This is a genomic window from Haloarcula sp. H-hyl2, assembly GCF_056934385.1.
Genome location: NZ_JBRIIJ010000001.1, coordinates 1,329,841 through 1,386,999 on the forward strand (window position 1 = coordinate 1,329,841; position 57,159 = coordinate 1,386,999).

The 57,159-nt window shown below is 65.5% G+C and carries 49 protein-coding genes (2 of these 49 cut by a window edge); 24 read left to right on the forward strand and 25 right to left on the reverse strand.

The annotated features are described in order from the left end of the window. Together Hhyl2_RS06850 and Hhyl2_RS06855 are read right to left on the reverse strand one after the other, a co-directional pair. Window positions 1-41, reverse strand: the 5' portion of a protein-coding gene (locus Hhyl2_RS06850; RefSeq protein WP_483549989.1) for an FKBP-type peptidyl-prolyl cis-trans isomerase. It extends 910 nt beyond the left edge of the window; only the first 41 of its 951 coding nucleotides appear in the window; its start codon is at window positions 39-41; the stop codon falls past the left edge of the window. Between the two features lie 48 nt (window positions 42-89). Next, window positions 90-1,124 (reverse strand): threonine ammonia-lyase, encoded by a 1,035-nt coding sequence (locus Hhyl2_RS06855; protein WP_483549990.1) that lies wholly within the window; start codon window positions 1,122-1,124, stop codon window positions 90-92. 81 nt (window positions 1,125-1,205) lie between these two features. Here Hhyl2_RS06855 and cyaB point away from each other — a divergent pair, with 81 nt between their 5' ends. The 4 genes from cyaB (at window position 1,206) to Hhyl2_RS06875 (ending at window position 4,569) form a co-directional block, all read left to right on the forward strand. Next, entirely contained in the window at window positions 1,206-1,751 is a 546-nt protein-coding gene (gene cyaB, locus Hhyl2_RS06860) for a class IV adenylate cyclase (protein WP_483549991.1), read from the forward strand. A 63-nt stretch (window positions 1,752-1,814) separates the two neighbouring features. Beyond that, window positions 1,815-3,017, forward strand: a complete 1,203-nt coding sequence (locus tag Hhyl2_RS06865) for a methionine adenosyltransferase (protein WP_483549992.1) — start codon at window positions 1,815-1,817, stop codon at window positions 3,015-3,017. A gap of 46 nt (window positions 3,018-3,063) precedes the next feature. Then, window positions 3,064-3,555: a DUF5804 family protein gene (locus tag Hhyl2_RS06870; RefSeq protein WP_483549993.1), complete on the forward strand. Its 492-nt coding sequence runs from the start codon at window positions 3,064-3,066 to the stop codon at window positions 3,553-3,555. Window positions 3,556-3,804: 249 nt separating this feature from the next. After that, entirely contained in the window at window positions 3,805-4,569 is a 765-nt protein-coding gene (locus Hhyl2_RS06875; protein ID WP_483549994.1) for a helix-turn-helix transcriptional regulator, read from the forward strand. Here Hhyl2_RS06875 and Hhyl2_RS06880 read toward each other — a convergent pair. Beyond that, window positions 4,566-5,477, reverse strand: coding sequence for a PLP-dependent cysteine synthase family protein (locus Hhyl2_RS06880; protein ID WP_483549995.1), 912 nt, complete (start codon window positions 5,475-5,477; stop codon window positions 4,566-4,568). The two genes, Hhyl2_RS06875 and Hhyl2_RS06880, sit on opposite strands and share 4 nt — an antisense overlap. Window positions 5,478-5,584: 107 nt before the next feature. Here Hhyl2_RS06880 and Hhyl2_RS06885 point away from each other — a divergent pair, with 107 nt between their 5' ends. Then, window positions 5,585-6,010 carry a DUF488 domain-containing protein gene (locus Hhyl2_RS06885; protein ID WP_483549996.1) on the forward strand — a complete coding sequence of 142 codons (426 nt, stop codon included), beginning with the start codon at window positions 5,585-5,587 and terminating at the stop codon, window positions 6,008-6,010. 134 nt (window positions 6,011-6,144) lie between these two features. On the opposite strand, the gene Hhyl2_RS06890 is transcribed toward Hhyl2_RS06885, so the two are convergent. Then, window positions 6,145-6,981 carry a lysostaphin resistance A-like protein gene (locus Hhyl2_RS06890; protein ID WP_483549998.1) on the reverse strand — a complete coding sequence of 279 codons (837 nt, stop codon included), beginning with the start codon at window positions 6,979-6,981 and terminating at the stop codon, window positions 6,145-6,147. A gap of 167 nt (window positions 6,982-7,148) precedes the next feature. On the opposite strand from Hhyl2_RS06890, the gene Hhyl2_RS06895 reads away from it, so the two are divergent. Continuing rightward, window positions 7,149-7,544, forward strand: coding sequence for a thioredoxin family protein (locus Hhyl2_RS06895; protein ID WP_483549999.1), 396 nt, complete (start codon window positions 7,149-7,151; stop codon window positions 7,542-7,544). A 24-nt stretch (window positions 7,545-7,568) separates the two neighbouring features. On the opposite strand, the gene Hhyl2_RS06900 is transcribed toward Hhyl2_RS06895, so the two are convergent. Continuing rightward, window positions 7,569-9,701: a thioredoxin domain-containing protein gene (locus Hhyl2_RS06900; RefSeq protein ID WP_483550000.1), complete on the reverse strand. Its 2,133-nt coding sequence runs from the start codon at window positions 9,699-9,701 to the stop codon at window positions 7,569-7,571. An 88-nt stretch (window positions 9,702-9,789) separates the two neighbouring features. On the opposite strand from Hhyl2_RS06900, the gene Hhyl2_RS06905 reads away from it, so the two are divergent. The 4 genes from Hhyl2_RS06905 to Hhyl2_RS06920 all read left to right on the forward strand — a co-directional run bounded on the left by Hhyl2_RS06905 (window position 9,790) and on the right by Hhyl2_RS06920 (window position 14,188). After that, complete coding sequence (locus tag Hhyl2_RS06905; protein ID WP_483550001.1) at window positions 9,790-10,623, forward strand: hypothetical protein; 834 nt, start codon at window positions 9,790-9,792, stop codon at window positions 10,621-10,623. A gap of 54 nt (window positions 10,624-10,677) precedes the next feature. Further along, window positions 10,678-11,973 (forward strand): phosphoribosylamine--glycine ligase, encoded by a 1,296-nt coding sequence (gene purD, locus Hhyl2_RS06910; protein WP_483550002.1) that lies wholly within the window; start codon window positions 10,678-10,680, stop codon window positions 11,971-11,973. 114 nt (window positions 11,974-12,087) lie between these two features. After that, window positions 12,088-13,584 (forward strand): TrkH family potassium uptake protein, encoded by a 1,497-nt coding sequence (locus Hhyl2_RS06915; protein ID WP_483550003.1) that lies wholly within the window; start codon window positions 12,088-12,090, stop codon window positions 13,582-13,584. A gap of 37 nt (window positions 13,585-13,621) precedes the next feature. Continuing rightward, window positions 13,622-14,188: an acyltransferase gene (locus Hhyl2_RS06920; protein WP_483550004.1), complete on the forward strand. Its 567-nt coding sequence runs from the start codon at window positions 13,622-13,624 to the stop codon at window positions 14,186-14,188. Here Hhyl2_RS06920 and Hhyl2_RS06925 read toward each other — a convergent pair. The 4 genes from Hhyl2_RS06925 to cobT form a co-directional block, all read right to left on the reverse strand. Beyond that, window positions 14,185-14,979, reverse strand: a complete 795-nt coding sequence (locus tag Hhyl2_RS06925) for a mechanosensitive ion channel domain-containing protein (protein ID WP_483550005.1) — start codon at window positions 14,977-14,979, stop codon at window positions 14,185-14,187. The genes Hhyl2_RS06920 and Hhyl2_RS06925 overlap by 4 nt on opposite strands. Window positions 14,980-14,981: 2 nt before the next feature. Then, the gene (gene dacZ, locus Hhyl2_RS06930; RefSeq protein ID WP_483550006.1) at window positions 14,982-15,794 is read right to left on the reverse strand and encodes a diadenylate cyclase DacZ; all 813 of its coding nucleotides are present in this window, start codon (window positions 15,792-15,794) and stop codon (window positions 14,982-14,984) included. Between the two features lie 78 nt (window positions 15,795-15,872). Next, window positions 15,873-17,195, reverse strand: coding sequence for a cobyrinic acid a,c-diamide synthase (locus tag Hhyl2_RS06935; protein WP_483550007.1), 1,323 nt, complete (start codon window positions 17,193-17,195; stop codon window positions 15,873-15,875). Beyond that, window positions 17,192-18,190: a nicotinate mononucleotide-dependent phosphoribosyltransferase CobT gene (gene cobT, locus Hhyl2_RS06940; RefSeq protein WP_483550008.1), complete on the reverse strand. Its 999-nt coding sequence runs from the start codon at window positions 18,188-18,190 to the stop codon at window positions 17,192-17,194. Before cobT ends, Hhyl2_RS06935 begins: the two co-directional genes overlap by 4 nt. Window positions 18,191-18,390: 200 nt before the next feature. On the opposite strand from cobT, the gene Hhyl2_RS06945 reads away from it, so the two are divergent. The 3 genes from Hhyl2_RS06945 to Hhyl2_RS06955 all read left to right on the forward strand — a co-directional run bounded on the left by Hhyl2_RS06945 (window position 18,391) and on the right by Hhyl2_RS06955 (window position 19,890). Next, window positions 18,391-18,615: a DUF7385 family protein gene (locus Hhyl2_RS06945; protein ID WP_483550010.1), complete on the forward strand. Its 225-nt coding sequence runs from the start codon at window positions 18,391-18,393 to the stop codon at window positions 18,613-18,615. A gap of 79 nt (window positions 18,616-18,694) precedes the next feature. Further along, on the forward strand, window positions 18,695-19,339 hold the full coding sequence (locus Hhyl2_RS06950; RefSeq protein WP_483550011.1) for a ribonuclease H family protein: 645 nt from the start codon (window positions 18,695-18,697) through the stop codon (window positions 19,337-19,339). 296 nt (window positions 19,340-19,635) lie between these two features. Then, window positions 19,636-19,890 (forward strand): DUF8015 family protein, encoded by a 255-nt coding sequence (locus tag Hhyl2_RS06955; RefSeq protein WP_483550012.1) that lies wholly within the window; start codon window positions 19,636-19,638, stop codon window positions 19,888-19,890. 63 nt (window positions 19,891-19,953) lie between these two features. On the opposite strand, the gene Hhyl2_RS06960 is transcribed toward Hhyl2_RS06955, so the two are convergent. Next, window positions 19,954-22,206 carry an NADP-dependent malic enzyme gene (locus tag Hhyl2_RS06960; protein WP_483550013.1) on the reverse strand — a complete coding sequence of 751 codons (2,253 nt, stop codon included), beginning with the start codon at window positions 22,204-22,206 and terminating at the stop codon, window positions 19,954-19,956. Between the two features lie 105 nt (window positions 22,207-22,311). After that, window positions 22,312-24,246: a methyl-accepting chemotaxis protein gene (locus Hhyl2_RS06965; protein WP_483550560.1), complete on the reverse strand. Its 1,935-nt coding sequence runs from the start codon at window positions 24,244-24,246 to the stop codon at window positions 22,312-22,314. Window positions 24,247-24,357: 111 nt separating this feature from the next. On the opposite strand from Hhyl2_RS06965, the gene Hhyl2_RS06970 reads away from it, so the two are divergent. From Hhyl2_RS06970 to Hhyl2_RS06990, 5 genes are all read left to right on the forward strand, one after another. Further along, the gene (locus tag Hhyl2_RS06970) at window positions 24,358-24,876 is read left to right on the forward strand and encodes a COX15/CtaA family protein (RefSeq protein ID WP_483550561.1); all 519 of its coding nucleotides are present in this window, start codon (window positions 24,358-24,360) and stop codon (window positions 24,874-24,876) included. Between the two features lie 159 nt (window positions 24,877-25,035). Next, the gene (locus tag Hhyl2_RS06975; protein ID WP_483550014.1) at window positions 25,036-25,824 is read left to right on the forward strand and encodes a basic amino acid ABC transporter substrate-binding protein; all 789 of its coding nucleotides are present in this window, start codon (window positions 25,036-25,038) and stop codon (window positions 25,822-25,824) included. Between the two features lie 4 nt (window positions 25,825-25,828). Beyond that, entirely contained in the window at window positions 25,829-26,503 is a 675-nt protein-coding gene (locus Hhyl2_RS06980) for an amino acid ABC transporter permease (protein ID WP_483550015.1), read from the forward strand. Continuing rightward, window positions 26,500-27,240: an amino acid ABC transporter ATP-binding protein gene (locus Hhyl2_RS06985; protein WP_483550016.1), complete on the forward strand. Its 741-nt coding sequence runs from the start codon at window positions 26,500-26,502 to the stop codon at window positions 27,238-27,240. The genes Hhyl2_RS06980 and Hhyl2_RS06985 overlap by 4 nt, the downstream gene beginning before the upstream one ends. Before the next feature lie 2 nt (window positions 27,241-27,242). Continuing rightward, the gene (locus tag Hhyl2_RS06990) at window positions 27,243-28,214 is read left to right on the forward strand and encodes an amino acid ABC transporter permease (RefSeq protein WP_483550017.1); all 972 of its coding nucleotides are present in this window, start codon (window positions 27,243-27,245) and stop codon (window positions 28,212-28,214) included. Window position 28,215: 1 nt separating this feature from the next. Here Hhyl2_RS06990 and Hhyl2_RS06995 read toward each other — a convergent pair whose 3' ends face one another. The 3 genes from Hhyl2_RS06995 to Hhyl2_RS07005 are packed head-to-tail and all read right to left on the reverse strand — an operon-like array spanning window position 28,216 to window position 30,388. After that, window positions 28,216-29,739, reverse strand: a complete 1,524-nt coding sequence (locus Hhyl2_RS06995) for a replication factor C large subunit (protein WP_483550018.1) — start codon at window positions 29,737-29,739, stop codon at window positions 28,216-28,218. A gap of 43 nt (window positions 29,740-29,782) precedes the next feature. Then, complete coding sequence (locus tag Hhyl2_RS07000; protein ID WP_483550019.1) at window positions 29,783-30,157, reverse strand: PIN domain-containing protein; 375 nt, start codon at window positions 30,155-30,157, stop codon at window positions 29,783-29,785. Beyond that, complete coding sequence (locus tag Hhyl2_RS07005) at window positions 30,158-30,388, reverse strand: AbrB/MazE/SpoVT family DNA-binding domain-containing protein (protein ID WP_483550020.1); 231 nt, start codon at window positions 30,386-30,388, stop codon at window positions 30,158-30,160. Window positions 30,389-30,613: 225 nt separating this feature from the next. Between Hhyl2_RS07005 and Hhyl2_RS07010 the strand changes: the two genes are divergently transcribed. Continuing rightward, the gene (locus Hhyl2_RS07010) at window positions 30,614-31,321 is read left to right on the forward strand and encodes a helix-turn-helix domain-containing protein (RefSeq protein WP_483550021.1); all 708 of its coding nucleotides are present in this window, start codon (window positions 30,614-30,616) and stop codon (window positions 31,319-31,321) included. On the opposite strand, the gene Hhyl2_RS07015 is transcribed toward Hhyl2_RS07010, so the two are convergent. The 5 genes from Hhyl2_RS07015 to Hhyl2_RS07035 all read right to left on the reverse strand — a co-directional run bounded on the left by Hhyl2_RS07015 (window position 31,318) and on the right by Hhyl2_RS07035 (window position 43,293). Next, on the reverse strand, window positions 31,318-32,469 hold the full coding sequence (locus Hhyl2_RS07015) for a hypothetical protein (protein ID WP_483550022.1): 1,152 nt from the start codon (window positions 32,467-32,469) through the stop codon (window positions 31,318-31,320). The genes Hhyl2_RS07010 and Hhyl2_RS07015 overlap by 4 nt on opposite strands. A gap of 158 nt (window positions 32,470-32,627) precedes the next feature. Continuing rightward, a complete protein-coding gene (gene hmgB / locus Hhyl2_RS07020; protein WP_483550023.1) occupies window positions 32,628-33,977 on the reverse strand; it encodes a hydroxymethylglutaryl-CoA synthase in 1,350 nt (449 codons plus the stop codon). A gap of 61 nt (window positions 33,978-34,038) precedes the next feature. After that, window positions 34,039-38,658 (reverse strand): PKD domain-containing protein, encoded by a 4,620-nt coding sequence (locus Hhyl2_RS07025; RefSeq protein WP_483550024.1) that lies wholly within the window; start codon window positions 38,656-38,658, stop codon window positions 34,039-34,041. Between the two features lie 527 nt (window positions 38,659-39,185). Beyond that, entirely contained in the window at window positions 39,186-42,542 is a 3,357-nt protein-coding gene (locus Hhyl2_RS07030; protein WP_483550025.1) for a PKD domain-containing protein, read from the reverse strand. A 160-nt stretch (window positions 42,543-42,702) separates the two neighbouring features. Continuing rightward, complete coding sequence (locus Hhyl2_RS07035) at window positions 42,703-43,293, reverse strand: DUF2150 family protein (RefSeq protein WP_483550026.1); 591 nt, start codon at window positions 43,291-43,293, stop codon at window positions 42,703-42,705. Between the two features lie 164 nt (window positions 43,294-43,457). On the opposite strand from Hhyl2_RS07035, the gene Hhyl2_RS07040 reads away from it, so the two are divergent. Then, window positions 43,458-43,751, forward strand: coding sequence for a hypothetical protein (locus Hhyl2_RS07040; protein ID WP_483550027.1), 294 nt, complete (start codon window positions 43,458-43,460; stop codon window positions 43,749-43,751). On the opposite strand, the gene Hhyl2_RS07045 is transcribed toward Hhyl2_RS07040, so the two are convergent. Continuing rightward, window positions 43,748-44,935 carry a mechanosensitive ion channel family protein gene (locus Hhyl2_RS07045; RefSeq protein ID WP_483550028.1) on the reverse strand — a complete coding sequence of 396 codons (1,188 nt, stop codon included), beginning with the start codon at window positions 44,933-44,935 and terminating at the stop codon, window positions 43,748-43,750. The genes Hhyl2_RS07040 and Hhyl2_RS07045 overlap by 4 nt on opposite strands. Window positions 44,936-44,984: 49 nt before the next feature. After that, window positions 44,985-45,893 carry a pyridoxal 5'-phosphate synthase lyase subunit PdxS gene (gene pdxS, locus Hhyl2_RS07050; protein WP_483550029.1) on the reverse strand — a complete coding sequence of 303 codons (909 nt, stop codon included), beginning with the start codon at window positions 45,891-45,893 and terminating at the stop codon, window positions 44,985-44,987. 170 nt (window positions 45,894-46,063) lie between these two features. On the opposite strand from pdxS, the gene Hhyl2_RS07055 reads away from it, so the two are divergent. Further along, on the forward strand, window positions 46,064-47,563 hold the full coding sequence (locus Hhyl2_RS07055) for a sensor histidine kinase (RefSeq protein WP_483550030.1): 1,500 nt from the start codon (window positions 46,064-46,066) through the stop codon (window positions 47,561-47,563). A 53-nt stretch (window positions 47,564-47,616) separates the two neighbouring features. After that, window positions 47,617-48,372 carry a DUF1405 domain-containing protein gene (locus Hhyl2_RS07060; RefSeq protein ID WP_483550031.1) on the forward strand — a complete coding sequence of 252 codons (756 nt, stop codon included), beginning with the start codon at window positions 47,617-47,619 and terminating at the stop codon, window positions 48,370-48,372. Here Hhyl2_RS07060 and Hhyl2_RS07065 read toward each other — a convergent pair whose 3' ends face one another. After that, window positions 48,373-49,503, reverse strand: a complete 1,131-nt coding sequence (locus Hhyl2_RS07065; RefSeq protein ID WP_483550032.1) for a citrate synthase — start codon at window positions 49,501-49,503, stop codon at window positions 48,373-48,375. Between the two features lie 325 nt (window positions 49,504-49,828). After that, window positions 49,829-51,235: a citrate/2-methylcitrate synthase gene (locus Hhyl2_RS07070; RefSeq protein ID WP_483550033.1), complete on the reverse strand. Its 1,407-nt coding sequence runs from the start codon at window positions 51,233-51,235 to the stop codon at window positions 49,829-49,831. A gap of 129 nt (window positions 51,236-51,364) precedes the next feature. On the opposite strand from Hhyl2_RS07070, the gene Hhyl2_RS07075 reads away from it, so the two are divergent. Then, entirely contained in the window at window positions 51,365-52,495 is a 1,131-nt protein-coding gene (locus Hhyl2_RS07075) for a sensor histidine kinase (RefSeq protein ID WP_483550034.1), read from the forward strand. Here the strand turns inward: Hhyl2_RS07075 and Hhyl2_RS07080 are convergent, their stop codons facing one another. Continuing rightward, entirely contained in the window at window positions 52,496-55,225 is a 2,730-nt protein-coding gene (locus tag Hhyl2_RS07080) for a valine--tRNA ligase (RefSeq protein WP_483550035.1), read from the reverse strand. Window positions 55,226-55,485: 260 nt separating this feature from the next. On the opposite strand from Hhyl2_RS07080, the gene Hhyl2_RS07085 reads away from it, so the two are divergent. After that, entirely contained in the window at window positions 55,486-56,427 is a 942-nt protein-coding gene (locus Hhyl2_RS07085; protein WP_483550036.1) for a Gfo/Idh/MocA family protein, read from the forward strand. Window positions 56,428-56,791: 364 nt separating this feature from the next. Here the strand turns inward: Hhyl2_RS07085 and Hhyl2_RS07090 are convergent, their stop codons facing one another. After that, window positions 56,792-57,159, reverse strand: the final stretch of a protein-coding gene (locus Hhyl2_RS07090) for an HFX_2341 family transcriptional regulator (protein ID WP_483550037.1). The gene runs 538 nt beyond the window's last position; 368 of the gene's 906 nt are visible here — the last part of the coding sequence; its start codon lies beyond the right edge, outside the window; it ends in the stop codon at window positions 56,792-56,794.

Consider the following 57,159-nt stretch of genomic DNA (forward strand, 5'->3'; position numbering starts at 1 on the left):
TCCTCGACGTCTTCGGCGTCGGCCTCGGACTCGTTGCTCATACCGTGTCCGACTGCCGTGGCACTCTTAAGAACAACGTTTCCCGTCTGTCAACAGGAGTAGTCACTCGCCGCGAGGATACGATCGAGCTTCGACTGCTCGATGTTCCGGCCCGAGATCGGGAGGACGACCGTCTTCCCGGCGATCTCGTCGCGCAACTGGAAGGCAGCCGCGACGGCGGTCGCACACGCGCCCTCCATGACGATGCGGTCCTCGCAGAACAGCCGAGCGACTTCGTTGCTGATATCGGCCTCCGAGACCAGTCTGAAATCGTCGAGCTCGGACCGTAACACCGCCATCGGGAGCGCGAACGGCACGCGCGTGGCGACGCCCTCTGCCATCGTCTCCATGCGGTCGTGGGCAGCGAGCGTATCCTCCTGCCAGGCGCGGTACATCGCGGGTGCCGCCTCGGACTGCGCCCCGACGATGGTCGCGTCCGTCTTCTCGCCCACGGTGAGACAGTAGCCAGTCGCGGACGTGCCGCCGCCGATGGGGCTGAACAGGTAGTCGACGTCGGGCAACTCCTCGACGATCTCCAGGCCGGCGGTCCCGACCCCGGCGAGCAGTTTCGGTTCGTTGCCCGAGTGGACGTACCGGGCCTGTTGCTCGACGGCCAACTGCTCGATGTGTTCGCGGGCGTCGTCGTAGTCCGCGCCGTGGCGGATGACCTCGGCACCGAGACGACGCATCTCACGTACCTTCCCGTCGTTGGCGGCTTCGGGGACGCCGATGGTGACAGGGACGTCGAACTCCCGGCCGGCCCAGGCGATCGACTGGCCGTGGTTGCCCGAACTGGCAGCGACGAGGCCGCTGTCCCGGAACTCCTCGGCCATCGTGGCCACGAGGTGTACGCCGCCCCGGACCTTGAACGCGCCCGTCGGGAGGGTGTCCTCTCGCTTGAGGTAGACGTCGGCGTCCAGGGCCGCCGAGAGGGGTTCGCTGCGGACCAGCGGCGTCTTGGGGAGGTACTCGGAGACGACCGCACGAGCGGCCACGACGTCGGCTGTGGTGGGGGGCGTCAGGTCGTGGTACGGGAAGACGGTCGTCTCGTCGGGGGACTCTACGGGTTCGTACTGACCGTCCATACTCTCTCACGTGGTCCCGGGAACAGTAAACCCCGCGGTCGGAACAGGCGGTTTTTGACCGTCCACGTCGTGGCCTGGTCCATGTACGAAGTAGAGGTCAAGGTCCCGGCAGCGCTCGCGACCGTGGCGGACCGCCTCGACGAACGAGGTGCGGAGCTGACCGGCGACGTCGTTCAGGCGGACACCTACTACGATGCGCCACACAGGGACTTCGCCGAGACTGACGAGGCACTACGGGTCCGCCGGGAGACCCGTGATGGGACGACGACAGCCCGGATGACCTACAAGGGACCGCTGGTCGACAGCGAGTCCAAGACCAGAGAGGAGGTCGAGACGGGCGTCGACGACGGGGACGACGCCGACGCCATCTTCCGGAACCTCGGCTTCGAACCGGCTGCGACCGTCCGGAAGGACCGCCGGTGCTACAGTTACGACGGCTACACCGTCACGCTCGACGCCGTCGACGACGTCGGCGAGTTCGTCGAAGTCGAGACCGAGGTCGAGAGCGAGAACGACCTCGAAGAAGCACGCGAGGGCGCCTACGAAGTGCTCCGCACTCTGGGCCTGGACCCCGACGACCAGCGTCGGACCTCGTATCTCGGGATGTTGCTCGACGATTCCTCGTAGTTATTTTTCCCCACTGAGCACTTCCCGTAAGTTATAGAACCCACCATGGCGAAGTCCGTCTCAATGACCGACCGAAACATCCACGTCCAGCCCGAGAGCGGGCTGGCGGTCGAGGACCAGGAAGTCGAGATCGTCGAGCGGAAGGGGATCGGTCACCCGGACTCTATCTGTGACGGCGTCGCCGAGAGCGTCTCACGCCGGCTGGCGAAGGCGTATATCGACCGCGTCGGCAAGGTACTGCACTACAACACCGACGAGACCCAGCTCGTCGCCGGCAACGCGGCACCGGCTTACGGCGGCGGCGAAGTGCTCGAACCGATCTATCTGCTCATCGTCGGCCGAGCCACGAAGACCTACGAGGGGACTCGCATCCCGGCCGAGCGACTCGCGCTGGAGGCCGCCCGCGAGTACCTCGACGAGCAGTTCCCGCATCTGGACGTCGGCTCGGACATCATCGTCGACGTCCAGCTCGGCGAGGGGTCGGGTGACCTTCAGACCGTCTTCGGCGAGGAGGCCTCGGTGCCGATGGCCAACGACACGAGCTACGGTGTCGGCCACGCCCCACTCTCGGAGACCGAGCAGATCGTCTACAACACCGAACGGCGGCTCACCGGCGAGTACGCCGCCGACCACCCCGTCGTCGGCGAGGACGTGAAGGTGATGGGCAAGCGCGAGGGCGACCACATCGACGTCACCGTCGCCGTCGCGATGGTCGACGAGTACGTCGCCGACCTCTCCGAGTACAAGGCCGCAGTCGAGGACGTCCGGACCTACGTCTCGGAGCTCGCGACCGAGTACACCGACCGCGACGTCTCCGTCCACGTCAACACCGCCGACGACTACGAGACCGAGTCGATCTACCTGACGACGACCGGGACAAGCGCCGAGCAGGGTGACGACGGCTCCGTCGGTCGCGGGAACCGTGCCAACGGCCTCATCACGCCGAACCGTCCGATGAGCATGGAGGCCACCTCCGGGAAGAACCCGGTCAACCACATCGGGAAGATCTACAACCTCCTGTCGACTTCGATCGCCGAGTCCGTCGTCGACGAGGTCGACGGCATCCGACAGCTCCAGCTCCGCCTGCTCTCACAGATCGGGTCGCCCATCGACGACCCCCACGTGGCCGACGCCATGCTCGTCACCGAAGACGGCGTCGCGATCAGCGACATCGAGGACGAGGTCCGGGCCGCCGTCGACGACGAACTCGCGGACGTCACCGAGATCACCCGGCAGGTCATCGAGGGCAACGTCTCGACGTTCTGAGGAACCCATCGAAAACTAAATCCACATACGGGGTCTGTGTCCGACAATGACACAGGTCTGTCTCGTCGGCGACGACGAGGTGAACCTCCGGTACGAACTCCTCTCGCGCGAGACGGCCCGCAACGCGCTGGCGACATACGACCTGCGCGAACCGTTCGCGAACACCGTCGCCATCGAGACGGTCAGTCTGGGCGCTGCAGTGGCGCTGTTGAACGACCTCAACTGGTACCTCGTGCGCTTCACCGACGCGGCGTTCGTCAAGGAGCCCTCGATCAGCGAGTCGGAATGGCTCTCGCGGGACCTCGCGGCCGCCATCAGGGACGACACAGTGACACCACCCGAGGCCGACCGGTTCCTGACGATCTACGGCGTCGAACAGCCCGAAACCGAGGTCGACGAGGACCCGGAGCCGGGGCCACCACGGCTCGTCGAACCGATGCTGGTCACGCGCACCGGCGACACGATCCCGGAGTACGACCTCCGTGAGGTCGACGAGACGCTCGTCGTCCGGGTCACTGAAGAGGAGTTCGGCGCTTGACCGGCCAGAAGCGAGTGGTCGATTGTCAGAGGCGCTGTCCGGTCACGGACCAGACCACTCGCGGCCCCGGACTCCGTTTGGAGCCCGGACCCATCAGAGATGAATGAGGTCTACGATACTTATACCGACGGGCCGGGAAATTGCCCATCAGGTAAGAAACCGCAAGACGCATCCGGTCCGGTCGGTTGCCCGACTCACATCGTGTGAGAGGCAAAGACTTCTTATCCGATCAATTAAATGTCATTCACGATGGGATCGCTACCCGACGTCGTCGATGTCGTCGCCAGACGACGCGAGTTGCTCGCGCTGTTGACCGAGCCACAGACGAAACCGGACCTCGTCGAACAGGCCGACATCGCTCGATCGACCGTCGACAGGGCCATCGACGACCTCCGCGAACACGGGTTGGTGGCACGTGAAGGGAGTACGTACGTCGCGACCTACGCCGGGCGCCACGCCGCCGACGCTTACGACGGGTTCCGCGCACGGCTGGACGCCCTGGAAGCAGCCCAGCCGATCCTCGACGTCTTGCCTGCGGACGTGTCGATTCCTCCAGCAGCCCTAGAGGAGGCGACGGTGCTCGAATCGACGCCCGAGGCACCCCAGACACCCGTCGAACACAACGCCGACCTGGTCGCCGGGGCGACGACGTTCCACGGGACCGGGCCGGCCGTAATTCCACAGTACACCGACACTGTCACCGAACTCGTCACGGCTGGGGGCGCGACGGTCGAACTTGTCCTGACCGAGGCTGTCGTCGAGGCCCTCGACTCCGAGTACGCCGACGGCTTCGAGCAGTTGCGGGCTGCCGCCGGGCTCTCGCTGTACGTCACCGACGAAGAGATGCCCTATGCCGTCTGGACTGCCGAGAAACCGACCGAGACGGTCAGCGGCATCGTCGTCTACACCGACTCGGGAATCAAGGGCGCGATCAACAACGACACGACGGCGATGAACGAGTGGGCGCGGGCGACCTACGAGTCCTACAGGACGAGCGCACGCCCCCTCGACTAGTCGAACATCCCTGTCGACATGTATCGCTCGCCGCTGTCCCAGTAGACGGTCACGACCAGCGGATCGGCGACGCCCTGGTCGAGGAGGTCCTGTGCGATCTCGCGGGCTGCGAGGTTCGACGCGCCCGAGGACTGACCGACGAAGATGCCCTCCTCACGGGCCAGACGCCGACATTCGGCTTCTGCCTCGTCGAGTTCGACCGTCACGACGTCGTCGATGAGGTCGACGTCGGTGTTGGGGCTGATGAACCCCGGCCCCATCCCCTGGAAGCTGTCCTCGCCGGTGCCGGGTTCCATCCCCGACAGGACCGCGTTCTGGGCCGGTTCGACGGCGACAACGTCCATCTCGGGGAACGTCTCGCGGAGGCGTCGGCCGGTCCCACTGATGGTCCCGCCCGTCCCGACGCCGGCGACGAACGCGTCGACGGTCCGGTCGCCGACCTGTTCGATCACCTCCTCGCCGGTCGTCTCGTAGTGAGCCTGTGGGTTTGCAGGGTTGTCGAACTGCCGTAGCTGCACGTAGCCGTCCTGCTCTGTGAGTTCGTCGGCACGGTCCTTGGCGTCGGAGATGTCCCCCTCGACGAGTTCGATGTCGGCGCCGTAGGCCCGCATGATCTGGCGGCGTTCGGGGGACTTCGAGGACGGCATCACCAGAACGACGTCGTACCCCTTGACGGCGCCGACCATCGCCATCCCGATGCCCGTGTTGCCGCTGGTCGGCTCGACCAGGGTGTCCCCCGGTGAGAGGTCGCCGTCATCCTCTGCACGCTCGATCATGAACTTCGCCGGCCGGTCCTTCGCGGAGCCGCCGGGATTGAACGATTCGATCTTCGCGGCGACTGTCGCCCCCTCGGGCGCGGCGACTGACACCAGCGGCGACCCGATAGTGTCGAGGATAGAGTCGTACATGCGGGCGGCTACGCGACGCCGCCCTAAACCCCTAGTGGAGCCGCCAAAGGGTGTGGGTGGTCCCGGGTGGCGGCAGACTTTTCCGGCGGCTGGCCGACCAGCCAGCTATGGCTGGCACGGTCACGGACACCTACGTCGCCGCACTTCAGCACGACCTCGTCGACCTCGACGGCGACGAGACGCTGGTCGGGGTCGTCCGGGAGCCGACGGGGTGGTTCCACGCCGCCGTCGACGAGAACGTCCCGGCGCTGGGGCCCCCCGAGGGGCTGCTGGCGGAGGCGAAGCAGGTCACCGAGGATTTCAAGCGGCGGGGGATGTGTGACGAGGGAGCCCACAACGCCGCCTGGGAGGAGGTCGACTTCGCGGACCGCTATCGGACGTATCTGGCAACCGACAAGCAGGCACAGGCGGCCCTGGCGGATCTCCGTGACCGACTGACCGACGGCGAACCGCTCGTGCTGGTCTGCTTCGAGGGCCACGGGAAACGCTGTCATCGGACGATCCTCCGTGATCGGCTAGAGCGGGACCAGTGACCTGTCGAGGGTGGACGAGTACGTGGCTGTTCGATCTGAACTGGTGGCTCGTGTGTGTCACTTGCTGCTTGCGGGAGGCAGTGGATTAGTTCAGCATACTGGACGGGTTCTACTCACAGAGGACGCTCTGTCCATCACTCAGGTCGGGCGATGCGCCCAAGTTGTCCTAGCCGTCGCGGTCCCGAAAACACGATCACGACGATGGTCGCGGCGACGAGGAGGCCGACCATCGCGAGGCTCGCGGGATCGGACTCCAGGATAGGGAACATTCCCTGCGCCCAGTTCCAGGCGGTGTGCATGAGGAGCGCGGGGAGGAGGCTCCGGTTCGTGCTGTTGTACACCCACGTCATGAGCACGGAGAGCAAGGTGATCGAGACGGCAAACCCGAGAAACGGATTCTGGTAGTAGATGGTTTCGCTCGGGATGTAGAACAGGGGGAGATGCCAGACGGCCCAGACGAGTCCGACCGCGACACCACCGCCGAGTGGGGTAAGCCGCTCCTGGAGCGGATCGAGGAGGTAACCACGCCACCCGAACTCCTCTTGGATCGGCCCGCCCAGTACGAGGATCCAGACGAACGCGACGAGGAGGATAATCGGTTGGCCCGCCCAGGGAAACGTCGGTGTCGTGCCGGTGGCGACAGCGACCGCGAGCGCCCCGCCGACTATCGCCGCCGGGAGGAGCAGGGCCACGAGAATCCACCGCATGGGGTAGTCGACCTGGATCGCCCTGGCAGCGAGCCGCCACACTCCACCGAATCCGTTCGCGTATGCGACGAGGAGGAACGCAGCGACGGTCGGACCGAACGCGCCGAGGTTCGGCAGGACCGGAACGCCCGTCACCACACCCATATCGAGAAGTATCTTCGATCCCCAGAACCCCCACGACCACGCGAACGTCACCCCCAGGAACGTGACGATACCGGCGATGCCAACGTCTCTGTCGTCCGGTTTCGAGATCGTGTGAGTCATATTACGAGGTTGCTACAGCCCGAGATAGCTTATACATTGTCGCGTACTGACGGGTTGGTGTACACGCAGCGTATTTCGACACTCGGCCGATGTCACAACCGTCGGCAGACCAACAGTCACCCCGCGGAGCCGGGAAGTTCAAGCCACTGGGTCCGTTATCCGGTGCCATGAGCGATACGGAACGCCTGGACACGATGGAACCGAACCCGGTGTGGGTCGAGGACGCCTACAGCGATTCGGTCGACGTGCTGAAACGCCACCGCGCGGATCTCATCTTCAAGATCTGGGGCGGTGACTGGTGTAAGGACTGTCGGGCACAGCTACCGGACTTCGGGGCCGCACTGGAGGCTGCAGGCATCCCCGAGTCACAGATCTACCACCACCCTGTCGAGAAGGAGGACGACGGCTCCAAGACCGGCGAGGCCGTCGAGGCCTACGGCATCAAGTACATCCCGACCGTCGTCGTCGAGTACGACGGCGAAGAGATCGCCCGCTTCGTCGAGGAAGAACCGGTCCCTATCCTGGTCTATCTGGCCGAGGAGATCTCCGCCGCACTGGAGTAGGCGATCCTTTTCGGCCGGAGTGTCTCACTCCTGCCCCCACTCTAGCGCCGCCGTCAGGTCGTGCTGTGGCGGTGAGCAGGCGAAGTTCCGACAGGCGTAGACCGTCGGCTCGCCGTCATCGCGGTCCCGACCGGCCCAGATCGGCGGTGCCGCAGATAGTTCGAGGGTTTCGAGCCACGCGTCGAAAGCGTCCCCATCGGCCGGCCGCCAGGCCACCAGCCGCCGCGGGACGTACGTCGACGCGAGCGCGTCGGTCCAGTCGGCCGGCGGTGCGGTCGGGTCACAGACGAGTGTCAGTTCCAGCGAGCCCTGTTCGTACGTATCCGTCGCCAGCGTGAGCGAGGCGTGCTGGAGCGGGTTCGCCGAGGTCCGGTTGGCGTGCGTGCGGACGACCGCCTCGGCGACCGTCTCGAACCGGTCGTCGTCACGGAAGTGATCCAGCGCGAGCAGGAGGTCGACGGCGACGCCGGTACTGGAGGGCGTCGAGTGGTCGGTCAGTTCCTGCGGGCGGGCGACGAGCGCCTCGCCGCCGGTGGGCGTGAAGTACAGCGTCTCCTCGTCGGCGTCCCAGAAAGCCTCGGTGATGGCCTCGGCCAGGTCCATCGCGAACGCGAGGTGGTCGACCTCGCCGGTGGCCTCGAACAGTGCCAGCGCCCCGCGGCCGAGGAACGCGTAGTCCTCCAGGTAGCCGTCGATAGCGACGTCGCCGTCCTTGTACCGTCGCGAGAGCCGCCCCGTCTGGGCGTCCCAGAGGTGTTCGCGGACGAACGAGAGCGCGTCGGCGGCCGGCTCGGCGTAGTCCTCGTCGAGGACGATCGCACCCTCGGCGAGCGACCGGATCATCAGCCCGTTCCAGCCGGCGAGGATCTTCTCGTCGCGGGCCGGTCGCGGTCGGTCCTGGCGGGCCGCGAAGGTTTCGTCGAGTGCCGTCTCCAGTCGCTCGGTGACGGCGTCCTCGGTCATCTCGTACTCCTCCGCGAGCACCGACAGCGGCTTGCGAACGCCCAGCACGGTCGCCCCCTCGAAGTTGCCGCGGTCTGTGACGCCGTAGTACTCACAGAACAGCTCCGCCGTCGTCTCGTCGGCGACGGCCGCGTGGACCTGCTCGGGCGTCCAGACGTAGAACGCGCCCTCCTCGGTGTCGCCCTCGGGGTCGCTCGGCGGCCGGCTCACCGCGTCGAGCGTGCTGAAGAACCCGCCGTCGTCGTGGGTCAGTTCCCGCTGGACGAACGCGAACGTCTCCCGGACGACGCTGGCGTACCGCTCGGACCCGATGGCCTGATAGCCCGCCAGGAAGGCACGGGGAATCTCGGCGTTGTCGTAGAGCATCTTCTCGAAGTGTGGGACCGCCCACTGCTGGTCGGTCGAGTAGCGGTGGAACCCGCCGCCGACGTGGTCGTAGAGCCCTCGGTCGGCCATCACGTCCAGCGTCTCCTCGACGACGGCGAGGTAGTCCTCGTCACCCCCGTCGGCGTGCGCCCGCAGGAGCGCGTGGAGTCGCCCGGTCTGGGGGAACTTCGGCCCGCCCGACCCCCAGCCGCCGTCCTGCCGGTCGGCCCCGCGGTGGGCGATGGTCGCCGCGGTCTGGATCAGGTTCTCGGCGGGGTCTTCGGGGCTGTCGGGTGTGGCCTCCAGGTCGCTCTCGATGGCGTCGGTCCACTGCTGGGCGCGGTTCTCCATCTCCGCGCGGTCCTCGGGGTCGGCCCAGGAGTCGGCCAGGTTCGAGAGCAAGTCACCGAAGCCCGGTTGCCCGCGTTTCGGTTCTGGCGGGAAGTACGTCCCCACGTAGAACGGCTTTCCCTCGGGTGTGAGCCAGGCCGACAGCGGCCAGCCACCCCCGCCGGTCACCTGCTGGCAGATGCTCATGTAGACGCTATCGATGTCGGGCCGTTCCTCCCGGTCGACCTTGATCGGGACGAACTGTTCGTTGAGGATGGCCGCGATCTCTTCGTCCTGGAAGCTCTCCTCCTCCATGACGTGACACCAGTGACAGGCGGCGTAGCCGATCGAGAGGAAGATGGGTTTGTCCTGCTCGCGAGCGGCGTCGAGTGCCTGCTCGTCCCAGGGCTGCCAGTTGACCGGGTTGTCGGCGTGCTGTCGGAGATACGGGCTCTGTGCCTCGTCGAGCCGGTTCCGTGACGTGGGCGTGTCGCTCATGGCTCCCCCTCGGAGTGCCGCGGGGAAAAGGGACGCGCCGGAGGGGGGTGGCAGAACGTTTACAGTTCGTGGTCGTGTCGGATCGAGTATGATTGGACGGTTTCTCGCGGTCGGGGGTGGATGTCTGCTGGCCCTCGCACTCGCCTGGCCCGCTCTCGCGATCGGCCTCTTCGGGGCCGCTGCGGTCACTATCGTCGGGGGCATCGCGATGATCGGCTACCGTCGGGCGTTCGGGCTTTCGGAGCCGTCGCCGGCGACAGTGTTCCTCGGCTGGTTCGTCTCTCCCGTCGATGGTACCCTCAAGATGCCGGATCGGCTGAACGCCTGGACCTACCTCGGGCTGTTCGTCGCGGGATACGTCTGGGTGCTGACGGTCCCAGTGTCGCTGTTCGTGGCCAGTCAGGGTTTCCTGCCACAAGCTATCGGGCTGTTGCTCCCGGCGGGGTTCTCGCTCTGGCTGGTCCGCCGCGGTCGGTACTCGACCGAGGAGGGAGCAGCGTACGCGCTCTTCTTCGTCCTGATAGTGCTGGGGCTGGCGCTCACGACAGCGGGGTTCCTCCTGCCCGACCTCGCACGGTCGCACCCGCTCTCCGCCGCGGCAACCGTACCGGGAAGCGCCATAGCGGTCGCACTCCTGGCCGTCCCGGTGGCCGCAGTGGGCCTGCGGAGCCACGACAGAACCACGGCGATGAGCCGGTTGCTCGCCTTCGGCGGCGGGACGCTGGCCGTGGCTGGCCTCGGCACCGACCTCCGCCTCGCCGAGCGGGGGTTCCGTTCCACCGCGCGGTTCTCGACACCGTGGCTGGCCGACTGCCTGTACGTGGGTGGCCTGTTCGTCGCGCTGACGGCGCTGGTCTTCGTGGTGTCTGCGGAACCGCGCCGACCGGAAGCGGACGGCGAGCCGGCAGGGCTGCGGGAGTGACGCCGCCGCCCCGAGAGAGCAATACTTACGTCGGTCCCCGTCGCGGATTCGGACATGACAGAGACAGTGCTGCTCGTGGGTGGCGGGGGCCGCGAACACGCCGTCGCCCGTGCGCTCGGAGAGTCGGACGCCGACCTCTACGCCTGTGCCGGCAACCGGAATCCCGGGATCGCCGAACTCGCCGAGGGCTTCGAGACGCTCGATACGACCAACCCGACGGCCGTGACGACCTACGCACGCGAGGTCGACGCGACGCTGGCCGTCGTCGGCCCGGAGGCCCCGCTGGCCGCTGGCGTCGCCGACGCGCTCGACGACGCCGGCATCTACGCCTTCGGTCCACAGGCCTCCGAGGCCCGCATCGAGACTGACAAGGCATTCCAGCGCCGCTTCATGCGCGAGAACGACATCCCGGGCTGCCCGGACTTCGCGACCTTCGAGGACATGGAGGCCGCCTGCGACTACGTCGACGACTACGACGGCGACCTCGCGGTCAAACCGGCCGGTCTCACCGGCGGGAAGGGCGTCCGCGTCACGGGCGACCAGATCACCAAGGAGGAAGCGAAACAGTACATCCGCGAGTCCGATTACGACCGCATCGTCCTCGAAGAACGGCTCGTCGGCGAGGAGTTCACCGTCCAGGCGTTCGTCGCCAACGGTGAGGTACGGGTCACGCCGGCCGTCCAGGACCACAAACGTGCCTACGAGGGCGACGAGGGACCGAACACCGGCGGGATGGGGAGCTACTCCGACGCCGGCCTGGCCCTGCCGTTCATGGACGAGGACGACTACATGGCCGCCGTCGACGTCATCGAGGCGACCGTCGACGCGCTCGACGGCTACAAGGGCGTCCTCTACGGGCAGTTCATGCTCACCGACGCGGGACCGAAGGTCGTCGAGTTCAACGCACGCTTTGGCGACCCCGAGGCCATGAACACGCTGCCGGTCCTGAACACGCCGTTCCTCGACGTACTGGTCGCGGCACGGGCCGAGGAGTCGCTCCCACAACTGTCCTTCCAGCCCAAGGCGACGGTCTGTAAGTACGCCGTCCCCGACGGCTACCCGACCGAACCGAAGGCGGGTGCCCGAGTGACCATCGACGCGGACAACGCCGGCGACGCGCTGCTGTTCTACGCGAGCGTCGACGAGCGCGAGGACGGAATCTACACCACGACCTCGCGCTCGTACGCGGTCGTGGGCGTCGCCGACACCATCGGCGAGGCCGAAGCGATCGCCGAGGACGCGCTCCAGCGTGCCGGTACCGAGGGGCTCCGGGTCCGTCACGACATCGGGAAAGCCAATCTCGTTCAGCAGCGGATCGACCACATGGCCGAGATCCGCGGCGACCACTGACCTGCTGGACCCTGGGCCTGCGGTGGGTTTCAAGAGCCTCCTCCGAGTAGCGGCCTTCGTGATCGGCCAGCCTCTGTCCACGAGTACCGGTCCCCCGAACGGTGGTGGCCGAACGTGGCGCTGACCAACGTCGACCTGCGGTCCTCGGGGAACGTCCTGGGCTCTATCCTGCAGTATCTGACCATCCCGCTGCTCGTCCCCGTGGTGGTCGCCCTGGCGTACGGTGAATCGCCGACACCGTATCTCGCCGCTATCGCCGTGTCGCTGGGCGTCGGGACGACCCTGGCACAACTCCCGCGGCGACAGATCGACGCCCGGGAGGCGTTCCTCACTGTGTCGCTGGCGTGGCTGTCGATCGCGCTTATCGGCGCGCTTCCCATGGCAATCGAGGGAACCGGCGTCTTCGAGAAGCCCGTCAATGCTGCCTTCGAGGGAATGAGCGGGATCACGACGACAGGAGCGACCGTCATCCGGGACTTCGACGCGCACTCGCGGGCGCTCCTGATGTGGCGGCAGGTGCTCCAGTGGCTGGGTGGACTCGGCGTGCTGTTGCTGGCGACCGCTGTGCTCTCGCGGCTCTCGGTCGCAGGTGCGCAGTTGATGGAGACCGAATCCCGCGCCAAGGACGTCACGAAGCTCACACCGGGCATCGAGGACACCGCGAAGATCCTCGGTCGCCTCTATCTGGCGCTGACCGCAGGCGCGGCGCTCGTCCTGCTCGCACTCGGCTGGCTCGGTTTCGCGCCGAACATGACTGTCTACGACGCCATCGCTCACGCGCTGACGTCCATCGCAACCGCCGGGTTCTCCCCGCGGGCGGAGAGTCTCGGGGCCTTCTCGCCGGCCGTCCAGTGGGCCACGGTCGTCTTCATGGTCGTCGGCGCGACGAACTTCGTCCTGATCTACGCGGTGCTCCGTGGCGACGTGGGCCGCCTCCGAGGGAGCCCGGAGTTCCGGTTCTACGTCGGCATCCTCGTCTCGGTCAGTCTCCTCGTGACGGGACTGCTGGTCGCCAACGAGACCATCGCCGGCGGCGTCGAACCGACCGTCCGACACGCCGTCTTCCAGACTGCCTCGATCGTGACGACGACGGGCTACGCGTCGACGGATTTCAACACCTGGTCCTCGGCCTCCAAGCACGTCCTGTTCAGTTGTATGTTCATCGGCGGGATGGCTGGGAGCACGACGTGCTCGCTGAAGGCGCTGCGCTGGCTCATCGTCACCAAGTCGTTCTGGCGGGACCTCAACGTCGCCGCCCACCCGCGGAGCATCGTCCCGGTCCGCCTGGGCGAGGAGGTCATCGACGAGTCCACCGTCCGGGACGTCTACGCCTACACGCTGGTCGCGTTCGTCTTCTTCCTCGTCGGGACGGTGCTCCTCGTCGCCGACGGCGAGCGGACCGACGTCCCGCTGACCGAGTTCGAGGCGCTCTCGGCGGCGGCCTCGATGTTCTTCAACATCGGCCCGGCGTTCGGACAGGCAGGTCCCTACGGGACCTACGAGGGGTTCGCCCGGTCGAGCAAGGTCCTGATGTTCCTGCTGATGTGGATCGGCCGGATCGAGATCGTCCCCGTGCTGGTGCTGTTGACCCCGACGTTCTGGCGGCGCTAGCGAGGCGTTCAAGGGCGCGCCCCGCCTACGGGGCACCGTGAGCGACGCCACGAGTAGCGACCAGGACCACGGAGACGGCGAGAGCGAGCGAGAGCGTGTCGAGAGCCGTCACGACCGTCTCACGCGGTACCCGACGCCGGGACCACGGAACTCGCTGATGCACTGGCCGAACGCCAAGTCCCCGATCGGGTTGCTCGTCAACGCCGTGCTCGTCTGGATCGTCCGGTACTCGCCGAGCCTGCAGTTCAAGAACTGGCTGTTGCGTCGCCTTGGTGCGACCGTCGGCCAGGGGGTCTCGCTGGGTCTGACCGCGACGCCGGACGTGTTCTTCCCGGAACTGATCACCCTCGAAGACGACGCCATCGTGGGCTACGACGCGACGCTGCTGTGTCACGAGTTCCTGCAGGACGAGTACCGGACCGGCGAGGTCGTCGTCGGAGAGCGAGCGATGGTCGGTGCTGGTGCCATCGTCCTCCCCGGCGTCGAGATCGGAGCAGACGCACAGGTGGCTGCGAACTCGCTCGTCGCAGCGGACGTCCCGCCGGGGACGACGGTCGCCGGTGTACCGGCCACTTCGGTCGGTGGCGAGCAGTCGCCCGACTAGTTCCGCACGCGGACGATTCCGGATTTGAACACCTGTTGGTTGGGGATGATGTACTCCTGGCCGTCGCTCTCGACGTGCGTGACGAACATATCGACCTCCTGGACGATCCCCTCGTGGTCGTCGATGATCACCTCGTCGCCGATGCTGTAGGGTTCAGTCAGCAGGAGATAGATACCGGCCGCACCGGACGAGAGCAGGTCCCGGAACGCCAGCCCACAGAGGAAGACCAGCCCGAACGCGTACGCAGCCAGCAGGATGAGCAGCGCGAGCGTGTCGACACCGAGTTGGCCCAGCGCGATGAGCAGCGCGAGGTAGATGATGCTGTACTTGACCAGTTCCGGCAGCACCGTCGCCTCGGGCATCTTGACGCTCCGGAGTCGCTCGGAGATGACGAGTTTCGCCTTGTCGGCGGCGATGAGCCCGACGATGATAGCGAACGCAGCGATGAACAGGTCCGGGAGGAAGTCGGTAAGGCGTGCCCAGTAGGCCTCGGGACTGACCAACTGGGCGATGTTGAGCGCGATCGTGATGGCGATGACGTAGATGAAGAGTGCGGCGAGGTTCGATATCAACCCGACCGTCGAGGTGCCGAGACTCCGCGCGGTCCGTTCGAACGGCGTCCCCTCGACAGCTTCCTGGACGCCGAGTTCGTCCATGAACCGACGTGAGGTCCGCCAGACCAGGTAGCCGACGATGACACCCAGGACGAGGACGGCGACCGAGACGACGAACGTTCCCTCCGGGGAGAAGAGGCGCCGAATCAGGTCCGGCCAGTTGAATCCAGACTGCATCGTCAGTACTCCTCTGGATCGATCTCCAGAACGAGTTCACCGCCCTTGAACGCCCGGACCATCCCGTCGCTCTCGGAGAGGACGATGGCGGTCGCGTTGGTATCGCGGGTAATAGCGCCGCCGGCCATGTGCCGGGCACCGAGTCCCTTCGGGATGTCGACGCCCTCGGCGGACGGTTCGAGATACCGGTACGCCGAGACGATCTTGCCGGAGTCAGAGATGATAAAGGCGCCGTCCAGCCGCGAGAACTCCTTGAGCATCACGTTGACGATCGGGTCACCTACGTGGACGTGAGATTTCTCGAAGGGGTTGTACGAGAGCGGTCGGGACTTGTTCATCACCTTGCCGGCGTCCCCGACGACGAACAGGGCACCGACGGGCTTGCCCTTCTGGCCCTTCTTGCCCAGTTCGATGGCGACTTCGAGGACGTCACGGACGACACCGGGTTCGGCTCGGGAGTTGGTGAACAGATCGTAGACGCCCGAGGGCGAGAACGTGTCGGTCTGGACTCGGAGGATCGAGTTCGAGGTGCCGCCGAACAGATCGGTGACACAGACGATCTCATCGCCCTCCTCGACGACCTCGCGCTCCAGGGCCCCCTCGATACCGAAGCGGACGCGCCCTTCGAGGTCGATGAACTCGATGGGGAGTTCGACGTACTCTTCGGCGCCGACCGTGTTCTCGGCCGCGACCACAACCACGGGGATCTCGGTCACGTCCGCGAACTGCTCGTAGAACGCCGCCGTCGGCGAAAAGAGGAACACCGCGTCGACATCGGCGACGACGTCGCCCAACAGGTCCTGCAACTCGTTCATTGTACCTATCACGAATCCATATAGGAAAAAAGGTTGCGGGCGTCTGACGGCCCGAGCCGGGTACGAACACCGAGCACCTCAATCGTAGCTCGCTGATAGGAACGCGTCGAACGCCCCGCTCTCGGCGTGGCAGTGGGCGTAGGTCCCGAGCGTCCGGTACTCGGTCAGTCCGTCGCGCTCGCCGTCGACACCCTCGCCGCGGACGACCTCGAACGCCAGCGTGGCGTCGCGAGCCAGCGACGCCTCGGAGTAGTGGAACTCGTGGCCCCGGCGGCACTCGCCCGCACTCGCTGTCACGGTGTCCGACCGGGCGCAGAGTTCAACGTGGTCGAGCGCCTGGTAGCGGTCGCGCATCTCGACGGCGGCTGGGAGGACGCCGGCCATCTCGTAGCGGTCGCCGTCGACGGTCGTGAGCGATTCGGACAGCGCCATGAACCCGCCACACTCGCCGTAGATCGGCGTCCCTGCGGCCGCCTCGTCCGCCAGTTCGTCCAGCGTGACCGATCCAGCGAGGGTCGGCCCGAACCGTTCCGGGTAGCCGCCGGGGAGGTAGACGGCGTCGGCATCGGGTACCGGGTCGCCGGCGACGGGCGAGAACTGTTCGACGGTGCCGGCGGCCCGCAACCGGTCGACGGTCGACGGGTAGACGAAACAGAAGGCGCCGTCCCTGGCGACGGCCACTGTCGAGCCGTCAGGGCTCTCGTCTCCCTCCGAACCGTCCTGGCCACCGTCGGCAGGCCCCACAGCGGGTCGCATCGCCTCGACGAGGCGGTCGACCCGGATTGTCTCGGCCGCCGTCGTCAGCGCGTCCTCGTCGACGGTCTGTTCCTCGCCCATCACCAGGCCGAGATGGCGGTCCGAGATCGACAGGTCCTCCAGGGGTGGAATCCGCCCGAAGTAGGTCAGTTCCTCTGGCAGCGCCTCGCGTATCCCCTCAGCGTGACGCCCGCCGTGGGCCCGCTGGGCGAGGACGCCGACGACGTCGATGTCCGGTGCGACGCGTTCGGCGTACGCTCGGAATCCCAGCGCTGTCGCAGCGACGCTCTCCATGCCCGCGCTCGCGTCGACGACGAGGACGACCGGGAGGTCGAGACAGGCCGCGACCCGCGCCGTCGAACACACGCTGCCGTCGTAGAGCCCCATCATACCCTCGACCACGCAGACGTCGCCCGTTCCGCGCCAGTAGGTCCGGCGGGTCCCCTCGTCGCCAGCGAGCCAGGGGTCGAGACTCCGTGAGGGGGTGCCAGTCACCGCCCGGTGATGGCTCGGGTCGATGAAGTCCGGGCCGGCCTTGGCCGGCTGGGGGTCGTAGCCGGCCGCCTCGAACGCGGTGAGCGTCGCGAGCGTGGCGACGGTCTTGCCGACGCCGGAGTTGGTGCCGGCGAGGACGACTCCCTTCATCGGTCCAGCAGGTCGTCGTAGATGTCGGCGAACGCCGCCCGGACGTCGGCCATCGGGAGGCCCGCACGGTTGGCGAGCGAGAGCGCGCCACCCATGCCCACGCCCTCCTTGGCCTCGCCCGCGACGAACCGCTCCATGCCGACGTGGTTCTGGCCGTCGAAGCCGGGGTCGGTCACTGTCAGGTCCAGATCGAACTGCTCGGCGCCCGCCCGCAGGTCGGCCGTCGGGTCGTCGGCGACGTAGCTCGTCGTCGCCAACGAGAGCGGCCCCTCGTAGCCGCCGTGTCGGACCAGCGCCGCGACGGCCAGTTGCTGGCTCCCGCCCGCCAGCGTCACCGCAGTATCGGTCTCGACGGCGCCAGCAGTCAGGCCAGCGAGCGTCGCCAGCACCGGGTCACCCATCCGTCGGAGTGCCCGTTTCGGCTGGCCGTCGGCGTCGCCACGGTCGAGCGAACTCGCCGCTAGCCCCTCGGAGACGAGGTCGCGTTTGCGCTCGATGGGGTTCTCCGGCAGCGACGAGGAGACCATCACGTCCTCGCCGAGCGCGGTCAGGACGCCCAGGGCCGTCGTCGTCCCACCGGGTATCGTCTCCGCGAGCCAGAGTTCGTCGTTCGGCAGAGCGCGCCCGAACTGTCGAGCGGCCTCGAAGGCACCGTAGGCCGTCGGGACCGTGTCCTGCTCGGTGATGTCCCGGCCGGGTTTCGCACCGACCGACACCGTGGGTGCGGCCGTGGGTTCGACCAGCCCCGCGTCGACGACGGTCACCTCGAACCCGACGAGCGACCGGATCGCTCGCGTGACCAGCGCCGGTGTCGGACAGCCGCTGGGACTGACAGGGACGGTGTCGGTCCTGACTGGCTGACCGTACGTGAGCAACTCCGCGTCCGCCGATGGGGTCGTCGCGACAGCGTCCGGGTCGGCACCGGCAGCGCTGATGCCGTCCCGCGTGGCTGTCTCCGTCGTCCCCGCTGCCAGGACGAACCGGGTGTCGTGCATGGGTGGGACCACGCTCCCAGGCAGTCATTAACGCACCGGAACGGCACAGTGTGTAGTGAAGAGACTCGAAATATGACAGCCAGAAAGGGCCGGCTGGTTCCAGCCGGGGCTTCTAGCTCTCAGAGCTTGTGAGTGCTACAGTGAACTCCATCAAGCACGGTGGCGTGTGATTTATACCCACAGCCGCCGCCACGCAGGGTATGGAGGACTTCGACGAACTCGTCTCCTCGTTGACGCCGCGCGAGGACAACGAGGCGATCAAGTCGTACCAGAACACCACCGCCGTCGCCTGTCCGTCGTGCGAGACGCCGTTCGACGACATGGTGGTCTGTAAACAGGAGTTCACGTCGCTCAACCTCGACTTCGAGATGGACCTCTGTACGACAACCCACGACGGCAACGTGGTGCTTTTCACCCACAAGTAGCCGCAGTCGACCGTTGACACCGCTTGAATCCGGCTGTTCGGAGCCGTATATTTAATACCCCACACCGTCAAGGGGGTGTATGGCCGCTTATGGCCGGCCGACGCTTCGAGACCTGTTCGATGAATCACCGACGCCGCACATCGCCCACCCACCCCGAAGCCATCACCGGGACTTCTATCTCGCCACAGACGGTTCCTACAGACCCCACACTGGCGAGTCCGTCAGCCCCGGTGCCGGACTGGGTATCGTCATCGAGACCTTCGACGGCGAACGTGTCACGCGACTGTCGGTCCCCGACACAGCCCCGGACAACAACGTGGCGGAGTACCGCGCGCTCCACCTCGGACTCGACGTCCTGGCCACACGGGCACCGGCGGACGCCCGTATCGGGTTGCTCATCGACCACGACCAACTGGCGGGGAACGTCAACGCGGAGGTCCTCGCGACACACGGCTCCGTCTACGACCCGCCACACGCCGTCTCCGTGCCGGGCGGGACGGGGCTGCACTGGCGTGGTATCCAGGCTCGACTGAACGGCTTCGACGAGGTCCGGGCGGCCCGGATTTCGGGGGACCGGAATCCGGCCCACCCGCTGGCGAACGCGCCAGACCAGTACGCCCACGTCAACGGTGAACCCGACCGCTGTGTGATGCCCCAGACCGCCACCACCGACGACCAAGTCCCACCGCCATCCCGATCCGAGCGGGGCGGCGCGTCCGACTGAGACTGGACACTGCCGGAAGCGTGGTCGGTTCGCCCCACCCCGAGCGTTCCCTCCCGCGATCGTAGCCAGTTCTTGACACATCGTCGGCCCATCGGGCGGTTCCGCTACTTCCGCTGACGGCCCGATCTGTCGCGAACCGTTTGTTCCACCACGCTAGACAGATATCGTATCATCTTGGAAGCTACGCGTAAGTTATGGCGATAGTATTCCAACTCTCCGAATGAATTCGGAGAACGCCATGCGAGTAAAGATTAAGTCGGATTGTCCACATAGTATCACCTGAGAGGTGAATGAGTGTGAGTACGCGTAGCGGCAGCACTCGTCGACGCGGTGAACAGTCGCCCGAGCAGTCAGGGCTGTCGTCGGTGACCCGGTACGACGTGGTGCTCGCGCTCATCCCTGTCGCGTTCGTGTCGACGATCCTCGTGGCCCACGTGGTCGGTCTCCCCGTCCAGACGGCCCTGACCGTGGCAGCGCTCGCAGGTTCAGTCGGTGTCGCCGACGCCCTGTTCCTGAACCCGCCGACGGGTGGGCGTCGGTCGAACCGCTGACGGCCTGCACGGACCACTCTCTGTAGACACGTTCCTCGAACAGCGACACTGCCGGAACGCGCGCTACTCCGCCTGCGCGTCCACGACCGCGACGCCCGCCAGGTTCACGATGTCCTTGACCTCGTCGCCTCGCTGGAGGACGTGGACCGGTTTGTCCATCCCGACCAGCATCGGGCCGATGGCCTCTGCCCCGCCGAGTCGCTGGAGCAGTTTGTAGCCGATGTTGCCCGCTTCGAGGTTCGGGAAGACGAGCACGTTCGCGGGGCCGTCGAGGTCTGCGAACTCGTAGGTGTCGTCGATGATCTCCTCGACGACCGCGGTGTCGGCCTGCATCTCGCCGTCGACCTGGAAATCGACGTCGTCGTCCTCCTGGAGCCGCTGGACCGCCCGTCGTGGCTTCCGCGTCCCCGGGTTGTCGACGCTCCCGAAGTTCGAGTACGACAGCATCGCGGCGCGTGGCTCGACGTTGAACCGCCGGGCCAGATCGGCAGTGTGTTTGGTCACCTCGGCTAGAACCGCCGCGTCGGGGTCCTGGTTGACGGTCGTGTCCGCACAGAACACCACGCGGTTCTTGAACGTCAGCATGTAGACGCCGGCGGCGTAGTCGGCGTCCTCGGCGGTGCCGATGACCTGTAGCGGCGGTCGCAGCGCCGACGGATAGTGGTGGGTCAACCCCGTCAGCATCGCGTCGGCGTCGTCCATCTCGACCATCACGCTGCCGAGATAGTTGCTGTCACGGACCAGGTCCTCGGCCTCGCGTCGGGTGATCCCCTTGCGCTGGCGGAGTTCGTAGAGACGGTCGGCGTAGGCGTCGACGTCGGCGCTTTCGGGGTCGACGACGACGGGATCGAACTCCAGGCCGAACCGCCGACGGGTGGCCTCGATCTCGTCGGCATCGCCCAGCAGGATCGGTTCGGCGATACCCTGTTCGACCAGTTGGTAGGCCGCCCGAATCATCTTCTCGTCGTGGCCCTCCGCAAGCACCACCCGTTTGGGATCGCTCTTTGCCTTGTTCAACACCACACGCATCATCTCTCTGGACTTGCCCAAACGGGCCTCCAGCCGTTCGACGTAGGCGTTCAGGTCGAGCTCCTTCCGTGCGGCGCCGCTGTCCATCGCGGCCCGCGCGACCGCGGGTGTCACCTGGAACAGGACCCGCGGGTCCAGCGGCTTCGGGATGATGTAGTCGGGGCCGAACTGCAGTGGCTGATCCCCGTAGGCCTTGACGACGGCGTCGGGGACGTCCTGGCGGGCCAACTCCGCCAGCGCTTCGGCGGCGGCGACCTTCATCGCCTCGTTGATCTCGGTCGCACGCACGTCGAGCGCGCCACGGAAGATGAACGGGAAGCCCAGCACGTTGTTGACCTGGTTCGGGTAGTCCGAGCGCCCGGTCGCCATGATGACAGTGTCGTCCCGTGCCTGCTTTGCCGTCTCGTAGTCGATCTCCGGGTCGGGGTTGGCCATCGCGAAGACGATCGGATCGCTGGCCATCGATTGGACCATCGTCTCGTCGACGATGCCACCGATCGAGAGGCCGACGAAGACGTCCGCGCCGGCCATCGCGTCCGCCAGGTCGCCGTCGGGGACGTCACTGGCGAACTCGCGTTTGAACTTGTTGAGTCCCTCGGTCTCGGCCCGCTCGGTCGTGATGATACCCGAGGAGTCACACATCGTGATGTTGCGCTTGTCGGCACCGAGCGAGACGTAGAAGCGCGCGGTCGCGATAGCCGACGCGCCCGCCCCGGAGAAGACGATGTCGAGGTCCGCGAGGTCCTTGTCGGCGATGTCGGCGGCGTTCAACAGCGCAGCACCGGAGATGATCGCGGTGCCGTGCTGGTCGTCGTGGAAGACGGGGATGTCCATCTGGTCGCGGAGACGGCGCTCGATCTCGAAACATTCCGGCGCCTTGATGTCCTCTAAGTTGATCCCGCCGAAGGTCGGTCCCATCGTGCTGATGGTCTGGACCATCGTGTCGACGTCGTGGGTGTCGAGTTCGATGTCGAAGACGTCGATGTCGGCGAACCGCTTGAACAGGACTCCTTTGCCCTCCATGACGGGCTTGGAGGCCTCGGGGCCGATGTCGCCGAGTCCGAGCACGGCAGAACCGTTCGAGACGACACCCACGAGATTGCCCTTCGCCGTGTAGGTGTAGGCTCGTTCCCGGTCGGCGGCGATCTCCTCACAGGGAGCGGCGACGCCTGGCGAGTACGCGAGCGAGAGGTCCCGCTGCGTGTTGGTCGGTTTCGTCGTCGCGATCTCGATCTTCCCTGGTGGGTCCTGACTGTGATAGTCGAGTGCGTCCTCGTCGAGTCCCATGCCGAGAGGTGACTCCGCACCAAGAAAAAGCTCCGTTTTGCGTCAAACAGCGAATGGAACTTCGACGGCAGTCGAACAGATGCGCGAAGAGGGGTCGCCCCTCGCTCAGCGGTGTCGGTCGTCGTCCGCGTCGGAGAGTTCCTCGACGCGTGCGACGAGTTCCTCGACGGCGGCGGTCTGCTGGTCAGTCGCCGCGACGATCTGGTCTGTCGCCGCCTCCGCCTGCTGGGCGTGTTCGCGAGCGTCCTCGATGGTGGCGGTGATATCCTCCATGGCGTCGGCCTGGCCGTCGTTGGCCTCGGCGACCTCCTGGATGCCCGTGGCAGCGGACTCGACAGCGTCGCTGATCTCGTCGAGCGCGGTCAGCGCCTCGACGATCTCGGACTCGGCACGCTGGACCTGGTCGTGGGACGTCTCGACCATCTCGGCGGTTTCGGTCGCCTGTGCCTGGATCGTGTCGATGCTGTCCGCGATCTCCCCGGCGTGGTCGCTGGTTTCGTTCGCCAGCGTCTTGACTTCGTCCGCGACGACGGCGAACCCACTCCCCTTCTCGCCGGCGCGTGCGGCCTCGATGTTCGCGTTCAGGGCCAGCATGTTCGTCTGCTCGGCGACGTCGGCGATGACCTCGACGATCTCGCTGACCTCGTCCATCCGCGATTCCAGGTCGGTGACGCTCTCGACGAGGTCCTCGCTCGTCTCGGTGAGGGTGTCCGTCACGTCCTGAACGGCCTCACTCGCGGCCGCACCGTCTTCGGCGGCCGAGAGTGCCCGGTCTGCTGCGGACGCGACCTCGTTGGACGTGGCCGCGACCTGTTGCATCCCCGCGCTCACGTCGTGGACGTTGTCGGCGGCGTGCGAGAGCGTCTCGGCCTGTTCCGAAACCTCCTGTTCAACTGTGCGGGCGGCCGACGCCGTCTGGTCGATGGCGCTCGCGAGTTCGGCCGTCTGCGCGTCGACCTGTTCTGTCAGCGCTTCGTGGCTGGCGGCCATGGTGTTGAGTGACTCCACCACCTCCAGCAGCGACTCGTCGATGTGTTCCGTCTCGTCGACCGACGCCCGCGCCTGGAGGTCACCGCCTTCCAGGGCCTGCATCGTCGCGCTGAGTTCCTCGACGAGCGACGTGATCTCGGTGTGGCGTTCGGCCTCTGCCGTGCGGTCCTGGACCATCTCGACGACCGCGACCAGTTCCCCGTCGTCGTAGATGGGGGCAGCACTGAAGGAGATGTGGCGCTCCTCGCCGTATTGGTCCTGCATGACGCTCGTGTCCCGGTAGAGAGTGAAATCGGCCTCCGAGACCTTCGGGACGTCGTACTCCTCGTGTGTCCGTTCCGGCGCGTCGAGGACCTTGTCGGCGAGGGTCTTCGCCCGACGTCCATCGGGATAGAACGCCATGCTCGCCATCTCCATGGACTGGGCGTCGGCCTCCTCGACGCCCGTCAGTTCCGCCAGGGAACGGTTCCAGGTGATCACGTCGCCGTCCGTATCGAGCACGAACAACGGGGTCCCGATGTGGTGGAGGACGTCGTGGAAGTCGATCGGAAGCCCCGTGTCGGCCCCCGACCCGGCCGTCTCCGGTGCCGTCGCTTCGAACGCCGCGAGCCCCGTACGGGTCCGTCCAGTGACGGACTCCAGTTCGGTCCTGAGGTCCGCCTCGACGGCGTCGACCGTCGCCCGGGCGTCCTCGTCGAGCGTCTCACGCAAGCGGTCGAACGCTGCCGCGACCAGTGTGTCCCTGGCGACGGCCTGTGTCTCGACGAACGCTGCCGGGCCGACGCCCGCCTCGCAGTACTCGTCGACGAGCGTCTCGACGTCTCCCGCCGAGAGATCCAGCTGTTCGACGACCTGACGTCGGCCTGTCGAAACAGCCCCTGTATCCGCCAGCAGTGGAGTCACACGCTGGGCGTCGGGGTCGTACGACGTCGCGAGCCCGCCCCCTCCCTCACTCCGCTGGATCGGTGTCCCCCCATCGGTTTCGGCGACAGTCGTGTCGTCGGTATCTCCCTCACTGTCCAACAATTCGCGGAGCCGAGAGCGGATCATCTCTGAGAGCACGAATAATTCTGACGAACTGCCATATAAAGTATCAGGCTAGCCTTCGAAGAACCCGGCCCCTTCGCCGTCGGCCACGGACGGGACGAAAGGGCCGAAAATATATACCTACAGCCCAGAGACACGGATATGACCACCCGGTTCAGGCGACTGGTGGCGGCGACGACTGCGCTGACGTTCGGGCTCATACTGCTTGGCGTGTACACTGGCGCCGTCGGAGCTGGCCTGACGTGTGCCGGCCGCTGGCCCTTCTGTGACGGCTGGCTCGGCCTGTTCCCCGCCAACTGGATGAGCTTTATTGAATGGTTCCACCGGTTCGTCGCGATGATCACCGGCTTCTTCATTCTCGGATCGACCGTCGCCGCCTGGCGCGGGGACTACTCCAACCGACTCAAGTACGCGACCGGGGTCGCACTTGCGGTCCTGCCGGTCCAGGTCCTGCTCGGTGCGAACACCATCTTCAACTTCGGTGCAGTCGCACAGGTCCTACACCACGCCGCGGCGCTGACCATCCTGGTCGCGCTGGTAGCAGCGACGGCATGGGCCTACGTCGAACCGTCCATGGACGGTGTCAGTGCCAGTCAGCCCGCCGATTCGGCGGCTTCACACGCGGACGATTGAAGCGTTCGTCGCTGGTGTCGTAGATAATACATACCATATCTGTTCAATAATTGAATAGAAGAAACAGATTTGTTCGAAAATCCGAACAGATGATTCGTTTACCACACCAGTATTAGGCCGTTCGTAACACTAATCCCGGTCTGCGTTGTTGTGCCGTGTATGTCAGACGAAGGCCTCTCACGACGACAGTATCTCACGACCGTCGGCGGGACCGCAGTCGCGCTCAGTGTCGCCGGCTGTAACGGCGGCGGTGGCGGGGGCGGCGACGAACAGACCATCACTGCCGGGACGGCACCAGGCTTCCCGCCCTTCGAGATGAAGGAGGGTGGCGAACTGATCGGGTTCGACGTGGATCTCCTGGAAGCCGTCGTCGAAGAGAGCGACTACTCCTTCGAGGGCTGGGAGGAGTTCGAATTCGACTCGCTCATCCCCGCGCTCAACAACAACAACATCGACGTCATCGCCGCCGCGATGACCATCACCGACGAGCGCGACCAGACCATCGACTTCAGCGACCCCTACTACAGCGCCGACCAGTCGATCATCGTCCGCGCGGACGGCGACTTCTCGCCGGGCAGCCTCGACGACCTGAGCGACCACCCCGTCGGTGCACAGAAGGGAACCACCGGGGAGAGCGTCGTCAACGAGGAACTGGTCGGTTCGCGCATCACCGAGAGCCAGTACAACGCCTACGACAGCTACGTCCTCGCCGTCCAGGATCTGGAGAACGGCAACATCGACGCCGTAGTGCTGGACCAGCCCGTCGCCGAGACCTTCGCCGCGAACCGGCCGGTCTCGGTCGCGTTCGTCTACGAGACCGGGGAACGCTACGGGTTCGGCATCCGCGACGGTGACAGCGGGCGCCAGTCGGCCCTCAACGACGGTCTGTCGACGGTCCGGGAGAACGGCACCTACCAGGAACTGACCCAGCAGTGGTTCGGCGAGTAAGCGGATGCTCCAGGCGACCGACTGGGCGTTCGTCCTCGAAAACCTCGACTACCTGCTGGCCGGTGCGGCCGTCACCGTCGGATTAACGCTGACGAGCCTGTTGCTCGGCTTCCTGGTCGGCTTCCCCGCCGGCGCCGTCGAGGTGTACGGCAGCCGACTGCCCAGGCAACTGGTGTCGACCGCGGGCGTGGTCCTCCGTGGAACGCCCATCGTCGTCATCATGCTGGTGCTGTTCTTCGTCGTCTCCATCTCGCAGTCGGCGTTCATCACAGCGACTGTCGGGTTGGGACTGCGGAGTGCGGCCTACCAGTCACAGATCTTCCGCGGGGCGCTCCAGAGCGTCGACGAGGGCCAGATGGAGGCCGCCCGTTCGATCGGGATGAGCCGGCTGGAGGCCATCCGGCACGTCGTCGTCCCGCAGGCGCTCCGGCGCAGTATGCCGGGGTTCCAGAACGAGTTCACCATCGTCCTGAAGGACACTTCCATCGCCTTCGCCATCGGGCTGGCCGAGATGCTGACCCGCGGCTACGACCTGTTCACCCAATCGGGCCGATCGACCGCCGTCCTGGAGGTGTTCCTGGTGATCAGCGCCATCTACTTCGTGTTGACTTTCGGGACGAACCGTGCGCTGGACCGACTGAGCGACTACTACGCGATTCCGACGGGTGAGAACGCATGAGTCTACTACGAGTCGAGGACGTCGACAAGTCCTACGGTGACGAGGAGGTACTGAAAGGCGTCAGCTTCGAGATGGCACGGGGGGACGTGGACGTCCTCATGGGCCCCAGCGGCAGCGGAAAATCGACGATGCTGCGCTGTATCAACCGGCTGACCGAGATCGACGACGGCGAGATCTGGCTGGACGACACGCTCGTGACGGGCGCGGACGCCGACGTGAACGCGCTCCGCCAGGAGGTCGGAATGGTGTTCCAGGGGTTCAACCTCTTTGCCCACCTCACGGCACTGGAGAACATCACGCTCGGGCTCAAACGGGTCCGGGGCATGGACGCCGCGGAGGCCCGCGAACGCGCGGCCGAGCATCTCTCCCAGGTCGGACTCGCGAAACAGGCCGACTCCTACCCGGCCGAACTGTCGGGTGGCCAGCAACAGCGTGTCGGCATCGCACGTGCGCTCGCGATGGAACCGAAGCTGATGCTGTTCGACGAACCGACGAGCGCGCTGGACCCGGAACTGGTCGGCGAGGTGGTCGACGTGATGCGTGATCTGGCCGAGCGCGGGATGACGATGCTCGTCGTCAGCCACGAGATGGGCTTTGCCCGCTCGGCCGCCGACAACATCATCTTCCTCGACGACGGGCGAATCGTCGAATCCGGGAGCCCCGACGACCTGTTCGAGCGACCCGAACACGACCGCACCAGGTCGTTCCTCACCGGCCTGCAGGCGGGCCACGAGTAGCTATGGGTGCCGAACAATCGACCGTCGAGGAGGTCCGCACGACCGTCGACGTGGACAGACCCTGGGCGCTGGTCGCAGTGGCGATCTTCTGGGGCTGGCTCGTCCTCCGCTGGACGAACGACTACCTGCTCCCGGACTCGATGGCGCTGCCCCAGGACCAGCCGTTCGTCCCAGTGGCGCCGTTCAGTTCGGCGGCAGAGAGCATGCGCGGTGTGGCCAGCGATCTGGGCCTGTTCGGACTCCCCTTCGATCTGGCTGCCGGACTGTTCGGGTTCGTCGCGGGTGCCATCCCGTCGCTCCCGTCGCTGGCGCGGGGTGCGTGGCTCACCATCGTCCTGACCGTGGCCGGCATCGCGCTGGGGTTCGTGCTGGCGGTGCCGCTCTCGGTGGCCCGCGTCTACGGCGGACGGGGCCTTCGCTGGCTCTCGTTGTCCTACACCGAACTCATCCGCGGGACGCCGCTGCTGGCACAGCTGTTCGTCCTCTACTTCGGGACGGGACTGACCGGCGTCATCCGCGTCCTGCCCGGCGTCGGTCAGGGGTTCGTTCCCGGTTCGGCCGTCTGGGTGGCGATCATCGGGTTCACGCTCAACAGCGCCGCCTACCAGGCCGAGTACATCCGCTCGGCGCTCGAATCCGTCGACACCGGGCAGCTGACGGCCGCACGGGCCATCGGCCTCTCGAAGATCGACGGGATCCGCTACGTCGTGCTTCCCCAGGGGCTCCGGTACGCCATCCCCGGCTGGTCGAACGAACTCGTCTACCTGATCAAGTACTCCTCGCTGGCCGCGTTCATCACCGTCCGTGAACTGTTCTTCCGGACCGAGGAGATCGCCAACGCCACGTTCCGCTACACGGAACTGTTCGTGCTGGCGGCGCTGTTCTACCTGGCGCTGGTCATCTCGGCCTCGATGCTGATGAACCGGGTCGAGGAGTGGACCGCGGTGCCCGGACTGGGTGGCCGCGCTCGGTAAGTCACATGAAATCGGAGAGTCCGGACTGCTGGTCGTCCGCGTCGGCCTCCTCGCTGTCCGGCGTCTCGTCGTCCGCGTCTTCGTCCGCGTCGGCGGCAGTCCCGTCCGTGTTGCCGCCGAGCGTGACCTGCTGTTCGGTCGCGTCCGCGTCGCGGTCGTCGGCTGCCTCGCCGTCCGCGTCCTCGTCCGTCGCTGTGTCAATCCCACCGCCTGCGGTCGCGCCCTCGAAGGCACCGCCGGAGTGTTCGACCGCCGCCTCGGCGCGTCGCTCTTCGGCGTCCGCGACGATGGACTGGACCTTGTTGGTGTCCTTGCCCGAACCGGTGATGAAAGCGACGTGTTCGGCCGCCATCTCGTAGGTCGCCGCCATCGCGACGGTCAACTCGCGGTTCTTGCAGTGGTGGGTCATCGACGCCAAGAACGGCATAATCTCCCGGCGCGCGGTCCGCATCGAGACGCCGTCGATGGTCGCGATCTGCTGGGCGATGTCGTCGCGGGTCTGGCGAGTCCCCTTCGAGCGGCCGAGTTTCGACCAGTAGCTCGGCGGGCCGTAGCGGGTCCAGCCACTCTTCGTGCCGTCCCTGGCCGCGGCCACGCCGGCGGTCATGTTGTCGGTCGCGTACCGCCAGAACGAGTAGTTCTGTGTCGCCCGGACCCGACCGAGCCACTGGTCGGCCTTCGAGAGGGCGCCGTAGGCACGGGCCAGTTCGGCCCCCTCGTAGTCTTTGGGCATGTTGTCCTCGATCCAGTTGATGAGGTCGTCGGGCGTCTCGTCGACGTCGTAGCTGGCCTTCAGTGCCGTCTCGGCGTCGGCCTCCTTGATGACGACGTCGAGGTAGTCGAAGATACCCTCGGTGGTGTCGCGGTCGCCAGTGACGACGTCGTCCGCGGTCAGCCGATCGGTGGTCTCGGCGATGGCCTGGAGGTCCTTGACCGCCCCACGGAGGTCCCCGCTGTTCTTCTCGGCGATGGTCTCTAAGGCGTCGCTCTCGTACTCGATGCCCTCCTTCCGGCAGATGTCCCGGAGGACTGGGACGATAGAGCGCGGCGAGACGTCCCGGAACTCGATGTCCTGGCAGTTGTTGCGCAGGCCCTTCGACATCTCGTAGAACTCGTTGGCGATGAGCACCATCGGCTGGCCGGCCTCCGTGACCAGCGAGGTGATGGCGCGAGCGCCCCCGCGGTCGGCGTTACCGTGGATGTTGTCGGCCTCGTCCATGATGACCAGGCGACGGCCCTGTCCGCCTGCGGTCAGCGTCCCGGATTTCGCGGCTTCGCCGGCGACCCGCTCGATGACGTCCTTGGTCCGGGAGTCGCTGGCGTTGAGTTCGATTGTCGGCCAACCCAGATCGGCCGCAAGCGCGTGGGCCGCAGAGGTCTTGCCCACACCCGGCGAGCCGTGGATGATGGCCGCCTCCCGGTGGTCCTCCCAGGTCCGCGCCCACTCCTCGAAGGCGTCCCGAGCCTTGTCGTTCCCCCGGACCTCCGACAGCGTACTCGGTCGGTGTTTCTCCGTCCAGTCCATTGGGTCGTGGTTGGCCCGACTGGCGTTTAGGGGTTGCGGAGCGTCACCCGTCGTCCATCGACGAGATGTCCAGACGCGGTGCAAACGACTCGTAGGCGTCGTCGCTCGAAACGATCGTATCGCCGTCTGATTCGACGAGGTGAAGGGCGTCGAAGGGTGTGAACCCGTGGTCCTCGACGTACGTCGCTGCGGCGACGACGGTGTCCACGTCCCCCCTGACCTCGACGAGGTCGGCAGCGTTCGTCACGACCCGTTCGGTGTCACGGTCTTCGCGGTACGCGACCAGAAACAGTTCGATGAGAGTGAACTGCGAGGTCCACAGGTCCTCCCGATGGTTCCGATAGACCGTCTCGGCCGGGACACTCAGCCAGTCCTCGTCCTTGATGAGAGCAAGGAGAAAGTCGGTCTCGGCGTACATCTACCGGCCAGCCTCGTCCAGTGTCCCGTTCCGTGCGTCCGTCCGCATCTCATCGGCGGACTTCTCGACGTCCGCAAATTCGTCCCGAAGTGCGGCGAGCGGGTCCTCTGCGATCGGTACAAGTTTGATCTCACCGGGTAGCTGGACGACGCGATACCGCTCGCCGTAGCGCTCTCGGATCTCTTTCGGGAGGGTGAGACGACCCCGGTCGTCGAGCGTGATTTCAGACACGACTGACAATTTCGTGGGCGCGCACAAATTTGTTCCCCACACTCAGGTATTTTCCCACAACCGCTATTTTCGAGGACGTACCGAACCATCATCACTGCTAGCGCGGAAAAGCCTCAACGGTGTCCAGCCGTACCACGCGTGTCCACCGTTCCGACTGGCGTGTAGGGGTTGCGGAGGACCGTGTTCCGGTACGCTTTTGTTTTAGTCTATCCACCGTGTGGACCAATGACAGGCGGCGCCCGAAGCGACCTCGCGGAGAAGATCGCCGGCGAGGTGGCACTGAGCGGTGACCCCGGCGCGACGCTCCGGAAGTGGCGGACGGACTTCGACGTCGCACAGACGGAGCTTGCGGACCACCTGGACGTCTCGCCGTCGGTCGTCTCCGACTACGAGAGCGGGCGCCGTGACAACCCCGGTATCGGCGTCGTCAGGCGTCTGGTGACGGCGTTGCTCGACATCGACGAGGACCGTGGTGGCCAGCACATCCGTCAGCACGCCCGCGTCATCTCGGCCGGTTTCGACAGCGACGTGGTCCACGACCTCCGTGAGTACACGGCCAACGTCGGCGTCGAGAGCGTCTACGACGCCACCGACGCCGTCGAACTCGCCCGGGGGAGTACCGACACCGTCTCCGGACACACCGTCATCAACTCCATCACCGCAATCAGACGGCTCTCCTCGGACGAGTTCTACCAGCTCTACGGTCAGTCGACGAACCGTGCGCTCGTGTTCACCAACGTCACCCGCGGCGAATCGCCACTGGTCGCCCTGCGCGTGGTCTCGCCGACACCGAACGCAGTCATCCTCCACGGTCTAGAGACAGACGACGTCTGGGAGCACGCCGCCGATCTCGCACGGATCGACGACTTCTCGCTGGCGGTGACCGACGCCGAACTCGACGACCTCCTCGGTGGGCTCCGGACGCTCCCCTAACAGCCCGGATACGCCGCCGACCCCTGGAATCCCGTCCGGTTGAGGTGGTCGGCCGTCGCCGGCGTCAGTTGCTCGGTCGGCGACCCGGTCGTCAACCATCCCTCGGAGTGGTGGTAGTTGCCCTCGACAGGCCCAGTGACCATATGCAAGAGCGCGTGGGTCGTCGCCGCGACGCGGAACGACGTCGACCCCGTGTAGTCGCTCCGTAGTTTCCCGTCGACCACGGCCGAGTAGCCCGGTGAGTCGACACGCACGGCCGTTCGATCGGCGTCGATCGAGCCCAGCGTGACCAATCTGTACGAACACCGGCGCGCGCCCATCCGCTGGCGGCTGTAGAGTCGGCGGTGTTCGGTCCCGTTGGCCGAGACGCGCGCACCCGAGACCGTCCGGTTGGCGCTGACGATGTGGAGTCTGATTCCGGTCGTGCCGTCGGGGTTGGAAACGGGCATATCCGCGAAGACCGACCGGAGTGACTGTCGTTCACCATCCGAGAGCGGCGTCTGTTTCCGACCGTGGCCGACGACAACGTAGAGGTCCTTCCGTGTCGGGTCGGCGCCAGGAAGGGCCGCACCCGACGGCGTCTGTCCGGCCTCCTCCCAGGCGTCGGGGAGGCCGTCGCCGTCGCTGTCGGTGGCCGCGGGCGCGCTCGCCTCGGTCGCGACGACGTCCCCGACGAAGACGTTGGCGACCGGATCCCCGGCGATGTCGTCGGCACCGGAGACCGCACCCCCTTCACCGAGGTCACCGATAGCGCCCGGAAGCATCGCCGTCCCGAGTAACATCACACCCAGCAACAGCATGATACCGGTCGCCATCTTCACGAGCGGCGAGTCCGGACGGACGGCCCGGTAGGCGTCGACGAGCGGACCACCGCGGGTGAAAAACAGTGCGATACCCTTCGTGACCACCACGAGGAAGAGAAATCCGGTCAGGACAGTCCCCACCACGGCCCCGACGTAGACGGCCACGAGCGGGACCTCGCCGGAGAACAGTGGGCCACCCGCGAGACCCGGAACTGAGGACGGGCCGGAGACGCGCGACCGCGAGAGGACCACCGTCGGCTGGAGGAGGAGGAATGTGCCGAGGACCCCGACGACCGCACCTGCGAGCGCGGCAGTCGCGCGTGGGCCGTACGACCAGCGTTCCATGCACGTAGGTGCCGCAGTCGTTGACTAAACGCCTTCGATTAGTATCAGATATATTACTCCACTTTCGTCGGACGACCGGCAGGTCAGTTCCGAACGGTCTGACCGCCGCAACCGCCAGAAATCCCGAGATGGCGCTGTGTTCGGACCGTGGTGACGCCTCACTCCACGTATCGATACTTCCGTTCGCCCATCCGGCCCCAGCCGTCGAAGGCGAACTCGGCTTCCGGCGAGGTGAACTCCTCTGCGTCCTCTTCGACGTGGGCGTCCATATCGTGATTGTGAACGTCGTGGACGTGCTCGTACTCCTCGAACGAGAGGTTGTAGCGGTCCCGGATCTGCTCGTCGATATCCAGCGCCGCGATCTCGTCCTCCCAGCCGGGGACGATCGTCTCGGCGTGGATCTCGGCCTGAGCGCCCGAGCCGTACGAGGCGACGAGCAGTTTCTCGCCCGCGAGGTCGATGTCGTGTTCCATCGCGTGCTTGAGCCCGGACGCGCGAGCCAGATGGACGGACCCGGTGTACCAGTTACCGACGTGGCGGGAGATCTCCAGCGTCGGCTCGATGGCCTGGTTGTACCAGTCCTTGTATCGCTCCGTCTCGGTGAGGGCGTCGGTGTACTCCCGGATCGCGTCGTTGAACGCGTCATCCGTCTCGAAGTCCTCGCGCATCGGCTGGTGGCCGATCTCCTCGGCGAGTAGTTCTTCGACGTCGGTCCCGCGGACGATGTGCCGGTACCCGAGCGCGGCGGCCTTCCGGACCATGCCGGGGAAGGGGGTGTGGAACGGGACCATGTAGTAGTCGTCGGGGTGGATCTGGCCGGCCACGGACGCGAAGTCGTCGAGCGCCTCGCGCATCCGGGCGAGGTAGACCTTCACCGACCGCTTGCCGTCGACGGAGGGGAACTGCTGATTGGGCTTGAGGAAGTCGGTCTCGTCGGCGCTGCCGTACCCCTGTTCGGTCGAGAGTTCGACCAGGTTCGGGTCCTCGTCGACGAGCATCGCGACGGCCCCGGCGCCCTGGGTGGCCTCCCCGGGATCGTCACGGGCGTACAGCGCGGTGTCGGTCGCGATGACGATGGCGGCCCGGTCGCGGTTCCGGCCGGCCTGGATCCAGTTGTAGGCATCGTCGAGACTCTGGGTTCCGGAGATGCACGCGAACTTCCGTTCGCCCTTGTTGGCGTGGTGGAAGTCCCCGTCGTAGACCTGTTCGAGACAGCCCGCGATGTACGTCGAGACGGGCTTGGAGTTGTCGAACGAGCTCTCGGTGGCGACGTCGATCCGGCCGATATCGTCGGGTTCGAGCCCTTTGCGCTCCATCAATCGGTGGGCCGCATTGGCTCCCATCGTCACGATGTCCTCGTAGACGTCCGGGAACGACGACGCGTGGAGTCCCAGCCCCTTCGTGTACTTGCCGGGGTCGTCACCCTGCGCGGGCGCGAACGTCTCCGCGAGGTCGAGTTTGAGCTTCCCCGTCCAGATCTCGATTGCGTCGATACCGACGGCTGTCATACCCGAGAGGTCGGCACCGGTACGTAAGTTACTGTCGACTGTCTGTTCGACAGCTGTCGAACTAGACACCAACTTCCAACGTGTCGACTGTCGGCGTCTTCGTCGGATCATCGGTCCGGAGCGTCACTGTGAGGCGGAATCGGCGGCTGTCGGTCTTGAGACCCTTGATCTTGTAGCTCGAGCTCCCGTCGAGCGTGATCGTCTTCGAGGACTCCTCGAAGGTGCCGTCGCCGTCGGGATCGGAGTGGACGACGACGTCGATGTCGGTCCCCGACGGCCGCGAGGCCGTGACGTTCTTGAGTCGCGCCTTCTTGACGTCGACGGCCCGGGAGAGCGTCTTGGTCCCAGTCCGGATCGTCCCCTCGTCGCCGACATCCGACAGCGCCGCCGCCTCGCTCGCACTCAGTTGCCGGTCGTAGATGCGGACCTCGTCGATGTGGCCGTCCCAGCCGTCGGAGTAGCTCGTGTCTTTCGCCCCCTGGCCGACCAGCAGCGTCTCGACGTTCGAGAGCGTCCCGCTACCGCTGTCCTGGAAGGTCGGTGTATCGGCCGACCCGTCGCGATACATCCTGACCACCTCGCCGTCCTTCCAGGTGACGACGAGGTGTTGCCAGTCGGTGGTCTGTGCGTCGTCGGAACTCTCGTAGACTGTCTCGGTCCCGTCGACGCTGACACCGGCTTTGAGGCAGTCCGAACAGCCGTTCTCGAAGCCCTGCGAGTCGTACCGCAGACTGAGCGGAACGTCGGTGCCGTCGGGCTCCTGTCCGATGAGGATGCCGTTGTTCGTGTTCGTCTCGTCCGAGCGCACCCAGGCGGAGACGGTGAGCGCGTCCTGACCGTTCAGGTAGTTCCCCGCGTCGCTGTCGGCGACGATGTCCTCGCTCCCGTCGAAGACGTACGACCGGGAGCCCGCGATGCCGCTACCCGAGACGGTCGCGCCGGTTACCAGTCCGTCGTGACCGTTGCCGGACTCGTCGATCGCGTCGCCGTCGAACGACCAGTACGTGAGCAGCGCGTCACCGCCACGGTCGCTGGCCGGGTAGCCCAGTTCGACGGCGTCGGCACGGTGGCCGCCCACGTCGTCGTGGACGACACTCTCCGCGCTGGTCGCGCCGTCCCAGTCGCTCGCCGTCGTCCAGGTCGCGCTCGGGAGCCGTTCGACGAGGACGGCACCGACCTTCGGATTGTTCGCGTCCGGGTTGTCTGCGACGATGTTTAGCTCTCCATCGGTGACAGTCACAGTCTTCGTGATATCCAACCGAGTGTTGGCACCGACCTCGTCGTAGATATCCAGGTTGGGGCTGACAGTAGTCCCTTCGATCGACAGGTCGAACACACGGTTACCCCGGGCGGCTTCGGCGCTGTTGCCGTCGAAGTAGATCTCCGCGAGTTTGACCGTGACGCGGTACTGACCGTTACTGACCGGCACCGCGTACTCGATTCGCTTGGGATTGACGTCGTCGTACCGTTCGGTCTGGTACAGATTGTCGTCACTGGTCCCAGCGATGGGCTCCGTCGACGAGTAGGTCTTGTCGCCAGCATCCAGATACTTGTCCGTTTCGGCCTCGTACTCGACGCCCTCACAGGAGGTGTACGACGAGCCGCCGCTGTTGATCGCTGCAACGACGTCCCTGTCGGCCGACTGGACGTTGACCGTGGTCTGTGCCGTCGCCGTGTCGCCGTCGCTGGCTGTGACCGTCACGTCGGCCGTATATCTCCCCGAGCAGTCGTACGTATAGGTGAACGTCGGGGAGGACTGCGTGACGGTGCGGCCGTCGTCCAGTCGGAACTCGTAGCTCTGGATGCTCCCGTCGGGGTCCAACGATCCGCTGGCGTCGAACGTGACTGTCTCGGCGGTCGTCGGCGAACTCGGTGAGTGGATCAGCGACGCCGTCGCTGGCTCGTTCACCTCCACCGTCCGAGTGGTAGTGTTCGTCGCGCCGTCGTCGTCGGTGATCCGCAGCGTGACGGTCCTGGTCCCGGATGTCGAGAATGTATGTGACGTCGTCTTGCTACCCGTCGTCGTCTCGTAGGTCCCGTCGTCGTCCCAGTCCCAGGCGTACTTGTCGATGGTCCCGTCCGCGTCACTCGACCCACTGGCGTCGAAGGTGACCGATTCCTGCGTCGACGCCGGCGTGGGACTGTAGCTGAACGATGCCGATGGCGACGTGTTGGGACTCGACACCGTCACCGTCTCGGTCAGCGTCTCCGTATTGCCGTTCGGTCCAGTGATCTCCAGCGTGACGGTGTAGGTGCCAGCGCTGGCGTAGGTGTACCGTGGCTGTTTTCCGGTCACGTCCGCGGTGCCGTCGCCGTCGAAGTCCCACTCGTAGGTATAGGTCGCCGTGTCGTCCTCGTAGACCATCACGTCGCGGAACTCGGACTCGGCTTGCGCGCTGGCGTCGTCGTCGTTGGCGAACGCCAGGTACTGGGCCGAGATCTGGTAGTCCTGCCCCGCCGGGATCCGATAGCGTTTCCAGTCCGGCGCCGCGCTGTCGTACGGGCTCGACGGCTGGGTACCCCAGTTCTGGGTCCCGTAGACCTCGTAGATCAGGTTGTTCGAGATGCTATCGTCGGTCTCGAAGCCCGTCCCGTGGATCTCACCCTCGGTCCCCGAGCGGAAGCCGAATGCCAGCACCGTATCGCTGGTCATCCCATAGCTGTAGGCGATCTTCTTCCAGGTGTTGTTCGCCAGATACAGCGTCCGGCCGTCGTCCCTGACCTCGACGGTCGGATCGAGGTCCTGGTTGGACCCGGCGTAGCTCTGTATCGTGTAGTCGGTGAAGTTGACGTAGGCCTCCGACGGCGTCCGCTCGACGAGTCCGAGTCCGTTGACTGTCAGTCCGGGCTCCCCGCTGGTGGGGACCACCAGCATCGACCCGTCCAGCGAGACCGAGACGGTCTTCGTGGTCGTCGCGGTCGCGCCGTCGTTGTCCGTGACCCGTAGCGTGACCGTCTTCGTCCCCGCGGTGGCGAACGTGTGCGTGGTGGTCTTGCTGTTCGTCGTCGCCTCATAGGTACCGTCGTCGTCCCAGTCCCATGCGTACTCGTCGACGGTCCCGTCCGTGTCGTCGGACGCGGTCGCGTCGAAGGTCACCGACTCGCCGGTGACCGGCGAGGACGGACTGTAGCTGAACGAGGCCGTCGGATCGGCGTTCGTATCCGTGACGGTGACCGTCTCGGTCAGCGTCCGCGTGGTCCCGGCCGGCCCGGTAACGTTCAACGTGACGGTGTAGGTGCCGGCGCTGGTGTAGGTGTACTGGGGCTGTTTCCCCGTCACATCCGTGGTCCCGTCGCCGTCGAAGTCCCACTCGTAGGTGTAGGTCGCCGTATCGTCCTCGTAGACCATCACGTCGCGGAACTCTGACTCGGCTTGCGCACTGTCGTCGTCGTCGTTGGCGAACGCCAGGTACTGGGCCGAGACCTGGTAGTCCTGGCCCGCCGGGATGCGATACCGCTTCCAATCCGGCGCCGAACTACCGTAGAGGGTCGCCGGCTGGCGGCCGAAGTTCTGCGTCCCGTAGACCTTGTACAGGAGGTTGCTCGACAGCGAATCGTCCGTCTCGAATCCCATCCCCTGGATCTCGCCTTCGGTCGGCGAGCGGAAGCCAAAGGCAAGCACCGTGTCGCTGGTCATCCCGTAACTGTAGTCGATCTTCTTCCAGGCGTTGTTCGCGATGTAGAGCGTCCGCCCGTGGTCCCGGATCTCGACGGTCGGATCCGCGTCCTGTGGCCCGCCGAAGCTCTGGACGGTGTAGTCGGTGAAGTTGACGTACGCGGCGTCTGGGTCGCGGTCGACCAGTCCCAGGCCGTTGACAGTCAGGTGGGCGTCCCCGCTCGTGGGCACGACCAGCATCGACCCGTTGGGGACGACGGTGAGCTGTTTGCTCGACGTGTCGGTCTGCCCGTCGTTGTCGGTCACACGGAGCCTGACGGTCTCCGTGCCGGCGGTGGCGAACGTGTGCGTGGTAGTCTTGCTGTTCGTCGTCGTCTCGTACGTGCCGTCGTCGTCCCAGTCCCAGGCGTACTTGTCGACGGTCCCGTCCGTGTCACTGGAGCCGCTGGCGTCGAAGGTCGCACCCTCGCCCGCGACCGGTTCGGTCGGCGAGACGCTGTACCTCGCCGTCGGCGGGGCCGGGGTGGGCGTGGGTGTCGGAGTCGGTGTCGCCGTCGGGGTGGGGGTCGGCGTCGGCGTGGGAGTGGGCGTAGCCGTCGGCGTCGCAGTCGGCGTGGCCGTGGCCGTGGGCGTGGGCGTCGGTGCCGGCGTCGCCGTCGGCGTCTGAACGTCGGACACTTCGTCGATCAAGACGGTGTTCGAGGGCCGGTGAACGACGATCAGACGAACGGTCGACCCGACCGGCGTGCTGTACGCGTGGCGCCACCGCTCACCGGGGTCGAAGTCCGAGTCGGTACTCCCCAGGGGCGTGAACGATCCGAGGCCGTACTGGACGCGGGTCCCGTTGTCGAGAATGACGTCTACGTCACTCGCCGTGATAGGATCGCCGCCCTGATGAGTAAGCGTCACGGTGCTCCCGTCGAACTCGTAGCCGACGTCGACGAGCACGCTCTCGCCGGACGCCTGGTTGTCGAAGACGACGAGACCGATGGCACTCACCGCCAGGATGACGACACCCGTCAGGAGCGCGACTCCGACGGCTTCCGACTGGCCCCGCCCCGCCATTTCCTCTAGTTCGGTGAACCGGTGGTAAGACCGTTGTGGGTGATTACAGAACGTGAGAAAAAGACTAACGAGACCAATCAATCTCTTGAAACTAAAAATACTGATTCCAACTATCAATTTCTGTTGAAACTCTCCTTCTTCGCGGAACAGGTAGGACTGGGTTCGACTGTATACCTTGGTAAAATCCGAACTACCGGTACTCAGGGTTTGTAGAGAATATGCCAGAATCGGTCAAGGAGAATCCGACAGGGGCCTTCTTAGCGCGCTGTCGGCAGTGACTATGTCGCTCTGGAAGCCGCCCGAAACTCTCTCACCATGAATCCTGAGAATGTCAGTGAATTATTGTTAATCGTGGATTCTTCTGTTCCGGACTCTGTCGCCTGCACGAGCGCGAATATCTACTACGAGGCCGAATTTGGGTTTCCTCTCCCATCCTTCAACGGAACCGGTATCCACTACTGCCATGAGTGCTGGTTCATTGAGTTGGTACTTTCAACGAAGATTAAAAAATCTGATAAATCTCGAAGTTAGTTCAGGAGGGAGAATGTCGTCGAGTCTGTCGTCCCGTCGCTCCGGTCGAATGAGACAGTATAGCTACTTCCCTTCCCTCTGTTGCCGGTATCCACGTTCTGGAGGGTAATCTCTATGGTCGACCCTCCAGTGACATCACCACCGTCAGCGGTGTAGGTCACAACTGCTGTGTCCGCACTCGTATCGACAGCGATAGTGGCGGAACCACTTCCGGATGTGACAGATGTGGACCCCTCCGAATTGCTGTAATCCACTCTGGTGTTACCTTGTCCGCTCCCGGTAAGTTGTGCGCTGGAGAGATCTATCGTGACTGTCTCACCACTTTTGATGGTTTTGTTGGGGGTGAATCTGATCGTCTGGGTTTGATCGGACGTTTGGCTCTCAAGGTTGGTGGCTGAGAGACTCGAGAAACCGGCTGGTGAGACCGACACTTCCTGCGTTGTGGATGTACTCGCTCCGCCGCTATCGGTGACGATTAACTCAACAGTATAGCTTCCACTGTTCGAATAACTGTGAGTCGCTGTCGTGTCGGGGTCTGTCGTCGTCGTCTCTACCGTCCCGTCGTTTGTCCAGTCCCACTCGTAGGTGAGCGAGTCTCTATCAGGGTCGGTAGAGTCGCTCGCGTCGAACTCGATACTCTCTCCCGGCGTCGGGTCACTCGGTGTGTAGGTGAAACTTGGGTTCGGCGGCTCGTTCACCTCGAACGTTGCACTCGCCGTGTCGGCGTCCTCACGGCTGACCCCGATCGTGTAAGGGCCCTGCGCGTTGGCGCCTATCGGCGGGTCGTCAATCTCGATACGGATCGTATCCCCGTTGTCGTCAGCAGCACCAGCCGTGTAGGTGAAGTACGCCGTCTCACCGTTGTCTTTGCTATTGAAACTTAAGGAGCCATCTCCCTGTACCAGCGATTTACTGTTCGCGTTGGCATAATCGATTGACGAGGAATCAGTTCCTTGAGGATCGCTTAGGTCGATAGTTACTTTCTCACCACTATCGAGATCCGAACCAAGCTCGAACTCGATGGTCTGTGGCTCGCTGCCGTCGGCCTGTATGTCACTCGCGGATACGCTCGAAATTTCGGGAGTTCCGCTGTCGTACGCGACACTGAACGACTGCGTCGTGGTCCCACTGTCGCTTCGTGAGATAGTAACATCGTACGGACTTCCGCTGTTATCGTTGAGTGAACCGACAGCAATACCACTCACTCGGATAGAGATCGTCTCGCCGGCGGCGATGGTACTACCACCTGTTTCGTACTCGATTTGCGCGTTGTTACTGTTTTGTGTGTTGAATCCGGCAGACCCAGGACTATTCACTGTCGTTGCGCCACCACTTCGATAGTCAACTTGATCAGCCGACTGGGCATCACTCAGGTCTATCGTGACCGTTTCATCACTGGGAAGATCGGTTCCCAGAGTGAACCTGATCTGCTGGTACTGACTATCGGCGTTCGGAAGGATACTCGTTACAGAGCTACCGCTTATCGGATCGGTTGTGTCCGATACCGTGACCGTCACCGTCTCAGTGTCTGTATCGCCATCGTCGTCAGTAACGGTTAATTCGACATCCACGGTCTGGTCTCCGTTCACATTACTTGGGGCGTTGTAGGTCGGTTTCTCGGTGTTCGAATCCGAGAGTGTACCACTACCGCTAACGATTGTCCACGAATAGTCGACGATGTTTCCATCACTGTCGCTGCTCGCAGCACCATCGAGTTCGACGCTATTGCCCTCTTCGACAGTTACGTCAGATCCAGCGTCAGCGGTCGGCGGAGAGTTACCGCCACCACCGGCGATGTTGGCGCGCGTGACCGTGACGTTGATCACGTCGCTCGATCCGCCACTGGCCGCGTAGACTCCGATCGTTCCGTTCTCGCTGGCGGTCAGGTCGGTCGTCACCTCCCCACTGGATCCGGTCGTGCCATTCCCAGGAGAGAGCGTCCCGACCGTCGTGTTGTTCACGGCGAAGTCGACGGTGGTCCCATCGAGAGCCGGAGTAGTACCCGCTCTGAGTGTCAGTACGTCGTCGCTATCCGCCTGGACGTCCCACGTACAGTCGGTGGCGGAGCAGGACGAGAGATAATTATTGTCGTTATCGGTTTCCGGGTTCTCCCAGGCGACGGCGTAGGCGCTCCCTCCGCCACCACCGCTCCCTCCGCTTGCGGCCTGTACGGTCACGTTCACCGAGACGTTCTGGACGGTAGTGGCGTCGAAGTTGCTATCCAGACCGACGTAACTGAACTGGACCTCCTGGCTGCCGGTCCCGCTGCTCGGGGCCGTGTATTCGAAGGTGACCTGACCGTCCTCGTCGGGCCGCCGGGTGGTCGGCGGTTCGAGGTTCCCCGACCCGACGAGCCGTGCCTGGATCGTCGTGGATGTGGCGTTGTCCGGCGGGTTGTTGTACCGATCACGGACCTCCAGGACGAGTTCGGTGGTCTGGCCCTGGGTGACCGTGGTGCCGTCGCCCTCGACGTCGGTCAGGTAGGCCGTGTCCTCGTCGGTCACACCGGTTCCGACACCCACTTTGGTCAACTGGAGTTCGTATTCCTTGTTTGGCTTCAGCTCGATAGCGACCGTGTGGAACCCGCTGGGCGCGGGCGTCGCGGCGTCCGAGACACTGTTGACGGTCGACGATTGCGTGTTCACGAGGAAGTCCCAGTAGGACGCTGGCTGCCGAGAGACGACAACGAGTCTGATCGGACCGGTACTGCTGTTGTCGAGCGTGATCGTCTGTGTCGAGGTACTCACAGACTGGACGTCGACGGAGGTCGAGCCGCTCGACGAGCGCGAGAGCGAGCCGTTGAGGGTGACCAGCGAGATATCGGTGCCGTCGACGAACGTCTGATTGGCGAGTGTGACGTTCGTGTCCCGGAACTCGTTGTAGAGGACGGTCTGTTCGTAGACGGTGTCCGGGGCGTTCGAATAGAGGTTGTATCCCGGACGGTAAGCGATACCCCCCGTGTTGTAGACCTGTGTCGTGTTCCAGTAGTCGCCGGCCTCGCCAGCTGCAATTGCGTTTTCGACCGTGAGGTTCACGTCCCGGTCTGTCGTCCCGAGTGTCCGGAGTGACCCTGACGGTGGGCCGGGGTTGAGCGCGACAGCCCTGCTCGGGTACCGTGTCCCCAGTTGCACCGTCGTCGACTGTGCACCGCCGTCGCCGGGCATCGACACGATAGCGTTGCGCAGGTCCTGGAGTTGCTCGTGGACCTCCTGGTTGTGGTTGAACTCGATCTCGCGGTTCTGCTCCGGGACGACGAACGCCTGATACGTCGAGAACGCGATGATGAGAATCGCAAACAGCAACACAGCCCCGACCTGGATGGACTGTGCTCGCTCGTCACCCACGAAATCCATGGAGGCTCTTTCGGACAAGTGGATAAAAACCTGTCCGCCCCAGTATCAGTTCCTATCGTTCACCGCTGTCAGGAACGCCCGAGCGCGAACAGTCGATGTTCGAAACCAGCGAAAAGTACCAACGTCTCCGGTGTGACTGTCGGGACCCGGTCCCGACGAGTCAGTCCTCCGCGTCTTCGTCCTCTTCGACGACTTCGGGGTCCTCCATCGCAGTCTGGAGGCTGTCGAGGCCGTTGACCCACTCGGAGACGAGTCCGTATTCGAGGTCCTCGGCGAGTTCCATCGGCAGTTCCGCGCCGTCGACGATGCGAGTGCCGGCCTGAACACAGTAGCCGAGCGCCGCGTCGAGATCCTCCTCGGCCTCGGCGTCGGCCGCAGCAGCGATGTAGTCGCCGACGGTGCCCTCGTCCGCGACACCTTCTGCGACGTATTCCTCGGCAGCGTAGAAGACACAGACCAGCGAGGTCTGGACGCCGTCGATCAGCATCAGCGTCTCCTCGTCGTCGAGTTCGACCTCGGCGAGGACGATCTCGCGGACGCTCTCCAGCTCTTCGAGCGTTGTCTCCTGGTCGAGCGTGCCGTCGTCGTAGTCGGTCAGTATCTTGACCACGGCGATAGCGGCGTCGTCCTGCAGGTTCAACAGGAGTCGTGCCGAATCCTCGTTCTCAGGGTCCACGTCTTCGTCGCTGATACGGTCGATCCAGTTCTGCCAGCGTTCGTCGGTGTAATACTCCCCCGGCGGAGTGCTCATATCACTCCCTACGCGTGGCCGGGGATAGTAGTTTCGACCGGAGATTCCACCTCGGTCTCGGCGGAACCACAAGACAGCGAGGGTATCCGGTGCTGATTTGCGGTGTGTGAACGGGGAAGATGGCCGACGCCGGTTTTATGTCTCTGAGTGTGTAACGACAACGCATGTCACAGTGGCGGCCGGCCGCCGATCGGCGCGGTCCACGGCCCGGCCAGACGGCCACGCGAGTGGGGGCTGGCATCCTCCTGCTGACTGTCCCCCTCGCTGTCGGTGCGCTTCTCGGGCTTGTCGCCCAGAGCGCGACCGTCTCGGCGGCACTCGCCACTGCGGCCGCGGCCGTGACGGAGCCACCAGCGACGAGTCGCCTCCCGTGGCTGTTCAGGGTCGGTGCACTGGGTGTACTGGCCGGGTCCTGGATCCTCGGGTTCGGCCTCGTCGTCGGCGAGCTATGGGACTAGTCGTCGGTGTCGGATCCCTCTCGGAGCGGCGCTACCTGTTCGGCAGGAGGACGCTCGCTGTCCCCACCGCGAGCGGAGAACCGACGCTGCGGGAACGGGATGACGATGCCCGCCTCGTCGAACGCCGTCTTGACCGCCTCGACGACCTGGGAGACGGCCCGCCACTTCCGGGGCGGCGTCGGGTGGTCGATCCAGAACCGGAGTTCGAGTACCACAGCGGAGTCACCGAACGACTTCGGGACGATCTGCGGTGACGGCGAGTCGACGACCCCGTCGACACCGGCGATCGCCTCGTGGGCGACCTCACGGGCGTGGTCGACATCGGTATCGTAGTCGACGCCGACGTCAAGCGTGAGTCTGAGCCGCCCCTTCTGACTCCGGTTGGTGATCGCCCGATCGGCCACCTTGTCGTTCGGGATGACGACGAACTCCCCGTCGAAGTTCTCCAGGCGGGTGTTGAAGATCGTGATGTCCGTGACGATGCCCTCCTCGTCGCCGAGTTCGACCCAGTCGCCGATGGTGAACGGCCGCGAGAACATCAGGACGAAGCCGGCGATGAGCGAGCCGAGCGTCTGACGCGCGGCCAGTCCGACGACGATACCGAGGAACCCGGCCCCGACGAGCAGGCCGCTGAGGTTCTCCCCCCAGAGGGTCAACGCCCCGGAGAGAACCGTCAGCAGGATCGTCACCTGCCCCACGCGCAGGATGATCTCCTCCTGGTGTTCGGTGATCCGGTCCGAGCCGTCGCCCAGGCGCTCGGCGAGCCGTTTCAGCTGATCCGAGGCCGCGAAGCCGATGGCAGCCAGGACGACCGTGATGCCGATCTTGAACAGGTCGCTCGTCGCGATCCTGCTCAGGCTCCCGCTCGGGTCGACAACGTCCCAGAGGATCAGCACCCCAGCGACTGCACAGAGGACGACGGTGAGCTGAACCGTCCGTAGCAGGACGCCCGAGGACGACGTCGGCGCCACGCGCTCGACGATCCCGTACGCGTCTTCTACCTGTCCGACCAGGTACCGCGAGAAGACGATCCGTTTGCAGACCGTGACGACTGCAGGGAAGACGACGACCACCAGGAGAAACGAGACGGCGAGGACGCCGAACGTGACGGCTGTCCGCCCCTGTGTCGCCGCCAGCTGCTCCAGGAGGTCCAGTGCCTGCTGGACCAGCCCGGACTCTTGCATACCAGGGTCCAACGGACGAGCGTTCTTGTGTGTTGTCTTCGACGGCGGCTCAGACGCCGCGACCCTGGAGCTTCTCCTCTTCGGGGAGGTCGGCGTTGGCGTCGCCCTTCATGCCCTTGCCGATGTTCTTGCTGATCTCGGTCAGCGCTTCGGGGTCGTCCCAGTTGTTGACCGCCTCGACGATGGCGGTGCCCATCGCTTCGGGGTCCTCGGCGCCGAAGATACCCGAGCCGACGAAGATGCCGTCACAGCCGTGGTGCATCATCAAGGCAGCGTCGGCGGGTGTCGCGATGCCGCCGGCCGCGAAGTTGACGACCGGGAGTCGCCCCATCTCGGCGGTCTCGTGGACCAGGTCGGCGGGCGCCTCGTGTTCGCGGGCCCACTTTTCGCGTTCCTCGTGGCTCATCCCTTCGAGCTTACGGATGGCGCCCAGAATGTTGCGCTGGTGGTGGACGGCCTGGTTGACGTCGCCGGTGCCGGCCTCGCCCTTCGTGCGGATCATCGCCGCGCCCTCGTCGATGCGTCGCAGGGCCTCCTGCAGGTTCCGGGCGCCACAGACGAACGGCGCCGTGAAGCCGCGCTTGTCGATGTGGTAGCGGTCGTCGGCCGGTGTGAGCACCTCGCTCTCGTCGACCATATCGGCGCCGGCCGCTTCGAGGATCTGTGCTTCGGTCGTGTGGCCGATCCGGGCCTTGCCCATCACCGGAATCGACACCTCGTCGATGATCGCTTCCAGCGAGGCCGGATCGGCCATCCGCGCGACGCCGCCCCGCTTGCGGATATCGGCCGGGACAGCCTCCAGGTTCATCACAGCCACGGCGCCGACATCTTCGGCGATACGGGCCTGCTCGCGGTCGACGACGTCCATGATGACGCCACCCTTCTGCATCTTCGCGAAGCCGCGCTTGACGAGATCGGTGCCGCGGCGGAGGTCCTCCAGATCGGTAGCTTCAGCCATTGAGTGCGGTTTAGGACTGGATTTACTTAACGCGTGTCCTTGGCCGCTGTGCCCGGTCCGTTCGGGGATTTCACCCCGACCATGGACAGCCTGGGCGACGCCATCGCGATCTGTTCCCGACACGAACCTGGCCGGTGGTGTTTTTACCTTCAGAGACCGAACCGTGTCCAATGCGACCGGAGTGGCCGCCGTCGAACGACCAGCGAGGGATGCACGTCCTCCACGTCGACGACGATTCGGACTTTCTGGAGATAACGGCGGCAATGCTCGAACAGGAGGCGGAGATGCTCCGGATCACCTCCATCGTCGATCCCACGGCGGTCGTCGAGCATTTGGAGACGAAGTCCATCGACTGCGTCGTCTCCGACTACGACATGCTTCCGATGGACGGCCTGGAACTGCTCAGGGCCGTCCGTGACTCGTATCCGGACCTCCCTTTTATACTCTTTACCGGGAAGGGGAGCGAGGAGGTCGCGAGCGAGGCTATCTCGGCAGGTGTCACCGATTACGTCCAGAAAGCGGGCGACAGCGAGACCTTCGAGATGCTGTACAACCGCATCGAGAACGCCGTCGACCACGCGCGGACGGAACAGGAACTCGCCTACGAGAGCAGCCTCCTCGATACGATCTTCGAGCAGATACCACACCACCTCTACGTCAAGGACGAGGAGGGGCGACACGTCCGTGTGAGCCACGCACACGTCGAAGATCCCGAGGAGTTGGTCGGGAAGACCGACAAGGAAGTGTACCCGAGTTCGCTCTCCCGGGAAGCCTACGCCGACGATATGACTGTCATCGAGGAGGGCGAACCGATCATCCACAAGGAGGAACAGACCCTCGACGAGGTCGCCAAGACATACAGCTTCGACAACCTCTACGACCAGTACGAACACGAACCGATCACCGACAAGGAGCGCTACGACGAGTGGGCGCTCACGTCGAAGGTCCCCTGGCGTGACGAGGACGGCGAGATCGTCGGCCTGATCGGTATCACCTTCGATATCAGCGACCGGAAACACTACGAGCAGACGCTCGAACGGCACGCCGAACGTCTCGAACAGTTCCTCGCGGAGGTCGTCCACGATCTGCGTTCGCCGCTGCAGGTCGCCGATTCGAACCTGGCACTGCTCCGTGAGACCGGAACGCTCGACGCCGAACGGCTCGACGCCATCGAGCGGTCACACGCTCAGATCGGCGCACTCGTCGAGGATCTCAGTCGGTTCGCCCGGCACGGCGAGATGGAGCCCGATCCGGAACCGGTCGCTCTGGGATCGATCGCCCGGGATATCTGGGCTGGGCAAGACTCCTCGGAGGCGACACTGACGGTCGAGTCGATCCCGACGGTCGAGGCAGACCTGACAGATAGTCGGCGCCTGCTCGACAACCTCCTTGACAACGCTGTCGATCACAACGGCCCCTACGTCTCGGTTCGGATGGGACCGCTACGAGAGCCAGACAACGACGACATCGAGGGGTTCTACGTCGAGGACGACGGCACCGGACTCGGCGTCGAAGAGAGCGAGCAGGTGTTCGAGGCCGGGTTCACGACGGCGCCAGAGGGGACTGGGCTCGGCCTGGCGATCGTCGATACCATCGCCGAGCGGCACGGGTGGACCGTGACCGCCGGCGAGAGCGACGCGGGCGGCGCTCGGTTCGAGGTCCGGTTCTGAGGGGACGGCGCCCGACCGCTACCGTTTTGCCAGCGCCTCCCCACCGACCGGACATGACCACACTCGGCGGGCGCATCGAGTCGGTTGTCGCGCAGGTCTTCGACGGGCGACTTCCGGCCACGGAGGGGCTCCCGTGGTACGTCGCGCCGCTGCCCGAGTGGCTGGAGAACGTCGGGTTGCGCCTTGCCTGGCCCATCGCCATCGTCAACCTCGTCGGGACGCTCTTTGGCTTCTGGTACTACGCGGGCCGCCCGCTCGAACTCGCGCCGCCGCTGGTCGAGGGCCAACTCGGCGCGGCGCCGCCGCTCGCGTACCCGCTCATCCCCGACTCGCCCGTCGCGACGATGTTCATCGGACTCTCCTTTGCCGCCTGGAAACTCGACTGGGACGTCGAGTGGCTACACATGCTGGCGTTCTTCGGGTGTATCAAACTCGGACTCTGGACGCCGTACGTTCAACTCGTCATCAACGGGCCCGGGGGCATCGCCGCCTGGCTCTACTGGTTTTTGATCCTCTCGCACCTGGCGATGGCCGTCGAGGCGTTCCTCATCCACCGCTACGCGTCGTTCTCGGTGGGCTCGGTCGCCGTCGCCGCGTTCTGGTACGGCTTCAACGACGTCGTCGACTACTTCGTCCCGGTGCTGGGCGGTCCACACCACACCGTCCTCAGGGCCGAGATCGTCGCCGGAGGGCTCGACCACTCGCTTCCCGCCCACGACCTCGCCGCCGGTTGGGCTGTGGTGCTGACACTGGTGGCTACGTTCCTGGCACTGGCGACGCGCGTCGAGAAGCTGAAACGGCGCGCATGATCACCGCTCGTCGACGGGCGTCCACTGCCGGTCGGTCGCACCGACGTACTGCGAGACCGGACGAATGAGGCGGTTGTCGTCGAGTTGCTCCAGGCAGTGGGCCATCCAGCCGCCGGCTCGCGAGACGGCGAAGGTCGCGGTGAAGAGGTCCCGCGGGACGCCGACGCCGTGGAGCAGCGCGGCGGTGTAGAACTCGACGTTCGTCGCGAGCGCCCGGTCGGGCTTGTGCTCGGCCAGAACCTCCAGCGCGACCGTCTCGAACTCCTCGACGGTGTCGTAGAACGCCTCGTCGCCGGCCGTCTCGTAGAACTTCGCGGCGGCTGTCGAGAGGACCGCTGCTCGCGGGTCGCGGACGCGATACACCCGGTGTCCGAAGCCCATCAGTCGGTCGCCGGCCGACAGCGTCTCACGGACGTACGATTCGGGGTCGCCGCTCTCGTGGACGGTCTGGAGCATGTCCAGCACCGGACCAGGTGCGCCGCCGTGGAGCGGCCCCTTGAGTGCGCCGACGGCTGCCGTCGCCGCCGAGACCAGATCCGACTCCGTCGAGACGACGGTCCGGGCCGTGAACGTCGAGGCGTTGAGACCGTGGTCGACGACAGTGTTCAGGTACGTCTCCAGCCCGCGGACGGCGGGTTCGGCCGGTCGGTCGCCGGTGAGCATGTAGAGATAGTTGGCGGCGTGACCCAACTCAGGGTCCGGCGCGACGGGTGGCTCGTCCTGGCGGTACCGCCAGTAGGTCGCGGCGATGGTCGGCAGGACCGCGACGACGCGCTTTGCGGCCGTCTCCGAATCCTCGGCGTCGGTGCCGAGACTCGCCGCCGCGACACCCATCCGGAGCGCGTCCATCGCAGGAGCGCCGTCCGCAGCCGCGCGGCGCAGGACCGCCTGGACCTCCTCGCCGATGGCTCGGCGACCGGCCAGGTCGGCACGGAACTCGGCGAGTTCGGTCGCCGTCGGGAGACGGTCCCGGAACAGGAGGAAGACGCTCTCCTCGAAGGCGGCGTTCCGGGCGAGCGTGTCGACGGGGAACCCACCGATCGTCAGTTCACCCGCTTCGCCGTCGATCTGACTGAGGCGCGTCTCGGCGACGGCCACGCCTTCCAGCCCAGGTCGGAGGTCCTGACTCATCGACTACCGGCCTCCACTGCCGAAGTGTCGCTGATCTGGAACCGGGCGGGCCTGCTCGCCGGTGGCTCGACGACTGGCCAGCTCGGCACGGTCGATTCGTCGGGGGACACGAAACGGGTAGCACGCGTTCTGAACATCGACAGCAGGACTAGCGCGGCGGGACGTGTAAACGCTCGGAGAAATCAGCTTCTTCACCACTGCTGAGATATCGGCCTGCCGGCCATCGCTGTGGCGATAGCGGCAGCGAGATGGGAGATTCTCGGTCTAATCGCGGCATCCCGACGAACGGTGGAGAAGCTGACTTCTCTCGGGGGCAGTCGCCCCGTCAGTCCTCGGCCGGGAACACGTCGCCCGCGAGGACGGTGTCGACGAACTGCTCGCCCGCCTGCGTCAGCGCGTACCCCTCGGCGTCGTCGGCGACGAACGACCCTCTGAGCTGTCGGAGGTGGTAGTTGAATCGGCCCTTGTCATCGATGGAGGTCCGCTCCTGCAGTGCCGAGTACGACAGCGGTCCCCTGACGTTGGACAGGGCGAACAGTATCTCCAGCCGCGCCGGTTCCGAGAGCGTCGTCAGCGTCTCCGAGACGGGTTCGACCGCCGACTGCGCCGGTCGGTCCGCGATGGGCGTCCACGAGCGCCCGGTCGCGCCGACGTACCGCGAGACGGGTCTGACGAGGACGTTGTCGGCCAGTTGTTCGCGGCAGTGGGCCATCCACCCGGCGACTCTGGAGACGGCGAACGTCGGCGTGAACAGCGGCGGCGGCACGTCGACGGCGTGCAAGAGTGCTGCTGCGTAGAACTCCACCGTCGGAGCCGCGTGCCGGCGCGGGTACCGCTCGTCGAGTGCTGCGACACCGGCCGCTTCGAGGTCACTGACTGTCGCACGGAACTGGCTGGCAGTCGGTAACCGCTCCATCGCGGCCGAGAGGACCGCCGCCCGCGGATCCCGGACCTCGTAGATCCGGTGGCCGAAGCCGGGCAGTTCGTCCGATTCGGAGAGCGTCTGGTCGACGACTGCGGTGACGTCGTCGGCGGTCTGGGCCCGCCGAAGCAATTCGAATACGCGCTGGAGGTTACCGCCGTGGCGTGGCCCTTTGAGCGAGCCGACGGCGGCAGTCGCCGCCGACACTAGGTCGGATTCCGTCGAGACGACGGTCCGGGCCGTGAACGTCGACGGGTTGAGCCCGTGGTCGACGACAGTGGTGAGGAACGTTTCCAGCGCCCTGGCCTGCGGGGCCGACGGCCGCTCGCCGGTCACCATGTAACGGTAGTTCGCGGCGTGACCCAGGTCCGGGTCGGGCGCGACCGGGGCGGCATCCTGCCGGTACCGCCAGTAGGTCGCGACGATGGTGGGGACGACCGCGACGACCCGCCTCGCGACCGCATCGGGGGTGTGCTCGTCGACACCGAGGTCCGCTGCTGCGATCCCCATCCGGAGCGCGTCCATCGGGTCGACGTCGTCGTCGGCCGCCGCGCGGAGGACCGTGCGGACGGGGTCGCCGATCGTGCGGCGGTCGGTCAGTTCCGACTGGAGCGACGCGAGCGCCTCGCTCGTCGGTAGGTCCCCCGCAAGCAACAGCGCGACGCACTCCTCGTAGGTGGCGTTGGCAGCCAGTTCCTCGATAGGGTAGCCGCGGACGACGAGTTCGCCGGCCTCGCCGTCGACGTCACTCAGTTCCGTCTCGGCGACGGTGATAGACGCCAGTCCGGGGTCGAACAGGGACGGTGTCACGTTACTCGAATCTCCCCCGCCGTCCGCTTAGGGTTTTCCGGGCCTCGGCAAGCAGCCGAACACGCCCGACATCTAGATCGATATAAATAATATTAATAAACCAATAGTTGCCTCTATCTTTCCAGGCACATGCGTGACGTGTCCGTCCGGCCAGCGCTCGCTCATCTGCTGTTTGCCTGGGTGAGCGCCACGCTCGGCGTCGTCCACGCCGTCAGCCGGGCCGGACCGGTCACCAGCGTCGGCGTCCGCTCGCTGCCACCGCTGCTGCTCTCGGTCGTGCTCGTCTACGCTGGCTATCGGTTCCACAAGCTCGGCCCGTCCGACGACGAGATACTGTCGGCAGCAATACTCCTGCTCGGTGGCGGCGTCTACGGGGCCGGTTTCGTCGTGTTCATCGAGTGGGTCCAGATGGGTGGCGGGTCACCGCTGACGGAGGCCGGTTACGCGGTCCTGCTCGCCGGCGCCGGCGGGACGACGATGGCGACGGTCATCGCCCACTACTACGTGGCCTACGCCAGCAGGGTCGCGGAGGCCAGAGCGGAGTCCGAGCGGGCACGACAGCTCCAGGAACAGGTGAGCGTGCTCAATCGCGCGCTACGACACAACATCCGGAATGAACTCACCGTCATCAACGGCTGGCTCGAAATCGCGTTCGACGGCGTGGCATCGGTCAACGGCGAGTACGAACGGATCCAGGCCCACCTGGAGAAACTCGAAGCGATGAGCGAGACGGCCAGGCTCATCCAGGAGGTGCTCCAGACCGACAGACGCATCGAGATGGATGTGGTCGAACAGGTCGAATCCGTCGTCACTGGATTCGACGAGCGCTCGACACCAGCGACCATCGACACGGAGACGCCGCCCTCGGCGACCGCCGTCGCACACCCACAACTCGACGCCGCTATCGAAGAAGCGATCCAGAACGCGCTGGAACACAACGATCCCGACGAACTCGTGATCGAGGTCGTCGTACGGCCCATCGAGCGGGACGGCGACGACGTCACCGACTGGTGCGTCGAGATTTCCGACAACGGTGAGGGGATCCCGGCGGTCGAGCGAGAGGCGCTTCGGGACACGGAGAAGTCACCGCTCGAACACGGCCAGGGGCTCGGTCTCTATCTCATCAAGTCCATCATCGATCAGTCGGACGGACGACTCCGGTTCGACGGGGACGAGGCGGGGACGACCGTTCGGCTGCTCCTCCCGGCAGTAACCGAAACCGATGCCACGGTCGACGCGACCGTCGACGTGTCGCCGTGACTACCGGACGACGACGACGGCCGACGCCGTCTCGGTCATCTCGCCCTCGCCGGAGTATGTCTGGGACTCCTCGACCGTGAACATCTCTGCGTCGAGTTCGAACTCGCCGGCGACGACCAGCGTGTCGCCGGTGATCTCGTAGTCACCGCTCTCGATTGCGGCGTCGATGTCGCCGACGGAACTCCCGAACTCCGGGCCGACGATGGAGTAGTCCAGGTCGATATCGCTGATCTCGGTGGTGATGTCCGGGGCGTCCTCGTAGGTCTCCAGGCTGCCGACGTGCATCGCCTCGGCGATAGCGTCCTCGAAGCCGGCGACGTGGCCGTACACCTCGACGGTGTCCAGGTCGGCGTTCAGCGGCAGGCCGTTCTCGGTCTTGTAGCGCCGCAGCGCGGAGACGACCTCCATCGCAGTTTCGCCGGCCGCCAGATCCGCCTCGTAGCCGCCCGCGGTGGGCCAGTCGGTCGTGTGGATGGAGCCGTCGTCACCGGCGTAGAGTCGGCTCCACAGTTCCTCGGTGACGTGGGGCAGGAACGGCGCGAACAGCTTCAGGAAGGTCTGGTGGGCCGTGGCCAGCGTATACTCCGTCGATGCGTCGCGCTCGCCGGAGAGCCGCTGTTTGGCAATCTCCAGGTAGTCGTCACAGAAGGTGTTCCAGAAGAACGACCGCAGTTCGTTGCGGGCCTTCGAGAAGGCGTAGTTCTCGAACTTCTCCGTGACCGACTCGACAGTCGCGTCGAGTTCCGCGAGCAGCCAGCGGTCGACCGCCGAGAGGTCACTCTCCGGAACGTCCTCGACGTCGGCTGCGGCGGGCGTGAGCTGATCGACCAGTCGCGAGGCGTTCCAGAGCTTCTGGAGGAGGCGCTCGCCGGCCTCCAGGTCGCCCTCCTTGTACGGGAAGTCGTCGCCGATGGAGGTCCCGGCGGCCCAGTAGCGGGCCGCGTCGACCGGGAAGTTCTCCAGGACCTCGCTGGGCGGGATGACGTTCCCCTTGGACTTGGACATCGCCTCGCGGTTCTCGTCCAGGACCATCCCGTTGATCATCACGTTCTCGAAGGGGACCTGGTCGGTGTGCTCGTAGCACTTGACGACCGTGTGGAACAGCCAGAACGAGATGATGTCGTGGCCCTGTGGGCGCAGATCGAACGGGTACAGTTCCGGCATCTCCATCTCGAAGGTCCCGTCGGTGATCGAGCGAGAGCCGCCAGCGTCGCCGTCGGCGTGCCAGTCCCAGCCGGCGTTGACCAGCGGCGTCAGCGAGGAGGTCGCCCAGGTGTCGAAGACGTCCTCCTCGGGCGTGAACGTGTCGTGACCGCAATCGGGACAGCCGTCGACAGGCGGGTCGTCCGAGAGCGGGTCCGCGGGGAGTTGCTCCGGGTCGGCCAGGATCGGTTCGCCACACTCGTCACAGTACCAGACCGGGATCGGGATGCCCGAGTCGCGCTGGCGGGAGATACACCAGTCCCACTCCAGCCCCTCGATCCAGTGTTCGTACCGGCTGAACATCTTCTCGGGGAACCACTCCATCTCACGCCCGGCCTGGAGGTACTCGTCTTTCTTGTCCAGCAGTTCGATGTACCACTGCTCGGTGACCAGATACTCGACCTCGACACCACAGCGCTCGTGGACCTGGACGGTGTGTTCGTGGTCCCGTGATTCCAGCAGGTACCCCTCCACGTCGAGGTCCTCGATGATAGCCGCGCGGGCCTGGGTCGTGCTCATCCCCTCGTACTCGTCGGCCAGTTCGGTCATCGTCGCGGACTCGTCGATGGCCAGCCGGAGGTCCAGATCGTGGGCCTGGTACCACTCGATGTCGTTCTGATCGCCGAAGGTACAGCACATGACGATGCCGCTGCCGGTCTCCATGTCGACGCGTTCGTCGGCGATGATGGGAACCTCCTGCTCGAACAGCGGGACCCGCGCGGTGCCGCCGACGAGGTGCTGGTTCTCGTCGTCGTCGGGGTGGACGAACACGGAGACACAGGCCGGAAGCAGTTCGGGACGGGTCGTCGAGATGGTGAACGTCTCGTGTTCACCGTCCTCCGTGGCCGTAGCCCCGTCGGCGTCCGCGACGAGGTCGAAGGCGATGTCGTTGAACTTCGTGTGTTTGTCCTCGTCCTCCTGTTCGACCTGCGAGATGGCCGTCTCGCAGTCCGGACACCAGATGGTCGGCGCGCGCTGGCGGTACTCGCGGCCCTTTTCGTAGAGGTCGAGGAAGGAGAGCTGCGAGACGCGCTGGACGTTCGGTGCGATGGTCTTGTAGGTGTTGTTCCAGTCGACCGAGATAGCGAGCGACTGGACGTCCTCGGTGAACTCCGCCTCGTATTCGGTACAGACGTCGCGGCACTTCTCCTGAAACTCCCGGCGCTCGAAGTCCTGATGCCGGATGCCCAGTTCGCGCTCTGTCAGGCGTTCTGAGGCGATGCCGTTGTCGTCGTAGCCGAAGGGGAAGTAGACGGTGTCGTCGGCCATCCGATGGTAGCGGGCGACGAAGTCCTGGAGGGTGAACTGGTAGAGGTGGCCCATGTGGAGGTTGCCCGACACCGTCGGCGGCGGCGTGTCGATGGTGAAGCGGGTGTCGGCGTCGCCGTCGTAGGCGTAGGTGTCGTCGGCGACCCACTGGTCCTGCCAGGCGGGTTCGACCTCGCGGGGGTCGTACTCCCCGTCGAGGGTCGCGTCGGACTGGTCGGCTGTCGATTCGTCGGTCGGTGGGTCCTGTGTATCACTCATATCTGGCTGATCGCTGGTCGGTCGAAAACGGTGCGGGCGTCGGGCGGTGGGGTTAGTTGGGGCTGGGCGCCCCTACTACGGGTACGAGAACGGACTGGGTGGTGCCTCGACGCGCCATTAGGTGTACCGTAGCCCACCCACGGATTAACGACTTCGGTTTTCTTCGAGTGGCCCGCACGGGAACCGTGGTGTCCGTGGGAGGGGCCTGCGGTCTCTTTGGACCCCGTACGTTCATCTGTAGCCGCTGTCTCTCCGCTGCTGTGACAGTCACTCTCGGCAGCGTCGGTGCCGGTGGTATGGCAGCCGTCCACGCAGACAACCTCGACGCGGTCGATGCGCGACTCGACGCGGTGTGTTCCCGGACCGAGGAGAGCGCCCGCGACCTCGCCGAGGGACACGACGCGGCGGTGTACGCCACTGCCGAGACGATGTTTCGAGAGACGGACCTGGACGCCGTCGTCGTCTCTGTGCCGCCGTTCGCCCACGACGGACAGGAGCAACTCGCGGCCGAGCACGGGGTCGACCTCTTCGTGGAGAAACCGCTCGCGCTCTCGCGGAGCACGGCCCGTGAGATCAGCGCCGCCGTCGAGGAATACGGGCTCGTCACGCAAGTGGGCCACCAGTTCCGCTACGCCGACGTGGTCGAACGGGCCCGGACACTGCTCGCCGACCGAACGCTCGCACAGATCGAGGGGCGGTGGATCGACGCCGTCGCGCCGCTCCCGTGGTGGACCCAGAAAGACGAGTCCGGTGGACAACTGGTCGAGCAATCTACCCACGTCTTCGACCTCGTCCGGTACTTCGGCGGTGACGTTACCGACCTCGCGGGGTTCGGGAGCCAGCGCGTCGTCACCGACGAGATCGACTTCGCCGACGCCTCGGTCGTGGCGATGCAACACGACACCGGTGTCGTCAGTCAGATCGCCTCTACATCGGCCTCGCCGGAGAACGACGTCAGTCTCGAACTGGTCGCCGAGGACTGCCGGCTCGAACTCGACCTCGTCTCGCACACGCTTACCGGGACGGTCGACGGCGAGACGATCGCCGTCGAGGGCGACGAACGACACTACGAGTCGGAACTCGCGGCGTTCGTCGAGGCCGTGAAGACGAACGATCCGTCCCACCCGCGCTCCCCGTACCCGGACGCGCTGGCCACCTTCGAGCTGACGATGGACGCCGACGAGGCGATGGACGTTTCGTGAGCACCGGTCGGCGACCGTTCGGGAGTCGCGCTCTCCGCGCCCTCAGCACGCTCGGGGCCGCGCCTCGCCCGGAATCCGCCAGGACAGCACGGCACTGCTCGGAACCACGCCACCGCAGGATTCCGGCTGCTTGCCGGGAACGGGCGCCGTGCCGCGTGCCGGGAGACCGGCGGTCTCCCGAACCTCGCGGTGGAACCGCGAGAACCCGGAGAAGGGCAGGCTGGCGGTTGCGGTGCGGGCCTGGCGGACGACCGCACTCGGCGGTGAGGGCGGTCAGCAGTGAGTGACGACTGCGAGTAGAGCGGTTTCGGGAGGCGGCGAGAGCGGAAAGCGACAGCGGGGTGAACAGACACGGGAGCGACTGCTAGACCGAGATGTCCGCTTCGTCCCGCGAGTGGGCCCGTACCCACAGTTCACCGATTCGGGAGAGGCGAGTCCGGTAGGATTTCCCGTGTTCCTCCTGCTCGATGTACCCCTTTCCGCCGGGGCCCAGTCGGTCGACGTTGTAGATGACCTTCGAGCGGAACGAGTCGGTGTACTCCTCGCCCAGGTCGCGGGCCAGTTCCTGGGCCAGTTCCGAGACGGACTCGAACTCGCCGTGTTCGCCCAGGGTAAAGAGGATGACCTCCTCGAAGGGTTTGACGTTCGAGAAGGAGGCGACGGGGAGTTCGACGATGTGGGAGCCGTCGATCTCCTTGGCCCCGATGGTCGTCCCGCGTTCGTCGAACTCGT

What these genes read in the sequence shown, in the direction of transcription:
- Hhyl2_RS06855 (WP_483549990.1), bottom strand. Translation starts at nt 1,124, where the DNA reads ATGGACGGTCAGTACGAACCCGTAGAGTCCCCCGACGAGACGACCGTC.
- cyaB (WP_483549991.1), top strand. Translation starts at nt 1,206, where the DNA reads ATGTACGAAGTAGAGGTCAAGGTCCCGGCAGCGCTCGCGACCGTGGCG.
- Hhyl2_RS06865 (WP_483549992.1), top strand. Translation starts at nt 1,815, where the DNA reads ATGACCGACCGAAACATCCACGTCCAGCCCGAGAGCGGGCTGGCGGTC.
- Hhyl2_RS06870 (WP_483549993.1), top strand. Translation starts at nt 3,064, where the DNA reads ATGACACAGGTCTGTCTCGTCGGCGACGACGAGGTGAACCTCCGGTAC.
- Hhyl2_RS06875 (WP_483549994.1), top strand. Translation starts at nt 3,805, where the DNA reads ATGGGATCGCTACCCGACGTCGTCGATGTCGTCGCCAGACGACGCGAG.
- Hhyl2_RS06880 (WP_483549995.1), bottom strand. Translation starts at nt 5,477, where the DNA reads ATGTACGACTCTATCCTCGACACTATCGGGTCGCCGCTGGTGTCAGTC.
- Hhyl2_RS06885 (WP_483549996.1), top strand. Translation starts at nt 5,585, where the DNA reads ATGGCTGGCACGGTCACGGACACCTACGTCGCCGCACTTCAGCACGAC.
- Hhyl2_RS06890 (WP_483549998.1), bottom strand. Translation starts at nt 6,981, where the DNA reads ATGACTCACACGATCTCGAAACCGGACGACAGAGACGTTGGCATCGCC.
- Hhyl2_RS06895 (WP_483549999.1), top strand. Translation starts at nt 7,149, where the DNA reads ATGAGCGATACGGAACGCCTGGACACGATGGAACCGAACCCGGTGTGG.
- Hhyl2_RS06900 (WP_483550000.1), bottom strand. Translation starts at nt 9,701, where the DNA reads ATGAGCGACACGCCCACGTCACGGAACCGGCTCGACGAGGCACAGAGC.
- Hhyl2_RS06905 (WP_483550001.1), top strand. Translation starts at nt 9,790, where the DNA reads ATGATTGGACGGTTTCTCGCGGTCGGGGGTGGATGTCTGCTGGCCCTC.
- purD (WP_483550002.1), top strand. Translation starts at nt 10,678, where the DNA reads ATGACAGAGACAGTGCTGCTCGTGGGTGGCGGGGGCCGCGAACACGCC.
- Hhyl2_RS06925 (WP_483550005.1), bottom strand. Translation starts at nt 14,979, where the DNA reads ATGCAGTCTGGATTCAACTGGCCGGACCTGATTCGGCGCCTCTTCTCC.
- dacZ (WP_483550006.1), bottom strand. Translation starts at nt 15,794, where the DNA reads ATGAACGAGTTGCAGGACCTGTTGGGCGACGTCGTCGCCGATGTCGAC.
- Hhyl2_RS06935 (WP_483550007.1), bottom strand. Translation starts at nt 17,195, where the DNA reads ATGAAGGGAGTCGTCCTCGCCGGCACCAACTCCGGCGTCGGCAAGACC.
- cobT (WP_483550008.1), bottom strand. Translation starts at nt 18,190, where the DNA reads ATGCACGACACCCGGTTCGTCCTGGCAGCGGGGACGACGGAGACAGCC.
- Hhyl2_RS06945 (WP_483550010.1), top strand. Translation starts at nt 18,391, where the DNA reads ATGGAGGACTTCGACGAACTCGTCTCCTCGTTGACGCCGCGCGAGGAC.
- Hhyl2_RS06950 (WP_483550011.1), top strand. Translation starts at nt 18,695, where the DNA reads ATGGCCGCTTATGGCCGGCCGACGCTTCGAGACCTGTTCGATGAATCA.
- Hhyl2_RS06960 (WP_483550013.1), bottom strand. Translation starts at nt 22,206, where the DNA reads ATGGGACTCGACGAGGACGCACTCGACTATCACAGTCAGGACCCACCA.
- Hhyl2_RS06965 (WP_483550560.1), bottom strand. Translation starts at nt 24,246, where the DNA reads ATGATCCGCTCTCGGCTCCGCGAATTGTTGGACAGTGAGGGAGATACC.
- Hhyl2_RS06975 (WP_483550014.1), top strand. Translation starts at nt 25,036, where the DNA reads ATGTCAGACGAAGGCCTCTCACGACGACAGTATCTCACGACCGTCGGC.
- Hhyl2_RS06980 (WP_483550015.1), top strand. Translation starts at nt 25,829, where the DNA reads ATGCTCCAGGCGACCGACTGGGCGTTCGTCCTCGAAAACCTCGACTAC.
- Hhyl2_RS06985 (WP_483550016.1), top strand. Translation starts at nt 26,500, where the DNA reads ATGAGTCTACTACGAGTCGAGGACGTCGACAAGTCCTACGGTGACGAG.
- Hhyl2_RS06990 (WP_483550017.1), top strand. Translation starts at nt 27,243, where the DNA reads ATGGGTGCCGAACAATCGACCGTCGAGGAGGTCCGCACGACCGTCGAC.
- Hhyl2_RS06995 (WP_483550018.1), bottom strand. Translation starts at nt 29,739, where the DNA reads ATGGACTGGACGGAGAAACACCGACCGAGTACGCTGTCGGAGGTCCGG.
- Hhyl2_RS07000 (WP_483550019.1), bottom strand. Translation starts at nt 30,157, where the DNA reads ATGTACGCCGAGACCGACTTTCTCCTTGCTCTCATCAAGGACGAGGAC.
- Hhyl2_RS07010 (WP_483550021.1), top strand. Translation starts at nt 30,614, where the DNA reads ATGACAGGCGGCGCCCGAAGCGACCTCGCGGAGAAGATCGCCGGCGAG.
- Hhyl2_RS07015 (WP_483550022.1), bottom strand. Translation starts at nt 32,469, where the DNA reads ATGGAACGCTGGTCGTACGGCCCACGCGCGACTGCCGCGCTCGCAGGT.
- hmgB (WP_483550023.1), bottom strand. Translation starts at nt 33,977, where the DNA reads ATGACAGCCGTCGGTATCGACGCAATCGAGATCTGGACGGGGAAGCTC.
- Hhyl2_RS07025 (WP_483550024.1), bottom strand. Translation starts at nt 38,658, where the DNA reads ATGGCGGGGCGGGGCCAGTCGGAAGCCGTCGGAGTCGCGCTCCTGACG.
- Hhyl2_RS07030 (WP_483550025.1), bottom strand. Translation starts at nt 42,542, where the DNA reads ATGGATTTCGTGGGTGACGAGCGAGCACAGTCCATCCAGGTCGGGGCT.
- Hhyl2_RS07035 (WP_483550026.1), bottom strand. Translation starts at nt 43,293, where the DNA reads ATGAGCACTCCGCCGGGGGAGTATTACACCGACGAACGCTGGCAGAAC.
- Hhyl2_RS07040 (WP_483550027.1), top strand. Translation starts at nt 43,458, where the DNA reads ATGTCACAGTGGCGGCCGGCCGCCGATCGGCGCGGTCCACGGCCCGGC.
- Hhyl2_RS07045 (WP_483550028.1), bottom strand. Translation starts at nt 44,935, where the DNA reads ATGCAAGAGTCCGGGCTGGTCCAGCAGGCACTGGACCTCCTGGAGCAG.
- pdxS (WP_483550029.1), bottom strand. Translation starts at nt 45,893, where the DNA reads ATGGCTGAAGCTACCGATCTGGAGGACCTCCGCCGCGGCACCGATCTC.
- Hhyl2_RS07055 (WP_483550030.1), top strand. Translation starts at nt 46,064, where the DNA reads ATGCGACCGGAGTGGCCGCCGTCGAACGACCAGCGAGGGATGCACGTC.
- Hhyl2_RS07060 (WP_483550031.1), top strand. Translation starts at nt 47,617, where the DNA reads ATGACCACACTCGGCGGGCGCATCGAGTCGGTTGTCGCGCAGGTCTTC.
- Hhyl2_RS07065 (WP_483550032.1), bottom strand. Translation starts at nt 49,503, where the DNA reads ATGAGTCAGGACCTCCGACCTGGGCTGGAAGGCGTGGCCGTCGCCGAG.
- Hhyl2_RS07075 (WP_483550034.1), top strand. Translation starts at nt 51,365, where the DNA reads ATGCGTGACGTGTCCGTCCGGCCAGCGCTCGCTCATCTGCTGTTTGCC.
- Hhyl2_RS07080 (WP_483550035.1), bottom strand. Translation starts at nt 55,225, where the DNA reads ATGAGTGATACACAGGACCCACCGACCGACGAATCGACAGCCGACCAG.